43 protein-coding genes and 2 pseudogenes are annotated in these 54610 nt (G+C 38.7%); 26 read left to right on the top strand and 19 right to left on the bottom strand.

Annotated elements, in window-relative coordinates; all coding sequences use genetic code 11:
* The first annotated feature begins 214 nt into the window (after positions 1 to 214).
* A complete protein-coding gene (locus IIC38_04030) occupies positions 215 to 967 on the top strand; it encodes a response regulator transcription factor (protein MCH8125116.1) in 753 nt (250 codons plus the stop codon).
* A 305-nt stretch (positions 968 to 1272) separates the two neighbouring features.
* Here IIC38_04030 and IIC38_04035 read toward each other — a convergent pair whose 3' ends face one another.
* From IIC38_04035 to IIC38_04050, 4 genes are all read right to left on the bottom strand, one after another.
* Positions 1273 to 1401, bottom strand: a complete 129-nt coding sequence (locus IIC38_04035) for a DUF5615 family PIN-like protein (protein MCH8125117.1) — start codon at positions 1399 to 1401, stop codon at positions 1273 to 1275.
* Positions 1402 to 1403: 2 nt separating this feature from the next.
* Positions 1404 to 1634, bottom strand: coding sequence for a DUF433 domain-containing protein (locus tag IIC38_04040; protein MCH8125118.1), 231 nt, complete (start codon positions 1632 to 1634; stop codon positions 1404 to 1406).
* Positions 1635 to 1863: 229 nt separating this feature from the next.
* Positions 1864 to 2328 (bottom strand): hypothetical protein, encoded by a 465-nt coding sequence (locus IIC38_04045; protein MCH8125119.1) that lies wholly within the window; start codon positions 2326 to 2328, stop codon positions 1864 to 1866.
* A gap of 90 nt (positions 2329 to 2418) precedes the next feature.
* Positions 2419 to 2862, bottom strand: a complete 444-nt coding sequence (locus tag IIC38_04050; GenBank protein ID MCH8125120.1) for a hypothetical protein — start codon at positions 2860 to 2862, stop codon at positions 2419 to 2421.
* A gap of 329 nt (positions 2863 to 3191) precedes the next feature.
* On the opposite strand from IIC38_04050, the gene IIC38_04055 reads away from it, so the two are divergent.
* The 19 genes from IIC38_04055 to IIC38_04145 all read left to right on the top strand — a co-directional run bounded on the left by IIC38_04055 (position 3192) and on the right by IIC38_04145 (position 29989).
* Positions 3192 to 3959: an aspartate/glutamate racemase family protein gene (locus IIC38_04055; GenBank protein ID MCH8125121.1), complete on the top strand. Its 768-nt coding sequence runs from the start codon at positions 3192 to 3194 to the stop codon at positions 3957 to 3959.
* Positions 3960 to 4019: 60 nt separating this feature from the next.
* Positions 4020 to 6443 (top strand): prolyl oligopeptidase family serine peptidase, encoded by a 2424-nt coding sequence (locus tag IIC38_04060; GenBank protein ID MCH8125122.1) that lies wholly within the window; start codon positions 4020 to 4022, stop codon positions 6441 to 6443.
* 105 nt (positions 6444 to 6548) lie between these two features.
* Positions 6549 to 7322 (top strand): sulfite exporter TauE/SafE family protein, encoded by a 774-nt coding sequence (locus tag IIC38_04065; GenBank protein MCH8125123.1) that lies wholly within the window; start codon positions 6549 to 6551, stop codon positions 7320 to 7322.
* 34 nt (positions 7323 to 7356) lie between these two features.
* Entirely contained in the window at positions 7357 to 7938 is a 582-nt protein-coding gene (locus IIC38_04070; GenBank protein MCH8125124.1) for a DNA-3-methyladenine glycosylase I, read from the top strand.
* Between the two features lie 70 nt (positions 7939 to 8008).
* Positions 8009 to 9457, top strand: a complete 1449-nt coding sequence (locus tag IIC38_04075) for a M48 family metalloprotease (GenBank protein MCH8125125.1) — start codon at positions 8009 to 8011, stop codon at positions 9455 to 9457.
* A 27-nt stretch (positions 9458 to 9484) separates the two neighbouring features.
* Positions 9485 to 11158, top strand: coding sequence for a long-chain fatty acid--CoA ligase (locus IIC38_04080; protein ID MCH8125126.1), 1674 nt, complete (start codon positions 9485 to 9487; stop codon positions 11156 to 11158).
* Between the two features lie 81 nt (positions 11159 to 11239).
* Positions 11240 to 12265: an ATP-binding protein gene (locus IIC38_04085; protein ID MCH8125127.1), complete on the top strand. Its 1026-nt coding sequence runs from the start codon at positions 11240 to 11242 to the stop codon at positions 12263 to 12265.
* A 214-nt stretch (positions 12266 to 12479) separates the two neighbouring features.
* Positions 12480 to 13160 carry a zinc metallopeptidase gene (locus tag IIC38_04090; protein ID MCH8125128.1) on the top strand — a complete coding sequence of 227 codons (681 nt, stop codon included), beginning with the start codon at positions 12480 to 12482 and terminating at the stop codon, positions 13158 to 13160.
* Between the two features lie 55 nt (positions 13161 to 13215).
* The gene (locus tag IIC38_04095) at positions 13216 to 14763 is read left to right on the top strand and encodes a Do family serine endopeptidase (protein MCH8125129.1); all 1548 of its coding nucleotides are present in this window, start codon (positions 13216 to 13218) and stop codon (positions 14761 to 14763) included.
* Positions 14764 to 14774: 11 nt separating this feature from the next.
* Complete coding sequence (locus tag IIC38_04100) at positions 14775 to 14957, top strand: hypothetical protein (protein ID MCH8125130.1); 183 nt, start codon at positions 14775 to 14777, stop codon at positions 14955 to 14957.
* 172 nt (positions 14958 to 15129) lie between these two features.
* Positions 15130 to 16551 (top strand): efflux RND transporter periplasmic adaptor subunit, encoded by a 1422-nt coding sequence (locus IIC38_04105; GenBank protein MCH8125131.1) that lies wholly within the window; start codon positions 15130 to 15132, stop codon positions 16549 to 16551.
* Positions 16552 to 16583: 32 nt separating this feature from the next.
* Positions 16584 to 19673: an efflux RND transporter permease subunit gene (locus IIC38_04110; GenBank protein MCH8125132.1), complete on the top strand. Its 3090-nt coding sequence runs from the start codon at positions 16584 to 16586 to the stop codon at positions 19671 to 19673.
* A 54-nt stretch (positions 19674 to 19727) separates the two neighbouring features.
* The gene (locus IIC38_04115) at positions 19728 to 22916 is read left to right on the top strand and encodes an efflux RND transporter permease subunit (protein MCH8125133.1); all 3189 of its coding nucleotides are present in this window, start codon (positions 19728 to 19730) and stop codon (positions 22914 to 22916) included.
* 299 nt (positions 22917 to 23215) lie between these two features.
* Complete coding sequence (locus IIC38_04120; protein ID MCH8125134.1) at positions 23216 to 23521, top strand: integration host factor subunit beta; 306 nt, start codon at positions 23216 to 23218, stop codon at positions 23519 to 23521.
* A 291-nt stretch (positions 23522 to 23812) separates the two neighbouring features.
* On the top strand, positions 23813 to 26026 hold the full coding sequence (pilM, locus tag IIC38_04125; protein ID MCH8125135.1) for a pilus assembly protein PilM: 2214 nt from the start codon (positions 23813 to 23815) through the stop codon (positions 26024 to 26026).
* Between the two features lie 31 nt (positions 26027 to 26057).
* The gene (gene pilO / locus IIC38_04130; GenBank protein ID MCH8125136.1) at positions 26058 to 26717 is read left to right on the top strand and encodes a type 4a pilus biogenesis protein PilO; all 660 of its coding nucleotides are present in this window, start codon (positions 26058 to 26060) and stop codon (positions 26715 to 26717) included.
* 6 nt (positions 26718 to 26723) lie between these two features.
* Positions 26724 to 27194 (top strand): hypothetical protein, encoded by a 471-nt coding sequence (locus IIC38_04135; GenBank protein MCH8125137.1) that lies wholly within the window; start codon positions 26724 to 26726, stop codon positions 27192 to 27194.
* A 1-nt stretch (position 27195) separates the two neighbouring features.
* Positions 27196 to 28911 carry a secretin and TonB N-terminal domain-containing protein gene (locus IIC38_04140; GenBank protein ID MCH8125138.1) on the top strand — a complete coding sequence of 572 codons (1716 nt, stop codon included), beginning with the start codon at positions 27196 to 27198 and terminating at the stop codon, positions 28909 to 28911.
* 19 nt (positions 28912 to 28930) lie between these two features.
* Entirely contained in the window at positions 28931 to 29989 is a 1059-nt protein-coding gene (locus IIC38_04145; protein ID MCH8125139.1) for a type IV pilus twitching motility protein PilT, read from the top strand.
* Between the two features lie 32 nt (positions 29990 to 30021).
* On the opposite strand, the gene IIC38_04150 is transcribed toward IIC38_04145, so the two are convergent.
* The 4 genes from IIC38_04150 to IIC38_04165 all read right to left on the bottom strand — a co-directional run bounded on the left by IIC38_04150 (position 30022) and on the right by IIC38_04165 (position 35614).
* Complete coding sequence (locus IIC38_04150; protein ID MCH8125140.1) at positions 30022 to 32184, bottom strand: T9SS type A sorting domain-containing protein; 2163 nt, start codon at positions 32182 to 32184, stop codon at positions 30022 to 30024.
* Positions 32185 to 32230: 46 nt separating this feature from the next.
* Entirely contained in the window at positions 32231 to 33637 is a 1407-nt protein-coding gene (locus tag IIC38_04155; protein MCH8125141.1) for a BACON domain-containing protein, read from the bottom strand.
* A 339-nt stretch (positions 33638 to 33976) separates the two neighbouring features.
* On the bottom strand, positions 33977 to 35158 hold the full coding sequence (locus tag IIC38_04160; protein ID MCH8125142.1) for a M24 family metallopeptidase: 1182 nt from the start codon (positions 35156 to 35158) through the stop codon (positions 33977 to 33979).
* 42 nt (positions 35159 to 35200) lie between these two features.
* Positions 35201 to 35614, bottom strand: a complete 414-nt coding sequence (locus tag IIC38_04165) for a YjbQ family protein (GenBank protein MCH8125143.1) — start codon at positions 35612 to 35614, stop codon at positions 35201 to 35203.
* Between the two features lie 314 nt (positions 35615 to 35928).
* Here IIC38_04165 and IIC38_04170 point away from each other — a divergent pair, with 314 nt between their 5' ends.
* Positions 35929 to 36615 (top strand): HAD hydrolase-like protein, encoded by a 687-nt coding sequence (locus IIC38_04170; GenBank protein MCH8125144.1) that lies wholly within the window; start codon positions 35929 to 35931, stop codon positions 36613 to 36615.
* 606 nt (positions 36616 to 37221) lie between these two features.
* On the opposite strand, the gene IIC38_04175 is transcribed toward IIC38_04170, so the two are convergent.
* The 11 genes and pseudogenes from IIC38_04175 to IIC38_04225 all read right to left on the bottom strand — a co-directional run bounded on the left by IIC38_04175 (position 37222) and on the right by IIC38_04225 (position 46442).
* Positions 37222 to 37479: a hypothetical protein gene (locus IIC38_04175; GenBank protein MCH8125145.1), complete on the bottom strand. Its 258-nt coding sequence runs from the start codon at positions 37477 to 37479 to the stop codon at positions 37222 to 37224.
* 90 nt (positions 37480 to 37569) lie between these two features.
* Complete coding sequence (locus tag IIC38_04180; GenBank protein MCH8125146.1) at positions 37570 to 38025, bottom strand: DoxX family membrane protein; 456 nt, start codon at positions 38023 to 38025, stop codon at positions 37570 to 37572.
* A gap of 98 nt (positions 38026 to 38123) precedes the next feature.
* Positions 38124 to 38626, bottom strand: a pseudogene (locus tag IIC38_04185) (DUF4199 domain-containing protein).
* Positions 38627 to 39112: 486 nt separating this feature from the next.
* The gene (locus IIC38_04190; GenBank protein MCH8125147.1) at positions 39113 to 39475 is read right to left on the bottom strand and encodes a PD40 domain-containing protein; all 363 of its coding nucleotides are present in this window, start codon (positions 39473 to 39475) and stop codon (positions 39113 to 39115) included.
* Between the two features lie 12 nt (positions 39476 to 39487).
* Positions 39488 to 39643, bottom strand: a pseudogene (locus IIC38_04195) (PD40 domain-containing protein).
* Entirely contained in the window at positions 39597 to 39809 is a 213-nt protein-coding gene (locus IIC38_04200; GenBank protein ID MCH8125148.1) for a PD40 domain-containing protein, read from the bottom strand. Before IIC38_04200 ends, IIC38_04195 begins: the two are co-directional and overlap by 47 nt.
* A gap of 27 nt (positions 39810 to 39836) precedes the next feature.
* Positions 39837 to 40055 (bottom strand): hypothetical protein, encoded by a 219-nt coding sequence (locus IIC38_04205; protein ID MCH8125149.1) that lies wholly within the window; start codon positions 40053 to 40055, stop codon positions 39837 to 39839.
* 327 nt (positions 40056 to 40382) lie between these two features.
* Positions 40383 to 41129 (bottom strand): methyltransferase, encoded by a 747-nt coding sequence (locus IIC38_04210; GenBank protein ID MCH8125150.1) that lies wholly within the window; start codon positions 41127 to 41129, stop codon positions 40383 to 40385.
* 321 nt (positions 41130 to 41450) lie between these two features.
* Positions 41451 to 42854, bottom strand: a complete 1404-nt coding sequence (locus IIC38_04215; GenBank protein MCH8125151.1) for a hypothetical protein — start codon at positions 42852 to 42854, stop codon at positions 41451 to 41453.
* Positions 42855 to 42867: 13 nt separating this feature from the next.
* Positions 42868 to 43728, bottom strand: coding sequence for a hypothetical protein (locus IIC38_04220; protein MCH8125152.1), 861 nt, complete (start codon positions 43726 to 43728; stop codon positions 42868 to 42870).
* A 398-nt stretch (positions 43729 to 44126) separates the two neighbouring features.
* Entirely contained in the window at positions 44127 to 46442 is a 2316-nt protein-coding gene (locus IIC38_04225) for a protein kinase (protein ID MCH8125153.1), read from the bottom strand.
* Positions 46443 to 47372: 930 nt separating this feature from the next.
* Here IIC38_04225 and ispG point away from each other — a divergent pair.
* From ispG to IIC38_04250, 5 genes are all read left to right on the top strand, one after another.
* On the top strand, positions 47373 to 48437 hold the full coding sequence (gene ispG, locus IIC38_04230; protein MCH8125154.1) for a flavodoxin-dependent (E)-4-hydroxy-3-methylbut-2-enyl-diphosphate synthase: 1065 nt from the start codon (positions 47373 to 47375) through the stop codon (positions 48435 to 48437).
* Positions 48438 to 48497: 60 nt separating this feature from the next.
* Complete coding sequence (locus tag IIC38_04235; GenBank protein ID MCH8125155.1) at positions 48498 to 50024, top strand: hypothetical protein; 1527 nt, start codon at positions 48498 to 48500, stop codon at positions 50022 to 50024.
* Positions 50025 to 50358: 334 nt separating this feature from the next.
* Positions 50359 to 50688 (top strand): peptidylprolyl isomerase, encoded by a 330-nt coding sequence (locus IIC38_04240; GenBank protein MCH8125156.1) that lies wholly within the window; start codon positions 50359 to 50361, stop codon positions 50686 to 50688.
* A gap of 485 nt (positions 50689 to 51173) precedes the next feature.
* Positions 51174 to 52715, top strand: coding sequence for a YifB family Mg chelatase-like AAA ATPase (locus IIC38_04245; GenBank protein ID MCH8125157.1), 1542 nt, complete (start codon positions 51174 to 51176; stop codon positions 52713 to 52715).
* Positions 52716 to 52922: 207 nt separating this feature from the next.
* Positions 52923 to 54299, top strand: coding sequence for a DUF342 domain-containing protein (locus IIC38_04250; GenBank protein ID MCH8125158.1), 1377 nt, complete (start codon positions 52923 to 52925; stop codon positions 54297 to 54299).
* Positions 54300 to 54610 lie beyond the last annotated feature (311 nt).

Consider the following 54610-nt stretch of genomic DNA (forward strand, 5'->3'; position numbering starts at 1 on the left):
TTTGGCTAAATTTCCAATCGACGGAAATGCCCTGGCGAATATATCTGAAAGGTTGCTCCTTCAATATAATCGGAATGATTTATTGAAGATTAAGTCAAAGAAAGCTGAAGGTACAACCGTTGAAATATTTATACCATTGTAAACGTAAATCACAAAGTGCCCTGAGCGGAGTCGAAGGGCAAGGAACATGATGATTTTTAAATGAAAGTCACCCATGATTCGCGCATTTATTGTTGAAGACGAACAACCTGCCCTGGAACGACTCAAGGATCTGATTGATGAAATTACAGATGTTGAAATTATCGGATCAAATCCATCGGGAAAAGAAGCCGTTCAACAAATCGATTCTCTAAAACCGGACCTGCTTTTTTTAGATATTCATCTAACCGATATCTCAGGTATTGATGTACTGCGTTTAATTTCGCATCAACCTGCTATTATATTTACTACAGCTTATAATCAATATGCAATTGAGGCATTCGAGCTGCGCGCCGTGGATTACCTTCTTAAGCCATTTTCAAAGGAACGCTTTGAAGAAGCTGTTGACAAAGTCCGTGAAAAACTTCAGCCGGATCAGGACATGACGTCGACCTTCAAACAGTTGCTGCAAAGTTGGCAGCCAGGCAAAGATTACCTGACCAGAATCCCTTCGCGAATTGGCGATAAGATCTATATTCTACCGGACGATGAAATCGTGTATTTTAAGAGTGAAGATAAGGTCGTATTTGCTTACTTAGCAGATTCTGACTTTATCGTGAATTATACCTTGGAAGAGCTGCAAAATCGTTTGCACCCGGATAAATTTTTCCGTATTCACCGCTCGACCATTGTGAACTTAAATTATGTAAAAACCATTGAAGCCTGGTTTGGCGGCGGTTATAAGATGAAGGTGAAAGACAAAAGAAATACTGAATTGACCATCAGCAGGTCTGCCGGGAGACTATTGCGGGAGAAGTTGGGGTGGTGAGGATTGAGGATAAACGCAGGGGTCGCAGAGAAACAATTTAATGTAATGAATATATATTCAATATCGTAAAATATTGAATTAGGTAAGGTTGGATTTCCAAGTACTTTGGACTGAATCGCGCATTATTACTAATAAATTTTCCCAGTCATTGTTTTTTATCTGATTCATCGCATACATAATTCTATCATGTATTTTGTCTTGATTGGGTTGTTTTAAACGAATTATGAGAATTCCCGAATGCGAATAGTTCCTATATTGAGAGAATCCTTTATCTGTTGTTATTAACATCATATCTTCAGTCTGTATCATTTGCCATAATTTATTGTCTGAATTATCTTAATCAGGATTCCTTGAATATCTTTAACTGTATGACCTGAATCCCGTAATGCATTTGCAGTTTTAATTGGAATATTTTCATCAACGAGTATCTTCATTTTTAACTGGCTAATGATTCAATCGGAGATATCTGCTCTTCAGCAAGAGATGCAGCATATTCTAAACATGCTAGAATATCTTCACGTTCAATTGTTGGGTAAGCTTCAAGTAAATCATCGATACTGTCGCCATTTGCAAGCATACTAACAATTTGATAGACAGGGATTCTGGTACCTTTTATACAGGCTTGACCATGACAAATCTTAGGATTTATTGATATTCGTTCAAGCATTGTTAATACCTCGATATTTTTTTAATGAATTACTATAAAATTTAAGGTTCAAATGTAATCAATTTCAATTATAATTTTAATTATTCTCAATTAGTGTTGTTAATAAATAAATTTGCAGCGATAAGAACTCTCGAAAAAGCTTAACCCCTTCACCTCTCTGACTGCGGGGTTCGAAAAAACTCACCGGCGGCGGTTTGCCATCCGAGGGAGAGGGGGTTAGGTTTGTGGGTTAATCTTGTAGTTCGGGCATATACTTACAAAATAAATTCCAATTATTTTCCCAGTTAGGATTCAATCTATTCAAAGCGAATCTGCGTTCCCAGTTTGAAGTATCGTGGGCTGGATGTTCAATACAAGCTCTTCCAACATCTTTTTTTGTTGCAATCCAGTAACGTGGACTTTGATTTTTTGAAGGAGACCCCAACCATACAAAAACGACATATTGGTTATTACCAGAATCAACCCAAGACTCGTTATTTTCTCTTAATATGAAAGATTTTGACCTATCAGGATGACAAGCTTTCACTTGAATATATCCAAGCAATTTTCCATCTTTTTTCCCAATGAGAATATCATCATCAGAAAAATTTTCTGGCAATAATGAATTGGGAATTCCACGTTTGGATAGTTCTGCTGCAACATAAAGTTCTCCAGCGTGACCACCTAATTTTTTAATCCATTGAGGTGTTCTCATTTGTTAAAACCCATTATTATTGAACCGCAACGTAACGGTTGACCTGTCGACACAGCTTTTTTTGAGTCCGCACCAGTGATTGGTTGGGGCTTATAAAATCTCTGTATTAACCATTATTTCAATTACTTGATGAGTCTTTTTTTCTTTATAAATAAGCCAAGCGTCTTTAAAAGTAGTATTGTCAGTTGTAGAAATATCAGGCCCTCTGAATAGGACGAGGTTAATTCCATCTTTCATGACGCTGCTTTTGAATAGGATCTCTCCGAATATGCTCTCATCTTCTAATAAAATATCAGCAATGTCTTTGGTTGGCAGTAAATATCCACCTTCAGAAGAGGCGTAGCCAACTTGATTTGCCGCATCTTCATAGTGTCTTTCAATACCTTCCATAATAAAATTACCTACGTCAACGACATCACAAAAATTAACATTATTGCTGTTGCAATAATCACAATCGCCTATGATTTTCTCGGAATCAATAAAATTTATTATTTCGATTTCTGAGAAACAATTTGTGCAACATTTATTACCCATGATCTATTTTTTAGCCCAACTACGTTTATAAAACTACAATAATTAACTATATCTGAAAAAATCATTTGGATTCAATCCCGTTAGTATGCTAAAAATCCATTCCCGTCAAAGAGTAGAAATTCGAAATCCGAATCTCTAAATTCTAAATTCCAATATTTAAAAATATTTTGATATTTTGTCTTAAAGACTCAATAGTTCATGGTTTTGCAAAAATAAAATATTTTTACTGGTTTTTTCTGATTTCTTTCTTGACAATTCATTTTTGAAAACGTAATTTGTTGCGTCACCACTAGTTCTACCATACACAAACCTGGGCTTAAATTTTAGAAATGAATAACGTTATTGGCATTGTTGGAGGAGTTGGACCTTACGCCGGAATTGATCTGGCCACAAAAATATTCGATCAGACAATTGCGGAAACAGACCAGGAGCATTTGCCAGTCGCACTGCTATCCTTTTCCGGAAAAATTGCCGAAAGATCCTCTTTTGTTTTGGGGGAATCAGATATCAACCCGGGATATGGAATTTCCGACGTAATATCGGAGTTAGAAAAAATTGGCTCCAGCGTTGTCGGAATCCCTTGCAATACAGCTCATGCTCCAAAAATTTTTAATGTTATCCTGGATGGGCTTAAGCGAAAGAATAGTAAAGTGCAAATCGTCCATATGATTGATGAAGTTGCCAGGTTTATACAAGAAGAGTATCCTGAAATTAATCAGGTCGGAGTTCTGTCAACTTTGGGAACCCGTGAATCCGGGATTTATGATGATTGTCTGGCACAAAATGGATTGAATATTGTGCCACCGGATGAAATGACATTGGAAAAAATTCATGACGCTATTTACAGCATCAAAGCCAAATCAAATCCTGTGGATGAATCCACTCGACAAAAACTTTCTGAATCAATTGATTTTTTAAGCGCAAAAGGGGCGGAAGCTGTAATTTTAGGGTGTACGGAATTGCCTTTGGCTTATGATTGTACCGACAAACATTTAGTGATTATTGATCCTGCTATGGTACTGGCCAGAGCCTTGATCCGGGAGTTTGATCCTGCCAAATTAAAAATGTTGAAAGTAAATCAATTAATAACCCAATAAGTGGAGGTAACAAAAATGAGTTATTTAAATTATAGACTGGGCCAATCAAAAATAAAATACGTGGTTTGTATTGTATCCGTTTTATGCATCTCAGTTGGATTGTTGTCAGGACAAGAATACCGAATGCCACCCAAAGCTATAGCAGATTTGGTGGATGCTCCACCGACCCCCGGAGTCAGTATTTCACCAAATGGCGACTGGATGCTTTTGATGGAGCGGTATAATTTACCATCTATTGCTGAATTGGCTCAGCCTGAATTACGGATTGCCGGTTTGCGTATCAATCCTCGAAATAATGGTCCCAGTCGATCAAGACCAACAGTAAAATTAACTTTCAAAAATATAAATTCTCTGGATGAAATTGAGGTTAATGGGCTGCCGGATGAGGCACGTATCAATAGTATTCGCTGGTCACCGGACAGCAAACACATTGCCTTTACAATATCGAAAGAAAAAAATATTGAATTATGGGTAGCCGAAACTGCTTCCGGCAAAGCAAGGCGGTTGATTAAGCATTCATTGAACGCTGCTTATGGAGCCCCGCTTTATTGGTTATCGGATAGTAAAACAATTGTTTGTAAAGTAGTAGATAAAAACAGGGGCGCTCCAATCCCGGTTCCTACTGTTCCCGGAGGACCTATTACGCATGAGAATATTGGTAAAACGGCGCCAGCCAGGACTTACCAGGATCTATTAAAAAACCAGTATGATAAGGAATTGTTTGAATACTATTTGTCAGCAAAAATTGTATTGGTTTCGTTGCAAGGCAAAGTTAATGAACTACCGCCTAAGGGATTAATTAGCCGGGTGCAACCATCACCGGATGGCAAATATTTATTGGTAGAAAAAATACATCGACCCTTTTCTTACCTTGTACCTGTCTATCGATTCCCCAGGCGGGTTGAAATCCTGGACCTGGATGGCAAGTTGATTCACCAGGTTGTCGATCTTCCCCTTGCCGAGGAAGTACCTATTGGCAGGGGATCGGTCACTACAGGACCGCGCTCAATTAATTGGCGAGCGGATGCTTCGGCAATGCTTTATTGGGTGGAAGCCCAGGATGGTGGAAATGCAAAGGCAAAAGCGGATATCCGGGATAAGGTGTTTACATTGAATGCGCCCTTTAAAGATAAACCCGAACATCTCATTTCGTTACAGTTCAGGTATAGAGGAATTTATTGGGGGTCAGATGATATCGCCCTGGCTTCCGAAAGATGGCCGCGGAGCAGATTAGCGCGGACATGGCTGGTAAAACCCGGCTTCCGAAATGATGAGCCCGATTTGATATTTGATTATTCTTATGAGGATCGTTATAGCAACCCGGGAAATCCGTTAACCACAACAAGCAAATGGGGAACGTCGGTTCTTCAAACAACTAAAGATAATAAATCTATTTTTCTGAGTGGAACAGGTGCTTCTCCTGAAGGGGACCGTCCCTTCCTGGATAGAATGAATTTAAAATCGAAGGGAAAACAACGGTTGTGGCGTTCAAAAGCTCCATATTATGAGAGGGTTGAGAAGATATTAGATGTGAATAATCTTATGCTACTCACTCGCCGGGAATCCAAAACCAATCCACCAAACTACTTTCTCCGTAATTTAAAAAATGATAAAATTCAACAAATTACCGAATTTCCCCATCCAGCCCCTCAATTGATTGATATTCAAAAAGAATTGATTACCTACGAACGCAAAGATGGAGTGCAATTATCAGGTACATTGTATTTGCCTGCAGGATATAAATTAAGTGATGGTCCTTTACCCATGCTGATGTGGGCCTATCCTCGGGAATTTAAAAGCGCTGCTGCAGCGAGCCAGGTTACCGGTTCACCATACCAGTTTGTGCGCATATCCAGTAGTTCGCCGTTGTTGTTTCTTACCCAGGGATTTGCTGTTCTCGACGGGCCGGGTATGCCGATTGTAGGAGAGGGAGATAAAGAGCCAAATGATACATTTGTTGAACAATTGGTAAGCAGTGCGGAAGCTGCAATTGAAGAAGTTGTGCGCCGGGGAGTCGGTGATAGAGATCGGATGGCTATCAGCGGCCACTCATATGGTGCATTTATGACTGCGAATTTATTGGCTCATTCTGATCTGTTTAGAGCAGGCATAGCCAGAAGCGGTGCATACAATCGAACGTTTACGCCTTTTGGTTTCCAAAATGAAGAGAGGACATTCTGGCAAGCACCTGACGTATATTTTAAAATGTCACCTTTTATGCATGCGGACAAAGTCAATGAACCGATTCTGTTGATTCACGGCGTTGCGGATAATAATTCAGGGACATTTCCGATTCAAAGTATACGCTACTATAATGCACTTAAAGGCCATGGAGCCACAGCCAGGTTGGTAATGCTTCCCCATGAGAGTCACGGATATCGGGCCAGGGAATCAGTCATGCATACTCTATGGGAAATGTCTCAATGGCTGGACAAATATGTAAAGAATGCGGCTCCACGTAAAACGACTCTCGGAAGCAGGTAGTTAACTTTATATAACTCCTTTGATGGCAATTGCCTGATTAGAAAGAATCTAAATCAAAGTGGTATTGATAATCTAGTTTTCCGTTATTAATGAAAATTATCCTTCATGGAATATCTCTTAATCTGCTTAGTTGCACTTATTGCATCGGGTTTAACTTTTTTATCTGGATTTGGATTAGGTACCATATTACTTCCCGCGTTTGCTTTATTTTTTCCAATCGATATGGCAATTGCAATGACTGCCCTGGTCCACTTTATCAATAACTTGTTTAAAATGGGCCTGGTTGGAAAATTTATTGATAAGTCAGTAGCGTTAAAATTTGGATTACCTGCATTTTTCACCAGTTTTTTAGGTGCAACAATATTGGTCTGGCTAACAGGATTACAACCGGTTCTTACTTATACTGCCCTGGGTGCTGAACATCAAATTATGCCTATAAAATTAGTGGTCGCTATTTTGATGTTGGTATTTGGCTTTTTGGAAATTTTACCCAGGTTTTCCGCTATATCTTTTCAGCCAAAATTCCTTTTTCTAGGGGGAGCATTAAGTGGATTTTTTGGCGGCATATCCGGTCACCAGGGCGCATTGAGAAGCGCTTTCCTTGTTAAATTAGGTCTATCTAAAGAAGCATTTATTGCCACTGGCGTCTTAATTGCTTGTTTTGTAGACATCACCAGGATTTTTGTTTATAGCTCTCACTATACATTGGATATTATCAGAGGCCATTTCTTTTTATTACTAGCTGCAGTGCTATCAGCTTTTTTGGGTGCAACAATCGGTAATAGGCTTCTGAAAAAAATAACGATGAGGGGAATTCAATATATAGTATCAATTTTCTTGATTTTTATAGCAGTAATACTGGGTTTGGGAATTATTTAGAAAAGAAAAATAAAATCGAACGAATACTACGGTAATGAAAAATCGGTGTGAGTGGGTTTCTTCGGATCCTTTGTATATCGATTATCATGATAGTGAGTGGGGTGTCCCTGTTTATGATGATCAAAAGCTTTTTGAAGCGGTGATCCTGGACGGTTTTCAAGCTGGATTGAGCTGGTTAACCATTTTAAGAAAGCGTGAAAACTTTAGAAAAGCATTCGATGATTTTGATGCGACTTTAATAACCAATTATGATCAAAAAAAAATCAATGAATTATTAAATGATGCTGGAATTATCCGGAATAAATTGAAGGTTCGTGCAGCCGTGACCAACGCCCAAGCTTATTTAGAAATCCAAAAGGAATTCGGAAGTTTTGAAAAGTATATTTGGCAATTTACAGACCATAAAATGAAAATAAATCATTGGCAAAGCTTAAAAGAAATTCCGGCCAAAACCGCAGAATCAGATGAAATGAGTAAAGATATGAAGAAAAGAGGTTTTAAGTTTGTCGGATCCACAATTTGTTACGCCTTTATGCAGGCAGTGGGAATGGTCAATGATCATACGACTGATTGCTTTCGATATGATGAAGTAATAAAATTAATTAAACCAGGTTAGGTGTTTTGCATTTGTGGACTATGAATTATTCAGAATATTTTGCAAACAAAAAAAAGGAGAGGAATTACAGATGTCTAAAAAGATTCAAACAATTTCAGTTCTTTGGTTAATATTCATTTTAGGATTCATCATCTCATGTGCTGTGAATCCTGTTACGGGAAAACGAGAATTGATGTTGATCTCAACTAAAGATGAGGCAGCCCTTGGTAAAAGCACTGACAAACAAGTCGTTGAACAATACGGAATTTACGATGATCCGAATTTACAAGGTTATTTAGCTGAAGTTGGAAATAAACTAGCTGTAAACTCTCATTTGCCGGATTTGCAGTACAATTTCAAAGTAGTTGATTCTGAAATTCTAAACGCTTTTGCAGTACCTGGCGGCTATGTTTATTTTACCCGGGGAATTATGGCGCACTTAAATTCCGAGGCGGAAATGGCAGGAGTTATGGGGCATGAAATTGGCCACATAACTGCACGGCACACGGCTAAACAAATTACACGTCAGCAAATTGCACAATTTGGTATTGGTGTTGGCTCAATTTTATCAGAAACATTTAGTAAATATTCAAACTTAACAGGTTTTGGCGTTGGATTACTTTTTTTGCGATTTAGCCGGGATAATGAACGTCAATCAGATCAATTGGGGGTTGAGTATTCTACGAAATCCGGGTATGATGCTTTGCATATGGCTAATTTCTTTCATACACTGGAAAGGATGAGGCCAGAAGACGGAAGTGGTATTCCTTCCTGGATGTCTACTCACCCCGAACCGGAAAATCGTGTTGTTTCAGTTAGGAACATGGCCAAAGAATGGCAAGCAAAATACCCGGGAACAAAATTTTCCACAGGCCGAGATGCTTATTTAAAGAAAATCGATGGCATTGTCTATGGGCCGGATCCCAGGCAGGGCTTTGTTGAAAATAACAACTTTTATCATCCAGTTCTCAAATTCCAATTTCCTGTTCCATTTGATTGGAATGTGAATAATTTACCTACTCAAGTACAAATGACTTCGAAAGCACAGAATGCATTCATCCTGTTTTCATTAGCAAAACAACCAGATCCTGGGTCAGCTGCTCTAGATTTTATTCAGAACTCAAAAGCGACAGTCGTGGAAAATAAACCCAGAACAGTAAATGGAATGCCTGCAAGGATGTTAATATCCGATATTATTTCCGATCAAACAAATTTACGCATTCTATCCTATTTTATCCAAAAGTCACAACAAGTTTATATTTTTCATGGCTTGAGCAAAAAAGCGGATTTCAATAAATTTGCAGATGAATTTGAAAAGACAATGACAAATTTTAATCATGTAAATGACCCGAAAATCCTGAATGTAAAACCTGAGAGGATAAGGCTCCATAGAGTTCAAACGCAAGGAAGTCTAAAAATGGAATTGACAAAATTAAGTATAAGTGACGACATGCAAAACAAAATTGCTTTGTTAAATGGGATGCTGTTAGAAGATAAACTCGAAAGAGGAACGTTGATTAAAATTGTTTCCAAGAATTGATTGAATTGAGAAGGTAATTATCCAGTCATGGAAAAAATTTGGTTGAAAAATTATGAGGAAGGAGTGCCCGAGACATTCGAAGTTCCGGACACCACGTTTTATAAAATTCTTCTTGAAAATGCCAGTCAGTTTGGAGTGAACCCGGCATTTTTATTTTATGGCAGGACCATCAATTATGAACAATTGCGGCAATTAGTAGATCAGTTTTCCTCAATTCTTTTTGAACTTGGTGTTCGTAAAAACACCCGTGTTGCCGTCCATTTACCGAACATTCCGCAATATGCAATAGTTCATTATGCCATTCTAAAATTGGGCGGTATAGTAATTCCTACAAATCCACTCTATGTTGAGCGGGAAATCAAACATCAGATGAATGACAGCGGCGCAGAAATTATTGTTACGCTGGATATTTTATTCAAGCGAATCAAAAATGTGTGGTCAGAGACCAGTATTAAAAAAGTAATTGTGACAGGTATTAAGGAATACTTACCGGGCTTGCTAAAATTCTTTTATCCGATAAAGGCTAAAAAAGAAGGGAATTTTGTGAAGATTCAACCTGAAGAGAATGTATTCTTCTTCCAGGAATTGATGAAAAGAAACTGGAGAGCTATTCCGGAGGAGCAAATTACTCCTGATGATACAGCAATGTTCCTTTACACTGGTGGAACTACTGGTTTATCTAAAGGTGCCGTTTTGACCCATAAAAACTTGATCGCCAATGTTTACCAGATTCGTTCATGGACGACAGACTGCATTGAGGGTAAAGAAAGTATACTTTCAGCGCTTCCTTTTTTCCATAGTTATGGTTTAACCACATGCCTTCATTATGCTCTTATTACAAAATCGAATGCAATTTTAATTCCACGTTTTGAAGTAAAATTAGTGCTAAGCACAATTCAAAAGTACAATGCCTCTATGTTTCCAGGTGTACCCACAATGTACATTGCTATTAACAGCTTCCCTAATGTAAAAAAATATAATCTGAAATCCGTTAAAGGATGTATGAGTGGCGGAGCTGCGTTACCCGTTGAGGTTCAAAAGGAATTCGAACAAATTACAGGTGGTCGCCTGGTTGAAGGATATGGTCTTTCTGAAACTTCGCCTGTAACCCATTCCAACCCGATGCATGGTTTGAGGAAAGAAGGATCCATAGGGGTTCCAATTCCATTAACTTCAGCAAAAATTGTTGATTCAAATACTATGGAAGAATTACAAGTAGGGGATATCGGTGAACTTGCTGTTTCTGGTCCACAGGTGATGCAGGGATACTGGAATAAACCCGATGAAACGGCTAATGTATTACGGGACGGATGGTTATTTACCGGGGATATGGCAAAGATGGATGAGGACGGTTATTTTTACATCGTGGATCGTAAAAAGGATATGATTATTGCCGGTGGATTTAATATTTATCCAAGGGATATTGAGGAGGTTTTATTTACTCATCCAAAAATTAAAGAAGCCGTCGTTGCCGGAGTGCCAGATGATTATCTAGGTGAAACTGTAAAAGCATATATTATTCTTAAACAAGGAGAACAAGCAACTGTTGAAGAAATAACGGAATTTTGCAGGCAAAACCTTGCTAAATATAAAATCCCTAAAATAATAGAATTTCGCAACGAACTACCAAAATCGATGATTGGAAAAGTATTAAGAAGGGTATTGGTTGAGGAGGAAAAGAACAAATTGAAAACAGATTAATCAAATAGGCAAATTTGCATTGTTTCTAAAATAATAATAAGTTGTTATAATTAAATTTGAGGTATCTTCCGATAGTTAAACATGCAACAAAATGATGAATTGACACAAGTGCCTAACGCCAAAATCCATATAGAAAGCTGCGATAGTAAAAACAGGGTCTTTCGAATTATTCCGAATGACTCGTTTAACTATAAGGAGGATATTCAGCTTCTCACTCAAACGTTTGAAAACTTGGTCAGAGCCAACAAAACGCATCTAATCCTTGATCTTAAAAATGTTAGATATCCAAATGCAAGTCTTATTGCCAACTTGATTGAATTTACTTCTTTACTGAGAAGAAGTGGTGGAGATTTATTACTTGCAAATATCTCAGAATCGGCGCGAATGAATTTTATGACTTTTAGTCCTTTCAGTTATTTGCGTGTAGTTGATGATTCCGGGGACAGCAACGACATCCACAATGAGATCGAATTTTCAGGAAAACAGGGTGGTGCTGAAGGTGATTCATCAAATATCCTTCCTTTCGATATTACGAGTTCGCGAAATGTTGAGGAGGATAATGTAATTTCAGTAGATGAGATTTTAGATATTTCTAAAAACCCCTCAGTACCAACAGTAACTGTGGATGTCAAATCCGATGGAATGAATTTTGAAGATCTGGTTGATGAGGATTCATTAGAGTTAAGAGAACCCGAAAGCGATCATATCGTAATACATAGCCGGGAAGATCATCTATACAAAATGACTAATTTTGTGACGGCAATGGCTGAAAGAGCCGGGTTTGATGAAACTGAGATTTCGAGGATAAAGATTTCAGTTTACGAAGCAGGCGTTAATATCATCGAGCATGCGTACAATTATGATTCTCAAAAATACATTGAAATAGTAGTAAAATTCGATAGCAGTAAATTCATGATTACATTAATGGATCGTGGCGAAGGGTTTAATTACGATCCGGATAAGGATTACGACGCAGTTGAAGCCGCCGAGGAAAAACGGACCGGTGGATTTGGGTTGCATATTATTAAGCGATCTATGGATGATGTCAATTATGAATCAGATCCAAAATGGGGCAATCGCTTAACCTTGATAAAAAATATCGATTAATCTTCAGACACATTATTTATTTCCCAATTTCAATAGATTTTCACTCCTAATATTCCTTGCTTGCTAACTAAAAATGATGGAATACAACACGCGGTATCTGTATATTTATATTCGTAATTAATCGACTATTCAAATTGGCAATGAAACCTTTTTGATCGACGTCGTTTATATATCAAAGGATTCTAACTTGTTTTTATTTTTATGAGGATGTAAAATGTTTTATTTTTTTGATTCAACAATGATTTTACTTATTCCAGCATTTCTTCTAGCAATTTACGCACAATTCAAAGTCAGAAAGACGTTTAAGAAATTTTCAAAAGTACAGTCCGCATGGGGCAGAAAGGGATCTGCTGTCGTAGAGGACATTGCGCGGCATAATCAGCTATTCGATGTAAGTATAGAGCAGGGAAAAGGAACACTTTCAGATCATTATGATCCGCGTACTAAAAAAGTAGTCCTTTCTCCTGAAAATTATAATGGAAGTTCGATTGCGTCATTGAGTGTAGCCGCCCACGAAATCAGCCATGCTATTCAACATAAAGTTGGTTATGGGCCTTTACAATTTCGGCACGCAATTCTTCCGGCAGCAAATATCGGTTCTACGATGGCATTTCCATTATTTTTTATTGGATGGTTCATGTCAATTGGCCCTTTGTTGCAAGCTGGAATCATTTTATTTTCAGGTGTCGTTTTATTCCAACTAATCACTCTTCCTGTTGAATTTGATGCTTCATCCCGGGCAATCCGAATTCTAAAAACAGGCGGCTATTTGACACCGCAAGAAATTCCGATGGCTAAAAAAGTTTTAAATGCAGCAGCATTGACATATGTAGCCGCCACTGCGGTCTCCCTAATTCATTTAATTCGCATGGTTCTTTTAAGCCAGGATGATTGATGGGAAAGAAGAAATAGTTTTGAATTTGAGAATCTCCTTTTCAATAGGAAGGTAAATGATGAAAAAAGAAAATAAATATTTAATATATATTGGCCTGATATTCCTAGGTGTGGCTATTGGTGTGATATTTACCAGCAAGTTTGAATTAACGCCAACCGGACAAGCGAGCAGCAAAACAACATTTGTAGATGAGAATTTTTCATTTCAGACAAACAATAATAATTATCCTTCAACTTCTGCAAATAGTCCGTTTGCCAATTCTTTTATCGAAATCAATAAAAGAGTTACGCCTGCCGTAGTTAGTATTGAAACTGAAAGAGTGGTTTCCAAAGTAGATGTGAAAAAGTATCATGAAGATGAGAACAAGCTTTGGGACCTCTTTCAGGATAAGTTAAATCCTTTCCGATCTCCTCAACGATTTCCGATGAGGGGTTCAGGCTCTGGAATAATTGTGCATGAAAAAGGATATATACTTACTAATACGCATGTAGTTGATGATGCTTCCCGCCTAGAAGTTACTTTAACTGATAATAGGAAGTTTAGGGGAAGAATAGTAGGTATTGATCCACTTACCGAAGTAGCGGTAATCAAAATTAAGGGTGATAATCTGCCGGTAGCTCAATTGGGCAATTCAGATAATCTTCAGGTTGGAGAATGGGTAATGGCTATCGGAAACCCATTGGAGCTTCGATTTACAGTAACAGCCGGTATCATTAGCGCAATCGGCCGAAATATGAATATCATACAGGACAGTTGGGGAATCGAAAATTTCATTCAAACTGATGCTGTAATCAACCCGGGAAATAGCGGCGGGGCAATGGTAAACTTACAGGGAGAAGTAATTGGAGTGAACACGGCTATTGCAACCAGAACAGGATTCTATGAGGGGTATGGTTTTGCGATCCCGATTAATTTAGCCAAAACGATTATGGAAGATCTAATTACAAAAGGTCGGGTGGCCAGGGCGTATTTAGGTATATTGATGCAACCAATGGATCAAAAAAAAGCCAAAGCTTACGGGTTAGAGAGGCCGGTTGGGATTTTTATTGATGCTGTGCTAAAAGATAGCCCTGCGGATGATGCAGGAGTAAAATCTGAAGATATTTTAGTTGATGTCGATGGCGTTGAAATCGTACGGACGAACCAGGTACAATCCATAATTGCCCAAAAAAAACCGGGTACGCAAGTAGATATCATTGTAATTCGGGATGGGCAAAGAAGAAATATTTCAGTACTATTAGAGGAAAGACAAAACAGTGAAAAACAAGTTAGTTATTATGTCCCGGATGAATCGGAAGAAGAACCAAAATTATTAGGATTACGAGTACAAACATTAAAAAGAAAACAAGCCAGGGAATTGGGTTTAAGCAATGTTAAAGGAGTATTGGTGGTTAATGTAAGTCGTTTTAGCAACGCTTCCCAGGCAGGTTTATTTGTAAACGATGTAATTTTAAAGATTAATAATGATGAAATTACTGATGAAGAGAATTTTTGGAATAGTCTCGAGCGATTGGAATCTGGTGATGTTGCTAAAATTTATATTTATAACCGATCCAATCAGACGAAAGCTACTGTTAGTCACAGATTTCTTGAAATACCCTAATTCAGTAGAATATGAGTTATGGTAAATATAAGGTTCGTGGCAGCATCTACTTTATTGTAGGATTATTGGGTATTCTTTATGAAACTTTATTTAAGCATTCTCCTGAAACCATCGTGATAATACTTTATGTTGCAATAATTGGTATAGGTGTGGTTTCGATAACTAAATTAAAAGAGCATAAAGATCCAAATTAAGGAACCTGTTATTTAGATAATTCTTCCCCGCCTAGTGTATTTTTGATTCTCAGTAAACAATAATTTGAACGATTTATTTCGTTCATTTGTATTGCAATTATTATTTCAAGGAACTACCTTGATCCGTCATTAAATTTGTGAATTTTATTAATTATTTTGTGCGGAGGAACAGTTGTTAACAAGTATTATGCGATCAATTATAAATATACTATTCATTATTTCTTCACTATACTTAACCGGTTGTGGAGGAGATGAACAATCTCAAGGTCAGTTTGACCGTAGGCGAGGATCTTTTGCCGGATCTCAAACAGGGTCTCTCCCAGTCAAAGTGGATACAGTCAAATCCGAAACCATATCTACATTCATCTTAACCAATACAACCTTAGAGGCTCAAAGGACTGTCAATGTAATCGCCCGAGTTAGCGGAATTGTCAAAGACTATTATTTTGAAGAAGGAGCAGTTGTTAAAAAAGGAGACCAGCTTGTTAAATTGGATGACCGTGAATTAAAATTAAGCATGGAATTAGCTAAATCCCGGGCAGAAAATACACTGCGTCTTTTCGATCGATCGAAAGAAATGTTTGAAAAAAGCCTGATAAGTAAAGAAACTTACGATGATGCTAAATTTCAATATGAAACATTGGAATCTCAATTTCAAAGCGCGAGGCTGCAATGGGAATATACTTCAATTACCGCTCCAATAAATGGTGTGATTACAATACGGTCGCTAGAATTGGGGGATTATATTACTACAAATCGAATTGTTTGCTCAATTGCTGATTATGACTTATTATTAGCCAAGATATTTATTCCGGAAAGGGAAATATCAAACATCCGCCCAAATCAATTTGCAAAAATAACTGTGGAAGCTTTATCGGATCAAGAATTTTCCGGGAAAGTTCAAATGATCAATCCGGTGGTTGATCCAAATAGTGGGACGGTTAAGGTTACAGTCGAGATTGCGAGAAAGTCTTCAGGTTTGTTGCCAGGTATGTTTGTATCTGTTTTTTTACTGACAGATACGCATAATAACGCAACCACGATTCCAAAGAAGTCGTTGGTTTTAGAAAGCGAAACGGATCGGGTCTTCGTGTTTGAAAATGGTTCGGCTGTTATGCGAGACGTAAATATAGGATTTACCGAAGGAGATAGGATAGAAATACTTGAAGGAGTTCAACCTGATGAATGGGTCATTTCAGTCGGACATGAAGGCCTTCGTGATGGTTCCAGTGTTCGTATAGTAGGCACTTCTACTTCAATGCAAGTTGATATGTCAGATAATGGAACAGATACAGATAGGACTAGTCCAGACGGAAATTCTGAACGCATGGGCCATAGAGGAGGAGAGGAGAATGGACAACGAGAAGGTGGGGAAAGACAGCAACAAGGTATGAGAGGAGGCGGAAGAAGAGGAGATAGAGGTGGATTTCAGCCAACGCCGGAAATGCTGAAGCGTATTAAAGAAAGATTACTTGCGAATCCCCAGGTTAAAGAAGAATATGATAAAATAATTAAAGAAGATCCTGAATTTGCAAATAATACAGAGAAGCAGTTTGAATTTTTCCAGAAGTACATGCAGAGTAGAAGGCAATAACAGTAAAAGATTAATAACTGAGGTATTTGTTTATGCATCTTTCAGAATTTTCAATAAAGAATCCCGTTACAACACTTACTATAATGATCTGTATTTGTGTGATGGGAATAATTTCTCTTAGAAAACTTCCTCTTACATTCTTACCCGAAATATCTTCATCCAGATTAAATGTTTCAGTCCCATATCGCTCTTCATCTCCGGAGGAAGTTCAGGAGATGATTACAGTTCATGTTGAGGATGTATTAAGTTCTATCAGTCGCTTGGAAAGATTAACATCAAGGTCTTCAGCGAGTAATGCTAATGTCAGTCTGGAGTTTGAAGACGGAGTTGATATGGATTTAGCCGCCATGGAAGTACGGAACCGAATCGATTTGGTATGGTCGAAATTACCGTCTGACGTCGATCGGATTCAGATCAGACGTTGGCAATCCACAGACATTCCAACATTAACTTTCACCGTATCCTGGGATAAATCTAAGGATAAATTGCATGATTTAGTCGAATATCAGATCGTTCCTCGCTTACAAAGAATAGATGGCGTAGGCAATGTAGATTTAAGAGGGATCGACCAGAAAAAAGTATTGGTGGAAATGGATCAAGAGTTATTACGTTCCCATAATATTGATTCATTTAATTTGTTGCAAAGTCTGCGTAGCAATAATCTAAACCTCTCTGCAGGTTATATTTTTGATGCAGGGAAAAAATATAATTTGCGAGTTATTGGAGAATTTAAATCTATTGATGAGATTAAAAGAGTGCCAATTACAGGTACTAATCTTTATCTCGAGGATGTTGCAACTGTCCGGTATGATGCACCTGAGAAAACGCGATTTCAGCGTCTAAATGGCAAAGATGCCATCAGTTTAAGCATTTATAAAACATCCAGCGCCAACGTTGTTGAGGTTTGTGATAAAATAAAAATAATGTTAAATGATCTTAAAAATGATACCCGGTTTTCTGATTTAAACGTCCTCATATATCGCGATCAATCGCAAGAGATTACCAATAGCCTTAACTCCCTCAGAAATTCTGGCATCATTGGGGCGATATTAGCCATCCTGGTTCTCTATGTTTTTCTGCGAAAAGTACGAAGTACAATCATTATCGCTACCGCCATTCCGATATCCATATTGTTTGCATTGTTTGTCATGTACCTATTGCGTTTAAAACCAATCAGCTCCCCAATTACACTTAATTTAGTTTCTATGATGGGCATGGTGTATGCGATTGGTATGTTAGTCGATCCTGCTATTGTTGTTGTGGAAAATATTTTTCGTCACAAACAAGAAGAAGGGCTGTCTGCACGCCAGGCGGCAATCATTGGTAGTAAGGAAGTGGGAATGCCGGTAGTTGCAGCAACTGCTACTTCCATGATTGTTTTTCTACCCTTACTGATGCTGGAAGGCGGTTGGATGTCACGAACTATGAACGATTTCGGTCTCGTTATTTGCAGCATCCTCTTTTCATCGATGGTAATTGCCGTGACTCTTGTTCCTCTTATGTGTTCAAAATTATTTGTAGGCAAAGAGAAACCCAAAAGTGAGCAGATGGTCAAGCTCGGAGTAATTTATTCAAAGATATTGGGATGGACTCTCAATCACCGTATGATTACTTTAGGAGCTGCCGTCCTTGTATTTATTTTTGCTTTTAAAATACACGGAATGATTGATCGAGAATTCCAAGGTCGAACTCCAACACGTCGTCTGGATTTTAGAGTAGATGTTCCTTCTTCTTATAAAGTAGCTCAAATTCAAAATATGTTTGCTGGGATAGAAACTGACTTGCTTGACAGAAAGGAAAAATTGGATATTAAAGCAATTAGTTCAAATTATGGCAGAGGTCGGGATAACCGTGGAGGCAGAGCACGTTTAACAGTTTATTTAAATGAGGATCCAAAGACAAGCTTATCATCAATGGATATTATGGATAGTGTTCGGCAGGTTTTTCCAAAATTGCCCGGCGTTACATTTCGACAAAGCAGGTCAATGCATATGGCTTCCGGCGGCTCTTCATTGAATATTGATCTCAAGGGTGATAACCTGGAAGTGTTAACCTTGATTGCTGATGAAGTCATGGCTCAACTTGCTGATGTACAGGGTTTGAAAAATCTTGAGACAAGTTATGAAAGCGGACAAGAAGAAATCCAGATCGTTGTTAATAGATCGCGTGTAAACCAGGTTGGATTATCTTCTCAGAGAGTTGCTAACAGCATTCAATCCGCCCTTTCCAGAAGAGGTGTTAGCCGATACAAAACAGCCGACCGAGAAGTTGATATTGAATTAACATTGAATGAAGAAGATCGGACCGGTATTGAAAAACTCCGTAATCTTTCTGTGGAGAACCCATCAAACGATATGGTACCCCTTTATACTATGGTAGATATGGGAATCAGAAAAGGGCCGGAGAATATCGAAAGAGAAAACCGGAGAACCACGCTTAGTATCACCGCAGAGTTAACCGGACGCGGGATATTTACAGCAACCCAGGAAGTGACTGAAAGACTATCCGGGCTTGAATTACCGCCTGGGTATTCCTGGAGTTTTGGCCAGAATTTTAGACGGTGGCGTGAATCTGAAAGTGTTTCGGTTTTTGCGATAATTTTAGCATTGCTTCTTATCCTCATGGTAATGGCAGCGCTTTTTGAGTCGCTCATTCACCCATTCACAATTATCACTTCCGTAGTGTTTGCAATCATCGGTGTATTCCTGATCTTCTGGCTAACTGATACGAATCTCAGCAGTTATTCATACTTGGGAATTTTGGTTGTTTGCGGTCTCGTTGTTAATAATGGAATTATTTTGATCGATCATATTACCAGGTTGCGCAAAAGCGGTAAAAATCGCCGAGATGCAATTATAAGAGGTGGGGTTGATAGAATTCGCCCCATTTTGATGACAGTAGCAACAACTAATTTGGGTTTACTCCCTTTGATCATACCTATGTTTCTTCCGTCCATATTTGGTCCGATTGAAGGCCGATCCGGTCAATGGGCTCCGATTGGATTGGCTATTTTTGGAGGTCTTACAACTTCCACTTTCCTTACTTTAATCATTTTACCAACATTGTATTCATTAATGGATGATTTAAAGAATAGCTTTGTAAGGGTTTTCCAAAGAGTATAAGAATCCGGCTCTAAATCTGTTTTTAATAATTTGAGAATGATAAAGGCGCTATAGATGCGAATTGTTTCGTTTTCCATTAATCGTAAAGTCACTGTGTCGATGATTTTTTTGGCCTCAGTCGTCTTCGGTATGATTGCCTTCGACCGTCTTGCGCTGGATTTATTACCTGATATATCTTACCCAACAATTACTGTGCGGACTGAATATACTGGAACAGCTCCGGCTGAAATTGAAAACCTGATTTCCAGACCCATTGAAGAAAGTGTCGGTGTTATTAATGGTGTTGTGCGGGTAAGTTCTATTTCTCGACCAGGAGTTTCAGATGTAATCGTAGAATTCGATTGGGATACCAATATGGATTTTGCATCGTTAGATGTAAGAGAAAAGCTCGATCTATTAAATCTACCCAATGATGCCGAACAGCCTATTTTACTTCGGTACGATCCTGCGTTAGAGCCTATATTGCGAATTGGCTTATTCGGAGACCAAAACTTAATCTCTATGCGTTTGTTTGCTGAAAAAAGTATTAAACAAGATTTAGAAAGTCTTGAGGGTGTAGCTTCAGTTCAAATTATTGGAGGATTAGAGGAAGAGATTCATATTGAAATCAATCAAAATAGAATGTCCAATTTAAATATTCCCATTTCTCTAGTATCAAATAGATTAGCACAAGAAAATATCAATTTAACCGGTGGAACACTAACAGAAGGGGATATGGAATACATTGTACGGACAATAAATCAATTCCGAACAGTTGAGGAAATCAACGAAATTATAGTAAGGCGTGTTGAAGGAGCGAATATACTTCTAAAAGATATTGGCAGTGCGTATAAAAGCTTTAAAGAAAGAAAAATAATTACACGGATTAGCGGCCTTGAGTGCGTGCAAATAGAAATTTTTAAGGAAGCAGATGCAAACACAGTTAAAGTAGCAAAAATGGTTAAAGAAAAAATTGCTAGTTTGTCTGAAAACTTATCTAGGAGCAGATCCAATTTAAAACTGGAAATAATTACTGATCAATCAAGATTCATTAAACAATCAATCGACGATGTGTTGTTGTCTGCAATTATTGGTGGCATATTAGCTATGATTGTCTTGTTCTACTTTTTAAAGGATGTTTTAAGTACTTCTATAATCAGTTTAGCTATTCCTATTTCTGTCGTGGTAACCTTCTTTTTAATGTTCTTATCGAATGTTTCCTTAAATATTATGTCGTTGGGCGGACTTGCACTCGGAATAGGAATGCTTGTGGATAATGCTATCGTTGTTCTAGAATCTATTGATCGATATAAGAAAAAAGGTGATTCCCCTCCTGAAGCAGCGCTTAAAGGCACTACTGAGGTAGGCAAAGCGGTTATTGCCAGTACTCTTACGACTATATTTGTGTTTGTCCCAATCATTTTTGTGGAAGGAATTGCAGGAAAACTTTTTGCTGACCAGGCTTTGACTGTGACATTTTCTTTGATGGCATCCCTTTTTGTAGCATTAACCTTAATTCCTATGCTATCCAGCCTAAGAGGCTCCTCTGAAGAATTAGAAGAAATTCCTATAACTCAAACTGACATTTCAAAAAAAATAATCGGTTTGGTAGAGTCATTTTTGGCTATTATTTCAAGGACGGTCAAAACAATATTTATTTGGATTGGCCGAGTATTAAATTTGATTTTGACTCCAATTTTCTGGTTGTTTGATCTATTTTTCAACAGGATATTCAATGCTTATCCAGGGGTTTTGCATTGGTCTCTAAATCATCGGTTAGTAGTTATTTCGCTAGCTTTTGGATTAATGGCTCTCACTTTGATAGGTTATCGTTTCATTGGATCGGAATTAATTCCTGAAATAAGCCAGGGTGAATTTATGGCTGAAATAAAGTTATCCAGCGGGACGCCATTAGAAGAAACTGATGAACTCATGACGAATATGAGTGCGATTGCCAAACAGGATGAAAATATCCAAGAGATCTTTTTAACATCAGGAGCCACCTCAAAACAAGCTGCATCTGCCGGACAAGAACGTGAAAATATCGGGGAATTATACATTAGGTTAATAGAGGGGAGCTCTCGAGAAACCGAAGAAGCAGTAATAAATAATTTACGGAAATTATGGCAGGATTTTCCTGGCTTGGATGTAAAATTTAGCCGTCCGACGTTTTTTAGCTTTAAAGCCCCAATTGAAATCGAAATAAAAGGTTACAATCTAAAGGCTCTTGAGGACATTTCAAAAGATCTGGCTGAAAGAATGCGAAAAATTCCTGGTCTCGTCGATGTGAAAACTTCCTTAGAAGGCGGAAATCCAGAAATTCAAATTGCTTTTAATAGGGAGAGACTTGCATCTCTTGGAACAGATGTGGCTAGTGTAGCACAACTTATTCGCGATCAAGTGCAGGGAACAATTGCTACGGAATTTTCACGCTTAGACCGTCGAATCGATGTCCGAGTAAGAGCACAAGAAAATGATCGAAACACATTGGATGCATTAAGAAGACTTATCATTAATCCAACTGATAATGTAAATGTTCCACTCTATTCAATTGCGGCGATCAATGTGGAAAAGGGTCCCAGCGAAATCCGCCGTATAGATCAGGAACGTGTGGCACTGGTTTTTGCAAATCTGGAAAATCTGGATTTAAGCTCTGCCGCAGATGAAATTCAAAACATAATTGATTCAATGACTTTACCCGAACAATTCACTATTTCTATCGGAGGTCAAAATAAGGAAATGTCAGTTTCGTTTGACAGTATGCGTTTTGCTATTCTCCTGGCTATTTTTCTAGTCTACCTGGTAATGGCCTCCCAATTTGAGTCGTTGCTGCATCCGTTTGTGATCATGTTTACAATTCCTTTTGGGTTAATTGGTGTGATACTAATCCTTCTTCTAACGAATACTACCATTAGTGTTGTAGTACTCATAGGTGTTATAATGCTTGCCGGTATAGTGGTAAACAATGCTATCATTTTAGTGGATTATATTAACAACTTGCGAAGAACTAAAGGGCTGGCAAAAACGGATGCAATTAAAGAAGCCTGTGAAGTTCGTTTGCGGCCGATTTTGATGACAACCACAACGACAATCTTGGCTTTACTACCCATGGCTATAGGATTTGGGGAAGGTTCAGAATTAAGAGCTCCCATGGCTATTGCCGTAATTGGGGGGTTGGCTCTTTCCACAATGCTTACATTAATTCTTATTCCGACGGTTTATAGCTTAGTCCAATTTAAAGAATTACCAATTGTAGAAGTTTAATTCTTAATATCAATTATCATGATCTATTCATAAACCTTATTACTTTCGTCCCGGAGGGATCTATTTTGCAACTAATTTATACTTACAATTTTACTATTTACTTTTTATGGAAATAGATTCTTCCTTACATAAGGAAATTTTAAGCTTAAAAGCTGATTCATGAATTATCCAGGTTTATTAATAAAAAGAAAAAACAAAATAAGAAATCTTTTTGTTTTTTTTCCTTGCTTTTCTTTTTATTCTTTCGTTAATTCCTTAATAATAAAATAATTAAGGAACAATATGGAGGTTTCGAGGCGATGAAGACTACCATAACAAAGAGGGATATCGCTAAGCGAGTTGCCCGGGAAGTGGATGAAAAATTTCCATTAGCGGAAAAAGTGGTGTCTGCATTATTTACAATCTTGCGAGAAGTTATGGCAGAGGCTGACCCGGAAGTAAGGATCGAGATTCGTGACTTCGGAGTTTTCGAAGTAAAAACAACCAAAGCAAAACCCAAAGCTCGTAATCCTAAAACAGGTGAAATTGTTTATGTTCCCCCCAGGAGGAAGACTCATTTCAAACCTGGAAAAATGCTCAAAGAGGAATTAAAGAAGCCGCTTTAGCAAATCTATTTTGAAATAATCTAAGTTCTACCTATTTACATACTCACCATAATTTGCGTGGCGAAATCCTCGCCATTATCCATTTATTTTTCAAATTCGTCTATTTACATTCGCTTCATTTGCTTTAAACTAAGTGTAATCGAAATCCAATTGACTTAAGAATATTGTTATAAAGTACGAATTTGTGTAACAGAATAATTATTAATAAAGAAAAACATGAATATAGTCGAAATTTAATAGTGTAAACTACATTATCAGAAAACTATTAATTTATTTTTTCAATTTGAAAATATGTCTGAAAATAGACTTTTAAAATTTCAGCAAAAGGAAAATAAAAAAGAGACTGAATCAGTTGATTTATTACCGGATATGGATTTGTTAGATCTTACTGATCTTTCATTTTTAATGAATTATTCGCTCGATGAACCGGAAGATCAAGATAATAAGGCAATTAATGCTCAAAACAGTTGGGTAGGATCAAGCATTGTTGCTGCAACAAAATCCTTGTCAGAGGATGAAGAAGATTCTTCTGAAACTTTTAGTAAAGCCTTGAAAGACGAATTCTTAGGGTTAGTTTCCAATGACGACGATATAGCTAAAACTGACAACCAGAAACAGAAATATCAATTCTCGACTGAAACCGGTATTCTTTCCAATGAGAATCGAGCTAAACAGGAAATGTCAAATGAAGACGAGGATTTGGAGCAAATCGACATAACGCGCAACATAGATGATCAGAATTATCAATCAACTATAGTAAGTAAAAAATTTTTATGGATTGGAGCGCAAGAAAAGATTCAAATTGGATTAGATATAGGCAAACAAAACATTAAGTATGTCGTGGTTAAGAAATTGGGGAACCGAAATATAGTACTAGCATTTGGCATACATGCAAATACTTTGAATAAAAATGCCAGTGAGAATGAAGTTGTCGACCTAATAATTGACGAAATGAAACTTTTTTCTGCCTTCCCCAAAGCTCGCTTTGCGTGGAATGTTTATGGTCCCAAAGTAGGGATGAAACAGATTTCCCTTCCTAGCATGAAAAAGCAGATGATAGTTGCCGCTGTTATCTGGTCAGCTAAAAAGGATATGAACCTGGAAGAAGAAAATGCAATCATTGATTTCATTGATTTGAATGAAAAAGATAGAAAAGAAGATAAACATCAGCTACTTGCTGTTGGCTGTGCCGAAGATGTTGTTATATCCATGGCTTCTGCTTTCCTCGCAAGAAAAATCACTCCATTCAAAGTAACGCCATTGCCAATATCACTCTGGAAACTTTACAAAGACTCAGTAGAATTTGATTCGAAGCATTGTGTTGCTCTTATTGATATTGGCACAAAAACTACCATAATCGCCTTTATAAATAATGGGGTTTTGGAGTTCTTTCGAGAATTTCAAACTGGAGGGAAGGATATAACAGAAGCTTTAATGAGTACTATCTTTTATCATGGAAAACCTTATCAACTAGATGCGGCAAAAGCTGAGGAATTAAAACGCACGTTTGGATTTCCACAAAATGATTTAGAGGACGTAACGGCAGATAATGTCCCGGTAAAAGAATTTTCAGTTTTGATCCGACCAATTTTAGAAAGGCTCGGCAATGAGGTTCGTCGATCAATTGATTACTATAAAGAACATTTTTCAGCACCAAACTTAGATTGGGTTTTCTTGCTTGGTGGCAGTTCAAATCTTAAAAATTTTTCATCATTCATGTCAGAATTTGTTGAAGGGGAAATTAATACTCTGACTCCTTCAGCTGAAATGGCGGATGAATTTTCAGAGTTGGATATTAGCACTTTTCGGGATAGATTCCTCGAATTGGCTTTGCCTTATAGTCTTGCAATAGACAATGATAAAAGCCTCAATTTATTACCGCCATACATCAAGAAATTACAAAAATTATTCCTGATTAAAAAAGCCTCAATCTATGGTGTTATATTTGGATTTATTTTATTAGGACTTTTTTCGGTGTTCGCTCAACTCAACTCAAAGAATTATCAATCCGAATATGAAATGTTACAAACTCAATTTAAGAGATTAGAACCTCTCAAAAGGGAACATGATGCCTTAAGAATTGAACAAGTAAATCTTTTAAATAAAAAAAATATTTACAGCGAAGAATTAATATTGGAAAATCCACTTCCCACAATTATGCAAGCTGTCGCAAATTTAGTTCCCAAGGGAATGGCTTTACGATCTATGGTTCTGGAGGAATCCGTTTCAAACGTTGAAATCCAAAATTCGAAGAGAAACAGGGCAAGCAAAAAATCTAAAAATAGTAAATCCAAAAAATCTGATAACGCTGACAATATGGATAAAGTCCTTTTATTATCGGGTGTTACATTAAACCCAGGGCCAGACGCCGGAATTAATATTGCAGATTATATGCTAAACCTTAGTAAAACCGGGTTATTTGAATCTGTTAAACTGGAAAGTCAAAATTACAATCAAAGAGAAGATGAATTAAGCTTTAAGATTGAAGCAGTCATTGGAAAATAATAATTATTAAAATGGAAAAAAAATTATTAAAATGGAAAAAAAACCAACAGAAAACTTAGAAAAAAGTATACAAAGTGCATTCTTTCAAAAATATGCCATTGCAGCTGTAGTTGTTATTGCCATTCTTGCCGTTTGGTTATTTCTGTATTTCATTCCCCTGAGACGGCAAATCAGCCTGTCGGTTAATGAAATAGATCAATGGGGTAGTAAAATAAAAGCATCTATCCTAACAGTAGAACAAGTTGAAAAAATATCAAATATCGTTGCCCAGATAAAAGTTGACATTAAGGAAATTGAAAAAAAGATCTATTATTTAGAAGACATGCCCATTATAGCTAGAGAGCTGCTGAAATATGGAAATTCTCACAAGCTCGAAATTGAATCTATGACGCCGAATTATGATGTTCTTTTCGAAGTAAAAAGCCTGCATTCGGAAGGCAAACCGTTGGTTAAACTACCTATTTCGATACAAATGACTGGAAGGTACAAGAATATTGGGAAATTTATTTCCGACGTTGAAAATTTACCATTCGCTTTTGCACCGGATGGATTTGAGTTGACCGCAAACCCGGTTATTTATCCCAAAATCGATATTAACGTCAAATGCTTTCTTTACCTTCTGAATGAAGAGAAAAGTAAAAAGGTAACAGCCAATTACTCTAGTTCCATAAGAAATGATAATGAGGTTTAAGCAATAATGAAAAAAAGCGAAAAAAGACTACTCATTTTTTTGGGTATTGCAGTCAGTTATTTTGGTTTCGATATCTTCATTTTAAAATCCGACGATGAAGAAATCCAGGTAAAATCAAAGCAAGATTTAAGAAAACCTGTAGACAACGACCAAATATCTGACACAGGGAATAAATCGAGACAAAAAACTACAAGGAAAGTTAAGTTTACTTCTATGGATTTGTCAAAGATTAGTAATTGGAATAATGATCCGTTTCTAGGCTCATTTAGGCCGGAGTTAATTGATTCATTGCAAGGCTCAACTCCCTTTGTATTAAAAGCCATAGCCTGGAGAGATGAAATGGCACACGTTATCATCAATAACGAAGTTTATAAACTTGGGGAGGAGAAGGATGGATTCCTTGTATCTGAAGTCCGTAAAAATTCAGTGGTATGTTTTAAAAATGGTCAAAGGTTTGTTCTTACACTGGGTGAATGAAATGAAAATAAAATCAATTATTATTACGCTGTTATTGCTTATACAAAGTTCTTTGCTATTTGGGCAAAAGAACGAAATTATAGATCTTTCATATACGGTCTGGAAAAATGAAATTCAATGTAGGATTACTTCAATACGCAAAGTACCTTTTGGCAGTATATGGCTACCGGATGATCAAAGATTGGTAGTCTATTTGAGAGAATCGGTATGGGTCTCTAATCAGGAACAGATTAATCCTGAGTTTGGTCCGGTAAAATCTGTATTCGGGCGTCAATCTAAAAATGATCCCTCGGTTGTTGAGATTATTATTGATTTTATTGAAATCAAGAAATATGCGATCAACTATCTTGGCAATGATGTGATTGTTTCGATTGAAAAAAACACAAATAGTCGGCCATCAATAAGAAATGTTTCGGCAAAGGATCGAATTGAAAGAAGAGGGTTAGATAATAACAAAAAGATCTCTATGGATTATCGTGAGGCCGACTTACCCAATATTCTTAGACTATTGGCTCAACAAAATAATGTGAATATCGTTGCAGGCTCTGATGTGACGGGCAATATCACGATAAGTTTGAGAAATGTTACTTTGAGGGAGGCTTTGGATAACATACTGTTTGCCAATGGTTATGATTATATATTGGATGGAAATGTTATTTTAGTAAAATTAAAAGAACAATTTATTGCCAGCAAATCTCAAACCAAGATTTATAGACTCAAATATATAGATGCTGGAAATCTCAAAAGTGTAATCAAAGATATGGTGTCCGATGATGCTAAAATTCATGTTCTGGTTCCGGACTTTTTTACTTCTGTACAAGCAAGTCAGGGGGGTATAGATAATGATAAGGGGAAAGGCCCACTTGCTTCTTTAACAGGGGGAGGTTCAGGCATTAAATCCAAAGAGAAAAAGAGATCCAGTATTTTAGTGGTCACCGAGAGTCCCGGAGTTATTCGAAAAATTGATGACATCATCGCAAAATTGGATGTCGCGGCACCGCAGATATTAATTGAAGCCAAGCTAGTTGAACTTTCACCCATTGACAAAAGCAATCTAGGCATTGATTGGGATAAATCCATTTCGGCCAAAATGTTATACCAAGAACTTCTTCCCTCCGGTGAGACCAGAGATTATAGCGCGATAAACCCGGATGTTAGACAGAGAGGTAATTGGTCTCTGGGACATTTAAGTGCTGATCAGTTTTCTGCTGTACTCAATTATTTACAAGAAAATACGGAATCAAAATTGATTTCCAATCCCAAAATATTAGCAATGGACAATGTGACAGCTACTATTAGCGTCGGTACAAATTTCCCGATCCCCCAAATTAATCGGGGAGTCGGTGGCCAGGGTGATATTGTTACCTTTAATTATAAAGACGTTGCTATAGTACTGAATGTGACTCCTCATGTAACTGAAAACGACGAAATTATTATGCATGTAAACCCTGTCATTGAGGAGATTACCGGTCAAGTTTCAGTGGATGGAAACAGCGCTCCTATCACCTCGAAACGGTCAGTAAGTACTGTTGTGACTGTAAAAGACGGGGATACTGTGGTAATTGGTGGTATGATTAAAGAAGGTTTAACCAAAACCGTAAGTAAAGTTTTCTTGCTTGGCGATATTCCTATTCTCGGAAAATTATTTAGAAACACAAAGTACGAGAAAAGGCAAACCGATTTGTTGATTTTTATAACACCACATATCATTCCATAATTTATGGCTAGTTGTTTTAATGGATAAAAATACGCTAAATACTCTACTGCAATTTGCGGTAAGCAAAGATGCATCTGATATTCATATTGCCGCCGGGAGTGCCCCTATTTTTCGAATCCATGGTACTTTAAAACGTGTGGATGCGAAAATCGTAAGTGCTGAACAAACAGATTTTTTAATTAGTGAACTTTTGGATGATGAACAGAAACTGGATCTTGATAAAAATAAAGAACTTGATTTCGCCTATGCTTTACCAGGTGTTGCCAGGTTCCGAACCAATGTTTATCATCAATTTCGTGGTAAGTCCATCGCTTTTAGAATAATACCGGAAAAAATTCGCACTTTGCAAGATTTGAACTGCCCAACCGGTGTTTACAAATTGGCAAGAGAACAGGAAGGTCTGGTTTTAGTTACGGGACCTACCGGTTCAGGAAAATCTACCACTCTAGCCGGAATGATTGACTTGATAGACACCGAAAAATATTACCATATCATCACTGTAGAAGATCCTATAGAATATGTTTACCATGGGCGGAATTGTCTTATTAACCAACGGGAACTCGGACCGCACACACACTCTTTTGCAAATGCTTTACGTGCAGCACTTCGGGAGGATCCCGACGTTATTCTAATTGGTGAAATGAGAGATTTAGAAACCATCTCATTGGCGTTAACCGCCGCCGAGACGGGCCACCTGGTTTTTGCTACTCTTCATACAAATAGCGCGGCCGAGACAGTTAACCGTGTTGTAGATGTTTTTCCGGCCGGACAACAAGCACAAATTCGCGCCCAGTTTGCTAATTCTTTATTGGGGGTGGTTTCTCAAAGACTTATTCCAACAATGGATGGCAACAGTCGGGTTGCCGCCATGGAAATTATGTTTGCTACATCAGCTGCTAAAAATTTAATCCGCGAAGGAAAGACCCATCAGATACCATCTATTATTCAAACTGGCATTCAATTTGGGATGCAATCCATGGACCAAAGTCTGATGAAATTTGTACAGGATCGGAAAATTAGTCTTGATCAAGCGCAGTTATATGCAAATGATGTAAGTTTCTTTAAGAAAGCAGGGTAGGGAACCATCAAGTTTTTCGGGGGTATTTAAACCTATTCAATGAGTACCATCTTTTTTGTATCTATAAAATCGCCTGTCCGTAATTGATAAAAATATATCCCACTGGGTAATTGACCGGCATCAAAATGTATTGAGAATTTCCCCTCAAATTGAAATTCTTTGACTAGTGTCTCAACTTTCCTGCCAAGAATATCGTAGATTTTCAAACTTACAAAACTTGACTTCGGAATCAAATAGGTTATCGTTGTGACCGGATTAAATGGATTTGGGTAGTTTTGAGATAAAAAGTATTTGGAAGGAATCGATTGTTCTATTGACGTTTCTGAGATTCCGGTTATTGCATCTCCTCCTGTCGAAGTTTTAAGAATTGTTCCTCTAGTTCCGATTACCCAACCCTGCTTGCCATCAATAAAAAAGACTGATGCCAATCCTCTTTCGGTTCCACTCGCTTGCCTATCCCAGGTTTCGCCGCCATCGGCAGTTTTTAAGATAACTCCGGCTTCGCCAACAACCCACCCCGACATGGAGTTAATAAAATAGGCTGATTTCAAGGTTATCAAATCGTCGAATTGGAGATCCCAGGTTAAACCCCCATCAGTGGTTTTATAAATTGAACTGTAATATTGATTCTCATTTGAGTAAAATCCAGCTGCCCAACCTGTTGTTTCATTAACAAAGAATATGGTTCGTCCTTCAATGGGTAACTTGGTTTGTTTGTTCCAGTTGACCCCACCATCAATTGTTTTTATGATAGTGCCATCCACCGAGATGGACCAGCCAACATTCGCATTCACAAAAGAAATTGATTCCAGGGTGTAATTTGTCACGTTTGTATTAGCGTTCCAATTTAAACCATTATCTGTCGTATTCAAAATAGTCCCGCCAATTCCTTCTACAAAACCACCGCCGCTCGCCCAACCTATATCCGGATTAAAAAAATAAACGGATTTCAAAAAATAAGGCTCGTTGCCACCAAATTGAAGGTTCCAGGTTGAGCCGCCATCATTCGTAGTTAAAATGGTTCCATCTGCTCCAACTGCACATCCTGAGTTAACATCTGTGAAATGAATTGAAAACAGACTTTTGGAGATTTGATTATTTTGAACTATCCAGTTTACCCCTCCGTCATCGGTTTTCAAAATTGAACCATTCTCACCCGCAACCCATCCAGTATTCTCATTAATAAAGAAAACTGAATTTAACGAAGGTGTAACCCCGGTTGTTCGACTCGACCAATTGTTACCCATATCGTTTGACTGAAGAATAGTACCGTCAAGACCGACTGAATAACCGGTATTTTCCGTAAACGCAACGGATAATAACGTATTGGTTGTCCCACTTGGTTTACCAATCCAATTTGATCCGCTGTCTAAAGTTTTTAGAATCGTTCCATTAGCCCCAATTGCCCAGCCTTCATTTTGGTTTGAAAAAAATACAGAAAATAGATTAGCCGAGGATTGATTGCTCTGGGTATTCCAATTCGTTCCACCATTATTGGTATGCAGAATTGCTCCATCAAATCCAACAACCCAACCATTCATAGAGTCGACAAAATATACGGATTTAAACCAGACAGGAAGTTCATCGCTTTGTGCATTCCAATTAATTCCGCCATTACCGGTTTTGAGGATAATTCCGGTTTCCCCGGATGTAAAGTCATGACCGACAGCCCAACCGGTTCTGGAATCAATAAAATAAACGGACCACAAATCCTTTGAGGTTCCGCTTACTTGTGGAAGCCAAGTTGCTCCACCATCAATTGTCTTGTATATGATACCATTTACACCAACCGCCCAACCGATATTTTTATCGAAAAAATAAATATCCCTAAAGCCGTTCCAATCTCCCGGAATCTGAGGTGTCCAGTCTTTACCGCCATTGGTAGTGTTTAGAATTGTGCCACCGACTGCCCAGCCAATTTGATGATTAACGAAGTAAACTCCCCACAGAATATTTGTAGAACCTCCGGCATAATGTTGAACATCCCAAAAATTCCCGGAGTCGATCGTTTTTATTATTGTGGATAACGTTCCAACCGCTATAGCGGTGCTATCATCGATAATCTGAATGTCTCTTAAGTAATTGCCCTGCGGAGATGGATTTTGCCAGATCCAGGCTTCCTGGGCGTAACAGGCTTGCCCAAAAATGATAAAACAATGAATAGAAAAATACAGAGTGACTATGAAATGTCTCATTTGGCAATCACATATCGATAATAACCTTCGTTTAGAGCAATTATATTTACTTGAATTGTTGAATGACCTCTTTTAAAGAAGGTATATTTTGCCATGATCCGTTTATAAATTGATCGTTTGCCTTCTTCCTGGCATATTCAATGATCGCCCGTCTCTCACCCGATAGAGAGCTGGTACCTAGATGAATTTTACTAGGACTATCAACATCCCGAATTAATGCCCAATCGGCAATTGTAGTTACATTATAAGTTGCCCAAATGAAGACATAGGCAAGCCCTGTGGTTATTTCTTCATTGATGGTACTCTCCAGTGCAAGCAACTCATTCGTCTGGAAGAATAAACTGCCATCCACGTAAATTTCTATTTCTTTGCTTGGTTTCATCACCCATGAAATATCATTAATTTCACCAGGATTGGTTTTAATAAGAGTGGAATGGCCAAATCCATTTTCAAAATGGCCCCAAACGCCATTGCCTGTATTGGAATCATAAACAAAACCTGCTGCGATCCAATTAGTAACTGGGTCAGTGGTCACATCAAAACGAAACGCGATGATCATTATGGTTCCGTCGTCATCAGTTATCATTCCGATACTGCTCTGGGCAGTTTCAAAATCATTTTTTCGGCCAAAGGCAACCCGATATGTCCAGGGTGCAGCTCTCGTTGAAGTCAATTCGAAGCCTGCTTGACCAATACTGTTAACATTATTACCTGTGAGTTCTAAAAATCCGTTATTGAGTGATCCAGTTGCATCGGAAATATCCCAGTTTAATAAATCATCAGAAAACTCTTCCAGAACGATTGAACTAGGCAAGTTTGTTGCGGAAACCGAAACATTTTGATTCCCGCCGGTTGAGTTTATGAGTAATGATTCTGAAATCCTTGTACCACTGGCAAAACTTCGATCGACGGTTAAAGTTACAGTTGCTGCGTTTTTACCGGATGATGAGCTAAGTGAAAGCCAGGGAGTATTGGAAAATGTTGAGATCGTCCAATATAAGTTTCCAGCGCCAAGGTTTTGTATTTGCAATTCTTTGCTTGTTTCCGAAGATTCGAAATTGATCACATCCGGAGTGATGAGTAGTTCGGAAATCAAAACCGAAACACTCAAATTTTCATCGCCGCCATTTGACGTGATTTGGATGGATGCATTGTGTGTTCCTCCATTCAAATTAGCAGGATTTATTGTTATCGTTAGCTGGTCTCCGCCCTGGCCGCTGTCTGGATAAATGCTTAACCAGGGCATATCGGTTGCTTCAATAGCGCTCCAGGTTAATTCTCCACCACCCTTATTACCAATTGTAACATTTTTAGTTGTCTGGCCAGGTTCAAATAAGGCTAGTAATGTGGATATGGATATTGTCGGTTCGGAAGAAGCCGGATTTTTACTGCATCGAAAAATAGCGACAAGTGAACATAAAGAAAGAATTAATAATACCCTTGAAATTCTCATGGATTTACCTCCTTAATATTGTTATTTAATAATCGGAAAATCGGGGTAATTCTTAAGGATAATAATTCTACTTTCGAATTTATCTAGCCTAATAAAATTCAATGAGGTTAGATGTCAAAGTATTATTTTGTGAAGTCACATATGACTTTTATTGGTGGGGGGAAAAGGGATAAAATAATGAGTTATAGGTTGGAAATTGAGCTATATTGCTACAATAATTTGTTAGTCTCGATTAACCTTCACTTAGCAAACTTAGCAGTAGAGGAATTTTCCTCCTTGATAAAGAGGGTCAGGGGAGGTTTAATTGAGTAAGTCTTTTTTAATATAGATAGAGAATATTTAACGAACCAAAATGAGCTCTTTCTGTGGTTCTCCTTCAATGACAACGTCACCATCCATTGTTATGAAAACATTGATCTCCGAACGCACAGCTATTTCTTTCAGGTAAATTCCCGGTTCAATGGAAAAGCAGATGCCAGGTATTAATTTCCGTTCATCCTTGGTTTCCAGGTTGTCGATATTAACGCCATTACCATGAACTTCTTCTCCAATTGAATGCCCGGTTCTGTGGATGAAATATTGTCCATATCCTGCATCCTTAATAACATTTCGACAAACATCGTCGACTTGCCAGCCATAACAATCATCGCCTTTGGCAAATTTATCTTTCACAAAGGAAACTGCCGCGTCTCGTGCTCTGGATACGACATCGAATATTTCAAGATATTTTGCCGGTGGATCTTCACCGATAAATCCACACCAGGTAACATCGAAATAAATAGACCCGGGTTCTTTCTTTTTTGCCCACAGGTCAATCAAAACACAATCGCCCTTTTTGAAATTGTAGCTATTCTCTTTCGTGGGCTCAAAATGAGGATTGCAGGGATGATCGTTAACGCCAACGATAGGATGATGACCGTCATCGGTTAAGCCATTCTCATCGAATTTATTTGCAATGAATTGCTGAATTTCATATTCCGTCAACGAGAGGCTTTCACGAATGGCACGACCGATTTCTGCATAGGCTTGATCTTTAATTTCCAGGACAATTTTGCCGGCATCAATATGAGACTGAAATCCCTTTTCATCAATTCGTGATTCAAACAGTTGGACAAGATCGGCAGACGAAACAATTGTATGACCAAAACTTCGCACTAATTCCACTGTGCCTGCATCTGCCATGGAGATGTAAGGAATGTTATTTAATGGTGAATATTGCATAGCAACTTTTTTAGGACTTCCCAAAATGTTTTCAAGTTCTTTATGCAATTGTCCGTAGGCAAGATAATACCTTTGGGAGCCAGGTAAAGAATCCAGTTTTCTTGGCTCAACAGTATGCGTAAGCCTTGTAGGCTCTCCATTAGCAGGAATATAATAAAACCACCTTCGAGATGTAAAATTGCCAAAATCTAATCCCAGGACCCGGTAAGATAGATGATCCTGGTTGTGAAAGTCATAGCATAACCATCCATCGATGTCCGCTTCATTGAGCGCTGTCTGTATTTCTTGTAGGTTCATCATTACTCCAAAGTTAGAAATTAGAGGTTTCCATATCCAGCCGGATCATTCGCCCATGACCTTAATAATTACCCGCTTTCGCCGCATGCCATCGAACTCCGCGTAATACACTTCCTGCCATGGGCCAAAATCACATTTTCCATTGGTAACCGGTATAACCACTTCATGATGCAACAATAAATTTTTAAGATGTGCATCTCCATTGTCTTCCCCGGTACGATGATGCCGGTAATTTGGACCTTGCGGAGCTAATTTGTCCAACCAATCATCGATATCCTGAATTAAGCCGGATTCGGCATCGTTAACATAAACTGCGGCCGTAATATGCATGGCAGAAACCAGAACCATGCCTTCCTGAATCCCGCTCTTTTTTACAGCCCCTTGAACTTCTCCTGTTATGTTGATGTACTCTCTCCTGGTTTTGGTTTCAAACCAAAGATACTCTGTGTGAAACTTCATTTGATCCTCTAAAATTTATGGAATATTACCTTCTGAAGAACTACCAGAATGTCATTTCGATCCCGCCTGGCAGGAGAGAAATCTTGTATATAACAGCTAGATTGATGAACCCAAAAGATTTCTCGTCGTAAACTCCGTTCGACTTCGCTCACGACGCTGCCTCGAAATGACAGAATTAACTGAAGGTAAATTTGATAGATCAAAAAATCAAGAGATTTACCGATTACTTAAGAGACATACAGAAAATTGGTAATCCCAATGACGATTGTGTATATTGAAAAAAAATAAAACCTATAATTTTACGGAACTGGTTAATGAAGATGAGAATTATTCTTTTTGATATCGACGGTACGATTATGATGTCAGGTGGAGCAGGAAGAAAAGCCATGACGCAATCTTTCCAGGAAGTCTATGGTGTTGCTGACGGTTTGAAAGAAGTAGTTTTAAGCGGCAGAACCGATCCCCTGATTTTGTCTGAAGCCCTTGCATCGAAAGGAATAATTTCGGATGAAAAGGATAAGAATCGCTTCAAAGAGAGGTATTTTGAATTATTGGCAGAATGCATTCAAATGGATTTACCGGGGAAAAACCTATTTCCGGGAATCCTGGAAATATTGCAAAAACTAACCCAAACAGACAATGTTGCAACCGGGCTCCTGACAGGAAATTGGCAGCAAGGCGCGAAAACCAAGCTTGGTTATTTTAATCTTTATGATTTTTTTCCTTTCGGTGCTTTTGGCGATGATTCTCCTGACCGCAATAAACTCCTGCCTTTTGCCATGGAGCGCTGCAATGGCAATGGTGTTGCTTCGGATCCGACCCAGGCGATCGTGATAGGCGATACTCCTATGGATATAGAGTGCGCCCATGTGCATGGCGCAAAAGTAATGGCTGTTGCCACAGGATCCTTTTCTTATTCAGAACTGGAAAACCATAATCCGGATTGGTTGTTTGAAGATTTATCAAATGTTGGGGAGGTCCTGGGGATTTTGGAAGGGTGAGATGGTGAGGGTAGGTGTATAGGATTAAGGTTCAGATGCAATAATCCATTATCTAAACCGCCCGGATTTGATCTTCTGGGTTTCTTCAAGGCGCCGTCCTTCCGTCCGAACCGTAGACCTGCTGTTGCAACCATAGACCACCGGTACAAATGAACAATATTTTTTAACGCTTTTTCAAAATGTTTATCCATTAATAATTTTTGCCTGCTATTTTTTCTTGAATTAAATTGAATCTGATTTTATGCTTTACCTGCTGTCACCTGCAATTGCTTATTTGCTAATTCCTCGTTGATGTCTTTTTTCTCTTATGGCCGAACATATCCTTGCGTCTATCATATTCGCTGAAGGTCTTCATAAAAAAGTCGAACCCTAGGCGTTGCCACCGAAGGAGGTCAATCCCCACAGAAAACTCACGCAAGGTGAATATTTCTGAACCTTTCACACTCTTGCCAGCGTATACATTTGCTCGGAAATTGAAAAGTTGTAGAGCATTTAACTTTATTCCAGCACCGATTAAGAGTGAATTCTTAACTGGATCTATTGAAAAGGAGTTGTTAGCAAAATAAAAACCTACCCACTTTACTGAAATGCCAAGTAAACCATTTTTTATATCTGGAAACCTTTGAAATATTGAAAATCCCAGCATGGTACCAGGTCCATCAGGATAGAAATGTTCATATTGCAATACAGGCGTGATTGGAAATTCGATAGCACCAATCCAAGCGTTTGATGTGCCAATACGCCCTCAGCTGCGGTTTTGTAGGAGTCGGAAACACCATCAAAATCAAAGAACCGTGATGCAGCCGGCCACACCATATAAAGCGCTGTTTGAGCTTTCACGGCACGTCCCTTTTTTTTTGGCAATGTCTTTGAGCCTACAGAAAGAGGGATTTAGGGGATGTTCTTCTTAAATAATGGTTTATGAGTTGCTTGAACCGCGTGGCTGCGAAGCACCTAATGTTCATTTTTTTTGATGCCAAAATAATAGGTCCAAAAAATGAATAGTACCTGTAAAGGGATTCTAAAATATAGATGACTGACCCCTTTTGCCATTCCGCCAAAATTAACTTGTTTTATACTACCAACAATATTGGCAGGTAATATTGCTAGAAAAAATACGATTAACAATATGCTGGTTAGTTTTGATAGTCTTTGAATTAGTAATCCTATTGAAGCTGAAATTTCTAGAATACCAGTTAAGTAAACAGTTTCCTTTTTATAAGGGATAAATTCAGGAAGCATCTGAATCATAGATTCAGTCATGGTAAAATGAGCTATTCCAGTAAATATCAGCATTATAGCTAGTGCGGCCCTGCCAACGAAGGATAAGGTTAATTTGCCTTTGAGGGTAAATTTGTTCATCAGAAATATTATTGCAAAGCAAACGATTAGAATTAGGAATGGAGGCAATTAATTTTCTGTTTTTTTTATTGCCACCAACCGACTCTGACGTTGTGCGCGAAGCGTTTCCGTGCATCTTTGTCTAAGTTGCTATGTTTGTCTGGAAATTAATTTTCCCCATTCAACTTCGCTTTTGCATCACGTCTTGTAAATATTGCTACAATTGCAGTTGTCAATAGTCCCATAATTGGTGACCACACAAGTCCTTGGACGATGTAATTTTTCATGTTAAAATAATTTTCAGCCGCTTCTTGGGTCATTTTGCCTTCACTTACTGAATATTTAATTACGTCGCAAAATAGTCAGGGGAAATTATTGTCGAAGAAATATACTGAATCAATGGGCTGAGAACAGTAACAATTAACGTAATAATGAGTCCTGCTACGAAACCTTGTTTATATGTCATTTTACCTTGATAGTGATTTTTTCGTTTATCTACCAAAGCAAAAACATAAATTGCAATTGCCGGTAAAGCGCCGAGGTTAGTGTAGATTGGGTGTTTGTCTATGTGTTCACTATGCAGGCCTGTTAGTCTTTCTAATAACGTCCATAATATTAACATAAAGGCAAATATGATTGCCCATTTGATTTCAATTTTATATTTACTCATAATCTATCCTTTTATTTTAGTTAGAAAATATTTCCGGTCCTACGATTATTGAATGTTACAAATTCACAAGTCCAAAATCAATGATCCTCTTGATTTTGTTTGATATTTGGATGGATAGATAATTTTTCAAATTGTTGATATAGTTTCAAATGTAATCGGATAATAATTGCTAAAAAAAAGTGTAAGTAAAATCGTGTGCACTGAATGTCCCAATTTGTTCCTCCCCTAAATAAAGAAGCTCAATGATCACGAGCCTTGGGTGTTATTTTATTGAATTTAAGCTTGTAACGGTGCGTGATTCGAACCTATCAGTGCCCGACTTTTATTGTTTGTAATTTCATAGTTGAGTTCATTCTAAAAAGGTGGGATACCGATTCCATCGCTCTCATAAGTATTTGTTTTTATGTAACAACTTTTTTTAGAAAAGCGATTGAATCGGTTTTTAGAGTAAACTCATAGTTGAATTCAGGCTAAGATATAGAAAATCTATTCCAGATTAGTAAATTCCGGCGACCAGGCCGGGTCTTCGTCGGTACTGCCACGCGCATCTAGACGATGTGACCCGCTGCCATCAATATTCATCACGAATATTCTATGGTTAACCATATAGACAATCCGCTGTCCGTCAGGTGAAATCGACGGATAGGTTTCCGCATCAGCGCCCGTTGTAATTCTGTTCAAATTAGTTCCGTCCGGGTTTATGGTGAAAAGGTCTACATATTCCTGGGAGCTCCCGGGTATTGGCTGTAATGCGCCAAAAATAATCTTAGATCCTTCCTGGGACCAGGCAGAGCAAAAAAGTTCAGGACTGAAAAAAATAGATCTTTGATCAGAGCCATCCTGATTCATGATATAAAGACTGCCGTTAAATCGCTGTGTTGAATTTCGTTCGGATTGAAAACTAATCCGGCTGCCATCGGGTGACCAATCGGGAGTGTTATCAGCAACAGGATCCGTTGTTAATCGCGTCTTATTGGAACCATCCGTATTTATGACGTAAATATTCCAATTGCCTATTTATGACTTGCTCAAAGGCGATTTTTGTGCCGTCCGGCGACCACCTGGGATGACGGGCTTCCCTGGTGTTGGGGATAAGGAACTTGCCTGTACCATCGGCATTGATAATGTAAAGCTCGGAATAACCTTGCGGTGTGCCTATAAAATAATCAGCATCAAAAACGATTTGCGAACCATCGGGAGACCAATCCGGCTATGCTTTTCGGCCGCTGTCATTTGTTATTTGGACAATATTGGTTCCGTCCGGAAACATGGTAAAAACTTGTGGATTACCATTGACTATTGAAGTAAAAGCAATCAGCGAATATGGCTCTTCACCATTTGCACCTGGTTGTGTCGGTGTGTTCTTCTCGCAACTCCAAATCGCCAGGAGTAATACCCCTAAAATAATGATCTTCGAAAATTTATACATAGACGCTCCTTTTATGATCGGTGAATTATACACGGATTTAATAATTTTGTTTCAGGAGTAAAACCAGAAGAGCATCTTCCGTTATCTCGGTTACTGGTTACAACCTTACAGACTCAATAAGCGTGGTTGCAATGCTGCCGGATGATATATTTTAACTCAAAAAAGAAGAGCGTCGCCTTTCTTTACTAAACCTCTCGTCCTGGGAGTTTAGTTAGTGTCTGACCGAAAACTCACCATTTGTAGACACCCTTATCATGTTTTCCCTTACAATGACCCATAAGGAGACAAAACTGCAACAAAATATCAACACATTCTATCGACCAGACCCTAAGCATGATTGGTGGCGCAGTAGATTTTGGTCGCCCACAACCAACGACTACCCTTCTTTTTTATTTCTAGGTGACCCTTGGCCATTAGGTCCTCGATCAAATTCAGGTGGGGCAATAAATCACTTCCGAGTGGATACCATTGTTCGGTGACCAGTTCGACTTTTGCGAAATGATTTTGAGCGGTGTCTACTATTTTGGATTCGTTCGACAGTGTTAGAACCGGAAAGAATATCTGCCCCTTTGGCGTGAGAAACTCTGGTGCCTGTGATAGAATGCTCACGATCCATCGAGTGCCATCCTCTCCGGCATCGCTGTGGATGTGGGGCGGATACCAACGTGAGCGCCGGGCAATCGGTTCGGACATGCCCGCAACATCGTCCACTATCAGATCAAATTTCATTCCTGCCCATGGCTCAAACATGCTGCCACATCGACAATCGATGATGAGCTGAGCATTTTCCGCATTGTATTTTGTCAATTTCACAGCTTCTGCGCTGATATCTGAAGCATACACCGTGGCTTTCGGCAAAATCGATTTTGTCAAAACTACGGCGCCGATTCCACAGCCACAGCCCAGATCCAGCGCCGATGCCGCGTTTGGGTTGACCAATTTACGTACGCCGGACAGCAGTACGGTAGTCGTACTTGTTGGCAGAAAAACCTCTGGCCTGGTTGCTACGACAATGTCCTGGCTATCGTCGAAGCTTTTGTCTTTGTATTCAAATGTCCCCAGTGAGGTGTCCAATTGCTTGCCTCTGGATTAATTTTGATAACATCATGGCACAAGGCATCATATAGAAACTTTGCAGTGTCCCAAAGTTTCCTAGAGCTGGCTTATTCGGGATAGGGCGGAATCTTATGGCTCCGCATTTTCTTCACTACTGGGACCACAGTGTTCGGCTGGTTAAGGGCAGATGAATCTTATGGCATAATATCATTCACTAATCAATATCAACATACGCATGAAACAAAGAACCATGAACTTCGAGTTTTTCATAGATGTTTTAACACTAAATTCAACACATCATAACCAACACGCCAAAATGTTATTCTGAACCCATTATTTCTATCCCGTTACCAACACATACACTATCGCCAGGGCAATATGTACCGCCGCGAATGGCAGCGCTTGTTTGATAAAACCAAGGAATGTCATGTGTAGTTTATATTTATGCATAATAGTCACAGCCACTAAGGTCGAGGCGCTACCAATGGGTGTTAAATTACCGCCCAAATTAGCGCCAAAAATGACGGACCACCAAAGTGTTGAATCTCCCGGTGTACCGTTACTTTGTAAGATTTTGGCAAGCATGGCTGCCAATGGAATATTGTCTGTTACCGAACTGATTGCTGCCGATACAACCAGCAACATGCCTGTCCCAAACTGGCTCTCTTCTGTGCCGATAATGAATGTAATGCCTTTCCCGATTAGATTGAGTACTTGTGCGTGCTCCATCACTGCAATCACGACAAAGAGTGCCATAAAGAAAATAATCAGATCCCAATCGATGGCTTTATAAAATTGATCCACTTCGGATTTATAACGAACCATCATTACCGCGGCAAAAGCCAAAGCGACAAAACCCATCCCTAAATCCGACACCGTTGGCAAAATGGAGGTGGTGGCAATTACGCCGATAAACGCAAACAACATAATGGTTGCAAAATAGAAAAAACGCTTAGACTCGATGCCATCGTTTTCATCAAAACTTCCCACTAAGGTTTTAGCTTCGGTTCGCTCGTCCTCTGATCCCAACTTTTGTATGCCAAATAATTTAGCCCCCATGAATAGGGTAATGACGGTTGTAATCACCACATAAGGTGCTGCCTTAATAAAAAAAGCGACAAATGAAATACCCGCGGTATTACCGACGATGATATTAGGCACCGAGGAAATTAAGGTGAGCAAACCCCCAATATTCGTGAGTAAACCCTCGATCAATAAAAAGCCAAGAAGCTTGTCCATTCTGTTTAGTTTTTTTAACGATACACCGGTCAGGGAGCCGACAATGATCATCGCCGTTACGTTGTTCAACACAGCAGAAAAAAGCACTGTCATAATGCCGTAATACCAAAGTAAATTGACCGGCTCCCCATTTGACGCTTTAGTGAGTTTGACTGCAATCCAGGTAAAAAGACCTGACTTTGAAGTCACATCGACGAATAAACTGGAGCCGACTATAATGGCGATGACACCCCAGTCCACTGCGGGGATATACACGGGCATTTCTATTTGATGACCGCCCGGGATAATCACGTGGCCGAAAGGCAAAATATGCATGAAACCACCCGCAAGAAGGGCGATAACGGCAAAGACACCAACAATGAGAGATTTTTTAGCGTGAATTTTTTCTTCTAATGCCAGGCTAAGGATCATTAAAACCAACAACCCGGTAAAGAGTAAGGTGGTGGCATTGGAAACCGGGTGAGTGGCTTGTTCGGCAACGGCTGTCAGGGTTTCTGGTATCATTATTGTTGTTTCCTTATAACATCAAAAGAGGAATTTGCCGAACTTCAACGGCTAACGGATAAGCCAGGCCATGCATCGCCATTTGGTCGCCGTCTTTGGTATTGATAACCAACAAGTCGACCTTTTTTTCATTAATGTGTTTTAAGTAGTCTTTCAATTGGTGGCCGAATTCCACAATGGACTTTACTTCAATCGAACGGTTTAATTTAGCCAATTCAGTATTTACCGACTGGATATATTCGGTCGGCCCTTTCAGCAATTGCCGGCCAAGTTTTTGTTTAGCATCTTCAGTATCAATCGTTGGTATTTTACTAATGGCTTCAATCACGCGATCAAAATAAACCTGGTTTTCGATATGGGATAAATAAAAACTGCCCGATTCATCGACAAAAGCTATGCCGTATTGCACCAGATGATGGTCATTGACCATGTGATCGGTTACTACCATCACCGAACTACATTTATCTAGCGCACTATCGCGAGCATAATCCGCTTTGGGGTGAGGAATAACAAGCACCGGTACTTTTGTCTTTTGTAACATAACGTCCAGGTGCTCACCAAGACTAAAAGGGTGGAGCCAGGTTTCACTATGTAAATTGCGATAAGTAATGATCAGATCCGTCGTGGAGCGGTTTACTAATTCTAGCAGGTCTTCTGCGGATTTAAAGTCATTCCGGTTAGCGGTGTTCCAATCTATATTTTGAGATTGGCCTAGATTATGACAAAAATCTTTCACCTGGTTCAACAAAAAATTAGCAGCCTCAGCATCTAAATCAGTCATCAAAAACACAGATTTAATCTTTATATCCTGATGCAGATAGGTTTCTTTAATCGCTGAACGAAAGGCACTTTCAAACTCGTCGACTTTCAACATGATGGTGTATCTTTTCTTTGTTGTGGGTTAAGCCTACCTCAAAATATAGGTCAAAATTAATGGGAAACGGTTTGGCCGATCAATTTTATGTGGTTCCTTTCAATCTTGCCAACCGCCTTCTAGCATCGATTAAATCGAAGTCAGGAGATATTTTCGGTTCTACGATATTGTATGGTACTAGTTGAGAAATCCAAAATCAATGGTTTTTTGACTTTATTTGGATATTTGGATGGATAGATAATTTTTTAGATTGGGAATTTATTTTCAAATGGAAGGCCACAAGAAACCACCAGCGAAAATCGGTTACGTTAAAGTTTCGTTAAATTAATGGCCGCAAGATCAACTGACCACCCCCCTTCAACATCTTCAACAGGACCAATTGAAGTCCAGCCTGGCGTCTAATCATCAGGGAAATTCATATGGCTGACGAGAGCTTCAAATCGCGGATCATCACGAATACTGTCATACCAAGGATTGGTTTTTATATTAGATATCCTCTTGTTTTTTTCGAGCCATTCAAAGGCCATATCCTTATCCCCTAATCCGATATAAATCTGTGCAATATACTTAGGAGGGATGTAGGTCTTTTTCTCTTTCTCTAAGAGGTAGTCCAATATTTGTTTAGCCCTGTCTGGATAACCTGCAACAGCATAAGTGTAGGCCAGAGCCCAGTTTGTACCGGGGCTTTTGACTTTCCTAGAAAGAAATTCTGCAATCGCTTCCTGATACATGCCTTTTTGCTCATAAGCCCTTGCCAACCACCATTTGGGATTGATTGCTTCGGGTTCAAGCTCCAGTACATTGCGATATGCATCAATCGCCTCATCATATCGGCCCGCATAAAAAAACACGTTACCTAAATTCGTATTTATACTAAGGGAGAGCGGATCGAGGCGCTGTGCAATCACCATCTCTCTTATGGCTTCTTCATGGCGTCCTAAGTTGGACAATAAATCACTGTATGATGCATGGTAGCCTGCAGAACTTGAATTTAGTCTGATCGCTTTTCTGAGATATTCTTCTCTCTCAAGCCAATCAAAACTCTCCTGAAATCTGATATCGGACAGTGTAGCATATGCATCGCCAAGGGTGCTATCAATTTCCAGTGCCTTTTGCAGGAATGACTTAGCCTTAGGGAGGACTGACTCTCTTGACGCGTAGCCCGTGTTTGCATATCTTAAATAGGCATTGGAAAGACCCACATACGCCAACGCGAAATCAGGGTCAATTTCAATCGCTTTTTGTAGATGCTCAAAACCCTTTTCAGTCGTCTCTCTTGTCGTAGATTTTTCCATCTGATATTGGGCTCTTAGATAAAGTTGGTTGGCTTCCGGATTGACCAGGCGGACTTGCTTCAGACGCTTCTGTTCTTCGGGCGTTACGGTAATCTTGATCTCCCTGGCGATCTCTGACGCAACTTCGCTCGAAAGAATTAAAAAGTTAGTCAGTTGGCGGTCAAAATTGTTGGCCCATAGATGCCGCTCCGGAGATAGCCCAATTAGCTGTACTGAAATTCGAACTTGATCATCGAACTGGATCACAGAGCCTTCTAATATTGACTTTACATTCAGCTCTTTTGCGATTGTCGACAATGGTTTTCTTACATCTTTATATTGCATGACAGATCTTCTGGAAATGACCCGCAATGCACTTATTTTTGAAAGCTCCGTTATGATCGCATCGGTCATCCCATCCACAAAATACTCCTGCTCCGAATCCATTGAGAGGTTTTCTAAGGGTAAAACAGCAATGGAATCAATTGGCTCGGCTGATTTGTGTCGGAATATACTAAACAGAATAATAGTTAGCAAACCCACGGCAGCCACGCCAATAGAAATTCGTGTCATTTTTTTGGTTCGAGAACTTACCCTAACGGATTTCGGTGTAACTTTGGCAGTTGCATACTCTTCATTGATTTTCTTCAGATCAACAATTAGATCAACCATATTTTGGTAACGACCCGATGCATCTTTTTCTAAGCACTTACTGACAATCCGCTCAAGTTCCATCGGGATGCCGGTGCGAAGAGCTGTGACCGGCTCAGGATCTTCGTTCATAACCGAATAAGTTATCGCCGGATCGTAGTCGCCCTTAAAAGGCAGCTGGCCAGTCAGCATCTCATACAATAGGACACCTAATGAGAAAATATCACTGCGATGGTCCACTTCGTCGCCCCGAGCCTGCTCTGGCGACATATAGGCAACTGTGCCTAGTGTGGTACCTTCTTTGGTGAGCTTAGTCTTGCCGCTGATCTTAGCCAACCCAAAGTCCATGATCTTGACAGAGCCTTTAAGTGTGAGCATGATGTTGGCTGATTTAATGTCACGGTGAACCACGCCCTCTTCGTGGGCAGCCTGTAACCCTTGTGCGATTTGGATGGCAAGATTGAGGGTATCATAAATTGGAATGGGGCCAGCTTCGATCTTATCCTTCAGTTCCTGACCCTTGATGTATTCCATAACGATGAACATCTCATCATCGACTTCTTCTATGTTGTAGATAGTAGCTATATTGGCATGATTAAGAGCGGCAGCCGCCTGTGCCTCAATCTTGAAACGCTTACCTTCTTCTTCATTTGCAGCGATTTGACGCGGCAGAAACTTAATGGCCACTTCACGCTTGAGGTTAGTATCTTCCGCTTTATACACGACGCCCATGCCACCTTCGCCAAGTTTATCAAGGATTTTGTAGTGAGATATGGTTTGGCCGATCATTCTTTGATTCTCATAAGATAGTTTTGATTTTAGTCAGCAGATATTTCTTCTACAATGATACTGCATATTACTAGTTGAGAAATACAAAATCAACGATTTTTTTGGCTTTAGTTGGATATTTGCATGGCTGGTTAATTTCTTAGATTGTGGATATAGTTTCAAATGTGGTTGGATAATATTTTATAAAAAGTGTAAGTAAAATCGTGTGTACTAAATGTCCCAATATGTCTACATTTAGCCCTCCCCTTAATAAAAAAGGTTCGCCTTTGTGTATTGTTTTTATTGAATTTAAGCTTGTAGCGGATGTAGGATTCGAACCTAGTCCGCCAGTTGGCCGATATGAGCCCAACGAGCTAGAATTAAGATCATTAAAACTTTAAAAGACAAACTATGTTGGCTATTTCTGGAAAATTCTTTAAATAAATTTTAGGACGCTAATATATCTTATCCCCCTTCATATTTCGGGTGTATGGGGTCTCAGAATCGGAATTATTAGGTTCTCGTCTTTTTAAGTTAAAATTTACCCAAAATATTTAAAAGCGGAAAATTCAAACATAAATGATAATTCCAAATAAGCGACTGAGTTCATCCAAACGTTGCACATCGACCCCCAAAAACTGGGATCGAGTGCGAACGCCTATTCGTTACACCTTATAGTTTTATTATCCGTATTTGATATATTTCCTCTCGTTTTTTTTGCTTTGAGTTTTTCTAAGAAGTTGCTATGTAAGAAGTTGCTATGTCATATGCGTAAAGCCAGCATTGGAGATGATGCATTCAAAAAAAAGTAACCTACTTCTTTATTTATAATTATCACTTTCTATTGAATTTATATCCGACTATATTTATACTTACTTACTTTAAAGTGAATGTAAAACACAATTTGTTTGATATACGGAAATCTAAATAGAGATTGGAATTTAATCAGTGATCGAAAGACGTAAAACCAGGCAAGTAAACGTTGGAAATATAAAAATTGGCGGTGATGCTCCGATTTCCGTGCAATCTATGACAACTAAAAAAACAGAGGATGTCGAAGCTATAGTCGCGGAAATTAGACGAATGGAAGAGGCCGGATGTGAAATTATTCGGATAACGGTGCCGAATGACGAGGCAGCAGATGGATTTGCGGAAATTCGTAAAAGAATAAAATCTCCATTGGTTGCCGACATCCACTTTAATTATCGCATGGCATTGCGGGCTATCGAAGCCGGGGCTGATAAAATTCGCTTAAATCCGGGAAATATTGGCTCGGTAGATCGAATTCGAGCAGTACTTAAGGCAGCTAAAGAGCGTGGTATTCCGATTCGGATTGGTGTGAATTCAGGCTCTGTCGAACGCGACTTACTCGAGAAATATGGCTATCCTACTCCCGAAGCCATGGTGGAAAGTGCGATAAAGAATGTTGAGATTTGCCAGGATTTTGGCTTCGACGATATCGTTATTTCCGTAAAATCTTCCGATGTTGCAACCATGATTCAATGTTATCAATTGCTTTCTGAAAAAGTGGATTTCCCTTTGCATTTAGGCGTTACTGAAGCTGGTCTCAAGGAAAAAGGATCTATCAAATCTTCTATAGGAATCGGCACGCTGTTATCCCAGGGAATTGGCGATACCATTCGAGTTTCACTTACGGAAGATGTGGTTGAAGAAGTTAAAGTTGGTTATGAAATCCTGAAGTCACTTAGAATACGTAATTATGGAGTTAATATTGTTGCATGTCCAACCTGCGGTCGAATTGAGGTGGACTTGGTAGACATCGTTACAAAAGTTGAAAAGCAGTTGGAGAAATACAAGGATAAAAACTTAACAGTTTCCATATTAGGATGTGCCGTGAATGGCCCCGGTGAAGCACGTGAAGCGGATATAGGACTTGCTTTTGGGAAAGGGTCGGCTCTCGTTTTTAAGAAAGGCGTTAAAGAAAGAATGCTTAACGAGGATGAAGTTGTGAACTATTTAAAAGAAGAAATAGAGAATTGGCCAGACCCGGAATAAAATCATAAAACAGTTTTGTGTCATGTTTAACCCCCGCCAAAAAATCCAACCGACACTGATATGAATTCTTCTACGGACACAATTGATAATCAGGATTCCTATTTCAAGCACAGTTCAAATTTGCATTATTATTTGATGGTTGGATTTGTCTGTATGTTTGTATTTACCGGCATTTTTTTATTCCTGCAGAATTGGCAGAATAAAAATAAAACCCGCGATAGTGTAATAATCCGTATTTTTCCTCAAAATCAGAGCCATATTGAACAATTGCGTCAGATGAAGTTCGTTTCCGGTGATCAAGACGTTTCAGATTATTTGGAGATTTCCGGAAAAGTGAGTAATGTGATAGAGCTAAATCGTCTCGGGATTCCAACAGCTGTACTTTTTGAAACTGAACAGCAGGATACAGTCGATGCATTTTATCCAACATATGATAACATCCTAAAACAATTACAAGAATTGGCATCAATCCATCCGGAGATTATGACCATAGAGAAGATTGGGTATTCGCAATTTAATCATAAACCGATAAAAGCTGTTAAAATTTCCGGCAATGTAAAGATAGATGAGGATGAGCCGTCGGTTCTTTTTATGGGGGGGCATCATGCTCGAGAACCCATGGGGACGCAAGTTTGTTTGGCGATGATCAGGCACCTGGTGAATAACAAAAACAAAGATCATGTTAAACACTGGCTTAATCACTTAAGTATTTGGATTGTGCCTTGTGTCAATCCGGACGGCTATGATTACGTCCTTACACAAAATAATAAATTTCCCTGGTGGCGAAAGAATTTGCGTGACAATAATAATAACGGCGTATTCGAACCAGAAATAGATGGGGTTGACCTGAATCGTAATTATGATTTTAATTGGGCCAATGGTGGACGCAAAGAAAACAAAAGTTGGTATTTTAGAGGTAAAACTCCCAGTTCGGAAAGTGAGATAAAAGCCATCATGAATTTAGCCGAAAGAGAGCGATTTGTATTAGCCATTGACTACCATAGTTTTGGCGAAGTTGTGATGTTCCCATGGGCGTTAGAAATGAAACCACCTGACGAAGTTTTTATCAGAGATCTGGCATCCGGATTATCTCAGAATCTTTCAAAATTTAAATTGAAAAAAAAGTATGATATAGTTTATTTGAATGGCCAATCCGGTCAGAGTGCAAACTGGCTCTATGCAAATTGGCGGACGTTTGCTTTAATCGTTGAAATAGGTAAGGAATTTTTCCCTTCTAAAGAGGCTCACCATGAACTAATTACCGCACAATTAAAAGGGATGGATTATTTATTGGATCGAGTATTGTCCAGTAGCTTGGTTGGCCATGTTTATGATATTGAAAATCGAAAACCTTTACCAGCAATGATCCAATTGGAACAGGATTTCTCGCCGGCTGTAGAACCAACTCGATGCGATGAAAAATATGGCCGTTTTCATCGATTGGTTTTGCCTGGAAAATATTCAGTCCTTGCGATGTTAGATGGTTACAAGTCAACGAAAATTGAACATCTGATGATTAATAAAGGGCAGTACTTAAGTATTGAAATTCCAATGGAGAAAATGAGTACAATGGAAATTTCAAATTAATTCTTCCGAAATAATTAGATATTTGATATCATGTTACCCCGAATAATTTATCTGGAATACAAATAAAAAATCACTTAATATATAAAAAACAGGAACAATTTTATCGATTTGAAGCAGAAATGGAGGCAGTTGAATGAAAAAGTGGTTGATCGTGGTATTTTTATTTCAAATTTTTATGATCAATGCTTTTGCACAGCAATCACAAACACAGCATTATGTCAAAGTAAAATCAGAGAATCTTCGCCTGGCACCTAATGGCGACATCATTGCTATTGTAATTGGTGGAACAAGACTAAACGTTCTTAAAGAAGAAGGACAGTGGGTAAAAGTCCAGATGGAAGGTTATATTTGGAAACCATCTATTACGTCCGATTTGTCTGCAGTTGAGGGTTATAAAATACACGCTTTTCACATATTATTAAAGACCCAGGTAGAAGCACAATCTGTTTTAGACAAGGTGAAAGCAGGTGGAGATTTTAAAAAATTAGCGGCTGAATATTCGATTGATCCTGGTGCGGAAAAAAGTCAAGGAGATTTGGGGTATTTTAGTAGAGGTGATCTGATAAAAGAATTTGAAGACGTGGCATTTAATCTGAAGATAAATGAAACCTCGGGTATCGTAAAATCATCGTTGGGATATCATATCATTCGACGGATAGAATAAATGGTTAAGGTAGTCAAACCCAAACAATTATCTTCCAGTAAAATTTTGGATCAAGTACTAGATTAATTTATTAATTGGGGGTTTACGATTAGTGAGGATCGCCAATTAACCTGAATAATTCATGAATCATGCATTTTAAACTTAAAACTTCAAATCATGTCATCCCGCCGCGCGACGGGATCTATTTCCATCAATATGAAAAAGCTGAATATTAAGAATGAAATATAGTAAAAAATTATTTTCTTGAATAACAGTGATAAGATTTATGAGTTATTCAGGTTAATTACATTTAACTTGCATTAGACTAGTAGTGAAGATTGACGAACAAGAAAAACAAATGATGAAACAATTGGAAGAATTTATTTCAAGTATCGATATAAATGTCGATGGCTCCAAATAATTAGTTTTCTGAAAAATCAATTTTGAAGGGGGTTTAGCAGCCTCTAATTTTATTTAAATAAATTCATAAATTTAACTGGGGTAGTATGTTTGCTAAAGTTTTAAGTGCCGGGGTTCTGGGGATTGATGCTTATGTGATCGACGTCGAAGTTCACCTAGAAGGACAGGCGCCATATTTTGCAATTGTTGGTTTGCCGGATGGTGCAGTCAAAGAATCTCGAGAGCGGGTCGAAGCTGCAATAAAAAATTGTGATTTTCGCTTTCCGTTAAAAAAGATCATCGTAAATTTGGCACCTGCGGATATTAAGAAGGAAGGTTCATCCCTGGATTTGCCCATTGCCCTGGGTATTTTGTCGGCATCAGGCAAGATTATGTCTGACAAATTAAATGATTACGTGCTTTTGGGTGAACTTTCATTGGATGGGAATCTGCGCAGCGTTCGCGGAGCTTTACCGATTTCAGTGGCAGCACGAGATGTCGGAAAGAAAGGCATTATTCTTCCCAGGGTTAACGCGATTGAAGCTGCTATGGTGCAGGGAATCGAAATCATACCGGTAAACAATCTCCTGGAAGCCATCTCCTTTTTAAACGGCGACAGCGATATTTCACCCTTTCAACTGGATATGGAAAAAATGTTTATCAGTAAGCGATTTTATTCATTTGATTTTTCCGATGTAAAAGGACAGGAACAAGCGAAGCGTTCCCTGGAAGTCGCCGCAGCAGGAGGACACAACATTTTGATGATTGGACCGCCTGGCTCTGGTAAGACCATGCTTGCCAAGCGTTTTCCCACCATACTTCCGGATTTAACCGTAGAAGAAGCGCTGGAGACGACTAAGATTTACTCGGTTTCAGGTAAGTTACCGCCAAATACATCTTTGGTTGCAATACGCCCTTACCGCTCACCTCACCATACAATCAGCGACGCAGGCTTAATCGGCGGTGGACATATTCCGCACCCTGGAGAAGTAAGCCTGGCAAATCACGGTGTCTTGTTTTTGGACGAGTTGCCGGAATTCAGGAAGAATGTTCTTGAGGTGATGCGGCAACCACTGGAAGATGGTTGTGTTACAATTTCCAGGGCCATGGTTAGTATCACATACCCTGCTAATTTTATGCTTGCAGCCGCGATGAATCCATGTCCTTGCGGTTATTTAACTGATCCCACCCACGAGTGTACGTGTACTGTTCCGGTCGTGCAGCGTTACCGTGCTAAAGTTTCAGGGCCGCTATTAGATCGCATTGACATCCATGTTGAAGTTCCTGCAGTTGCGTATGAAGACCTGGCTTCAAAAAAATTGGGAGAGAAGTCCGAGGCAATACGGTCGAGAGTGAAGAAAGCCAGAAAAGTTCAACTGCAACGGTTTGAATCGGAAGCCAAAATTTTCTGTAATGCACATATGCAATCCCGGGAGATTCGTGAGTATTGCGAAATCGATACTCCGAGTAAAGAATTACTCAAGATCGCCATTACCAGACTTGGACTTTCTGCCCGGGCATATGACAGGATTCTCAAAGTTTCACGAACCATTGCAGATTTGGAAGATGAAGAACTTATTCTGACACAGCATGTAAGTGAAGCGATCCAGTACCGCAGTTTGGACAGGGATTTTGTGGCTTCAATTTAACTAGGAATAAAAATCCGTGATCTCTAAAATATGCAGAGGTTCCTATAGGTAATGGAATTTCCTGTCGATTGTTAATTAACCTGGATAATTCATGAATTGCAGTTTTAAGTTCAAAATTTCCTAATTGTCATCCCGTTGCGGACGGGATGACAGTGATAAGGTTTATGAATAGATCTGGTTAATATACTATCTATGAAGATGGTCAATATGGAATGCGTTAAAATAAAAGTTAGTAAAGACAGGTTAGCGGTTTCAATCGATCTATGCCCACCGGATTCAGACAGTCCATTGCTTTCATTAGATGATGTCCTATCAAAATTACAAGAATCAAAAATAAAGGCAAAAATTAATACTCAAGCCATTGAAGATGCATTGGCCAGAATTGGTGATACTAAAGAACCGGTTTATGATGTTACCGTTGCTAATGGCCAGCCTGGTAAAAACGGAAAAGATGGCTGGGTGGAATTTTATATTAAAACTTATCAAGATTACAAGCCAAAAGTAACGGAAGACGGGGCAGTAGATTTTTATGATATTAATGCAATTGAGTTTGTTGAATCTAACCAGGAATTGGCACTTTACCATCCACCGATGGAGGCTTTGGACGGTTACGATGTTTTTGGGGATACTATTTCCGGAATAAAAGGGAAATCTCCACTTTTTCCAGTAGGACAAAATACCTATGTTTCTCCGGATAATTGCAATGTTACCCTGGCGAAAGTCGAAGGTGTTGTTTCTACAAAACAGGGATTGATAAGCGTTAGTCAAGTCTGCACGATCAAGGGAGATGTGGATTTTCATACCGGGAATGTCACCTATAAAGGATCGATCATTGTAAAGGGGGATGTGAAGAGTGGCTTCGAATTAGATTCAACCGACAAAATTGAAATAGGGGGTTGTGTTGATGATGCCATTATTAGATCAGGAAATGACATAATTATTAAGAGAGGATTTATCGGTGTTGGTAATGGTTCAATCCATTCAGAAAAAAATATTAGTATTGCTTTTGTAAGAAATCAATCTGTTTTTTCACGTCAATCAATTTTTGTTACGAGAGAGGTTGTAGATGCTAAACTTTATGCTAATGATCGTATTCAAGTTGGTGGTAGAAGATTTTCGATTGTGGGTGGTTGCGCTATAGCAACGAATGCGATAGAGGTCGAGACTTTAGGAAATGAATATGGGACTTCAACTATTATAGAAACGGGCTATGATTATAGCATCGCTGAAGAAATCAAAAGGAACTTATTCAAGCTTGATGAATTTCAAAAGGAGTTAAAAAAAGTAAATATAGAGATTCAGAAGCTAAAAAGATGGAGCCAGAGTGGAGATATTCCCCGAAAACTTACTAATTTTTCCAAACGGCAGATAGAGATTGACCACTTAATAGAACAAATAAGCAAAGAAAATAATCTTTTAGAGAAAAAGCAAATAACTCCTTCTAAAGCATTTATCAAAGTGAATCGATCTGTCTATCCCGGAGTTGAGATTATTATTAATTGTGTTCACTTTCATGTTAGAGAGGATATGCGCGGTAAGACATTTGTATTATCAAAGCACAACGAAATAACTGTTTTGGATTGATTGGTTGTATCCTACTAGTTCAATTCTACTTCCTATCTAAATTTAAACTCCATTCAAAATATCAACCTATCGCTTAACCTGCATTATTCATGAATTATGATTTTAAGCTTAAAATTTCCAACAATGTTATTTCGTCGTGCAGGCTGTTGTAGAGTGTCATTCCCTATTGCTTTCAGGCTATTCAAGAGACACAAAAAATGTCATCTTCGAATGTTTTCAGGTTATCCGAGAACCCCAAAACTGTCACCCCCGAGCGCTTTAATCGGGGGTCTATTTGCATTAGTTAAGCACAAAATGAACTTTTGATTAAA

It is taken from the genome of candidate division KSB1 bacterium, from assembly GCA_022566355.1.
Classification (GTDB): domain Bacteria; phylum Zhuqueibacterota; class JdFR-76; order JdFR-76; family DREG01; genus JADFJB01.

Bases quoted from the DNA above. Each gene is read 5' to 3' on its own strand.
- IIC38_04120 (MCH8125134.1), top strand. From the start codon at position 23,216: ATGAAGACTACCATAACAAAGAGGGATATCGCTAAGCGAGTTGCCCGG.
- IIC38_04075 (MCH8125125.1), top strand. From the start codon at position 8,009: ATGTCTAAAAAGATTCAAACAATTTCAGTTCTTTGGTTAATATTCATT.
- IIC38_04160 (MCH8125142.1), bottom strand. From the start codon at position 35,158: ATGATGAACCTACAAGAAATACAGACAGCGCTCAATGAAGCGGACATC.
- IIC38_04055 (MCH8125121.1), top strand. From the start codon at position 3,192: ATGAATAACGTTATTGGCATTGTTGGAGGAGTTGGACCTTACGCCGGA.
- IIC38_04095 (MCH8125129.1), top strand. From the start codon at position 13,216: ATGATGAAAAAAGAAAATAAATATTTAATATATATTGGCCTGATATTC.
- IIC38_04155 (MCH8125141.1), bottom strand. From the start codon at position 33,637: ATGAGAATTTCAAGGGTATTATTAATTCTTTCTTTATGTTCACTTGTC.
- IIC38_04170 (MCH8125144.1), top strand. From the start codon at position 35,929: ATGAAGATGAGAATTATTCTTTTTGATATCGACGGTACGATTATGATG.
- IIC38_04245 (MCH8125157.1), top strand. From the start codon at position 51,174: ATGTTTGCTAAAGTTTTAAGTGCCGGGGTTCTGGGGATTGATGCTTAT.
- IIC38_04085 (MCH8125127.1), top strand. From the start codon at position 11,240: ATGCAACAAAATGATGAATTGACACAAGTGCCTAACGCCAAAATCCAT.
- IIC38_04205 (MCH8125149.1), bottom strand. From the start codon at position 40,055: ATGTATAAATTTTCGAAGATCATTATTTTAGGGGTATTACTCCTGGCG.
- IIC38_04150 (MCH8125140.1), bottom strand. From the start codon at position 32,184: ATGAGACATTTCATAGTCACTCTGTATTTTTCTATTCATTGTTTTATC.
- pilO (MCH8125136.1), top strand. From the start codon at position 26,058: ATGGAAAAAAAACCAACAGAAAACTTAGAAAAAAGTATACAAAGTGCA.
- pilM (MCH8125135.1), top strand. From the start codon at position 23,813: ATGTCTGAAAATAGACTTTTAAAATTTCAGCAAAAGGAAAATAAAAAA.
- IIC38_04080 (MCH8125126.1), top strand. From the start codon at position 9,485: ATGGAAAAAATTTGGTTGAAAAATTATGAGGAAGGAGTGCCCGAGACA.
- IIC38_04135 (MCH8125137.1), top strand. From the start codon at position 26,724: ATGAAAAAAAGCGAAAAAAGACTACTCATTTTTTTGGGTATTGCAGTC.
- IIC38_04110 (MCH8125132.1), top strand. From the start codon at position 16,584: ATGCATCTTTCAGAATTTTCAATAAAGAATCCCGTTACAACACTTACT.
- IIC38_04045 (MCH8125119.1), bottom strand. From the start codon at position 2,328: ATGAGAACACCTCAATGGATTAAAAAATTAGGTGGTCACGCTGGAGAA.
- IIC38_04225 (MCH8125153.1), bottom strand. From the start codon at position 46,442: ATGATCGGCCAAACCATATCTCACTACAAAATCCTTGATAAACTTGGC.
- IIC38_04240 (MCH8125156.1), top strand. From the start codon at position 50,359: ATGGAAGGTTATATTTGGAAACCATCTATTACGTCCGATTTGTCTGCA.
- IIC38_04040 (MCH8125118.1), bottom strand. From the start codon at position 1,634: ATGCTTGAACGAATATCAATAAATCCTAAGATTTGTCATGGTCAAGCC.
- IIC38_04090 (MCH8125128.1), top strand. From the start codon at position 12,480: ATGTTTTATTTTTTTGATTCAACAATGATTTTACTTATTCCAGCATTT.
- IIC38_04215 (MCH8125151.1), bottom strand. From the start codon at position 42,854: ATGATACCAGAAACCCTGACAGCCGTTGCCGAACAAGCCACTCACCCG.
- IIC38_04235 (MCH8125155.1), top strand. From the start codon at position 48,498: ATGAATTCTTCTACGGACACAATTGATAATCAGGATTCCTATTTCAAG.
- IIC38_04100 (MCH8125130.1), top strand. From the start codon at position 14,775: ATGAGTTATGGTAAATATAAGGTTCGTGGCAGCATCTACTTTATTGTA.
- IIC38_04070 (MCH8125124.1), top strand. From the start codon at position 7,357: ATGAAAAATCGGTGTGAGTGGGTTTCTTCGGATCCTTTGTATATCGAT.
- IIC38_04050 (MCH8125120.1), bottom strand. From the start codon at position 2,862: ATGGGTAATAAATGTTGCACAAATTGTTTCTCAGAAATCGAAATAATA.
- IIC38_04140 (MCH8125138.1), top strand. From the start codon at position 27,196: ATGAAAATAAAATCAATTATTATTACGCTGTTATTGCTTATACAAAGT.
- IIC38_04190 (MCH8125147.1), bottom strand. From the start codon at position 39,475: ATGAATCAGGATGGCTCTGATCAAAGATCTATTTTTTTCAGTCCTGAA.
- IIC38_04030 (MCH8125116.1), top strand. From the start codon at position 215: ATGATTCGCGCATTTATTGTTGAAGACGAACAACCTGCCCTGGAACGA.
- IIC38_04035 (MCH8125117.1), bottom strand. From the start codon at position 1,401: ATGAAGATACTCGTTGATGAAAATATTCCAATTAAAACTGCAAATGCA.
- IIC38_04250 (MCH8125158.1), top strand. From the start codon at position 52,923: ATGGAATGCGTTAAAATAAAAGTTAGTAAAGACAGGTTAGCGGTTTCA.
- IIC38_04145 (MCH8125139.1), top strand. From the start codon at position 28,931: ATGGATAAAAATACGCTAAATACTCTACTGCAATTTGCGGTAAGCAAA.
- IIC38_04065 (MCH8125123.1), top strand. From the start codon at position 6,549: ATGGAATATCTCTTAATCTGCTTAGTTGCACTTATTGCATCGGGTTTA.
- IIC38_04165 (MCH8125143.1), bottom strand. From the start codon at position 35,614: ATGAAGTTTCACACAGAGTATCTTTGGTTTGAAACCAAAACCAGGAGA.
- IIC38_04220 (MCH8125152.1), bottom strand. From the start codon at position 43,728: ATGTTGAAAGTCGACGAGTTTGAAAGTGCCTTTCGTTCAGCGATTAAA.
- IIC38_04115 (MCH8125133.1), top strand. From the start codon at position 19,728: ATGCGAATTGTTTCGTTTTCCATTAATCGTAAAGTCACTGTGTCGATG.